Annotated in this window: 61 protein-coding genes (1 of these 61 only partly in view); 29 read left to right on the top strand and 32 right to left on the bottom strand. The window is 70.4% G+C overall.

Annotated elements, in window-relative coordinates; genetic code table 11:
• Together EXE41_RS04605 and EXE41_RS04600 are read right to left on the bottom strand one after the other, a co-directional pair.
• Positions 1-327 carry the 5' end (the start) of a CDC48 family AAA ATPase gene (locus EXE41_RS04605; RefSeq protein WP_137690398.1) on the bottom strand. The gene continues 1,941 nt to the left of window position 1, outside the view, so the window shows 327 of its 2,268 coding nt (coding positions 1-327); the start codon lies at positions 325-327; its stop codon lies beyond the left edge, outside the window.
• On the bottom strand, positions 324-575 hold the full coding sequence (locus tag EXE41_RS04600; protein WP_049930235.1) for a hypothetical protein: 252 nt from the start codon (positions 573-575) through the stop codon (positions 324-326). The genes EXE41_RS04605 and EXE41_RS04600 overlap by 4 nt, the downstream gene beginning before the upstream one ends.
• Before the next feature lie 214 nt (positions 576-789).
• Between EXE41_RS04600 and EXE41_RS04595 the strand changes: the two genes are divergently transcribed.
• From EXE41_RS04595 to EXE41_RS04580, 4 genes are all read left to right on the top strand, one after another.
• Positions 790-1,560 (top strand): alpha/beta fold hydrolase, encoded by a 771-nt coding sequence (locus EXE41_RS04595; RefSeq protein ID WP_137690397.1) that lies wholly within the window; start codon positions 790-792, stop codon positions 1,558-1,560.
• Between the two features lie 88 nt (positions 1,561-1,648).
• A complete protein-coding gene (locus tag EXE41_RS04590) occupies positions 1,649-2,353 on the top strand; it encodes a DUF2391 domain-containing protein (protein WP_086216088.1) in 705 nt (234 codons plus the stop codon).
• Positions 2,354-2,483: 130 nt separating this feature from the next.
• Complete coding sequence (locus EXE41_RS04585; RefSeq protein WP_049930239.1) at positions 2,484-2,858, top strand: Hsp20/alpha crystallin family protein; 375 nt, start codon at positions 2,484-2,486, stop codon at positions 2,856-2,858.
• A gap of 3 nt (positions 2,859-2,861) precedes the next feature.
• Positions 2,862-4,535, top strand: a complete 1,674-nt coding sequence (locus tag EXE41_RS04580; RefSeq protein ID WP_049930241.1) for an AarF/ABC1/UbiB kinase family protein — start codon at positions 2,862-2,864, stop codon at positions 4,533-4,535.
• Positions 4,536-4,594: 59 nt separating this feature from the next.
• Here EXE41_RS04580 and EXE41_RS04575 read toward each other — a convergent pair whose 3' ends face one another.
• The 4 genes from EXE41_RS04575 to EXE41_RS04560 all read right to left on the bottom strand — a co-directional run bounded on the left by EXE41_RS04575 (position 4,595) and on the right by EXE41_RS04560 (position 8,259).
• Entirely contained in the window at positions 4,595-5,431 is an 837-nt protein-coding gene (locus tag EXE41_RS04575) for an FkbM family methyltransferase (protein ID WP_099289112.1), read from the bottom strand.
• A 7-nt stretch (positions 5,432-5,438) separates the two neighbouring features.
• Positions 5,439-6,587: a site-2 protease family protein gene (locus EXE41_RS04570; protein WP_049930244.1), complete on the bottom strand. Its 1,149-nt coding sequence runs from the start codon at positions 6,585-6,587 to the stop codon at positions 5,439-5,441.
• A 196-nt stretch (positions 6,588-6,783) separates the two neighbouring features.
• The gene (locus EXE41_RS04565; RefSeq protein WP_049930246.1) at positions 6,784-7,044 is read right to left on the bottom strand and encodes a hypothetical protein; all 261 of its coding nucleotides are present in this window, start codon (positions 7,042-7,044) and stop codon (positions 6,784-6,786) included.
• A 357-nt stretch (positions 7,045-7,401) separates the two neighbouring features.
• Positions 7,402-8,259, bottom strand: coding sequence for a molybdopterin synthase (locus tag EXE41_RS04560; RefSeq protein WP_137690396.1), 858 nt, complete (start codon positions 8,257-8,259; stop codon positions 7,402-7,404).
• A gap of 130 nt (positions 8,260-8,389) precedes the next feature.
• On the opposite strand from EXE41_RS04560, the gene pyrH reads away from it, so the two are divergent.
• The 4 genes from pyrH to EXE41_RS04540 all read left to right on the top strand — a co-directional run bounded on the left by pyrH (position 8,390) and on the right by EXE41_RS04540 (position 12,114).
• Positions 8,390-9,109 (top strand): UMP kinase, encoded by a 720-nt coding sequence (gene pyrH, locus EXE41_RS04555; RefSeq protein WP_049930250.1) that lies wholly within the window; start codon positions 8,390-8,392, stop codon positions 9,107-9,109.
• A complete protein-coding gene (gene lysS, locus EXE41_RS04550; protein WP_086216084.1) occupies positions 9,106-10,833 on the top strand; it encodes a lysine--tRNA ligase in 1,728 nt (575 codons plus the stop codon). Before pyrH ends, lysS begins: the two co-directional genes overlap by 4 nt.
• Positions 10,834-11,097, top strand: coding sequence for a hypothetical protein (locus EXE41_RS04545; protein ID WP_049930252.1), 264 nt, complete (start codon positions 10,834-10,836; stop codon positions 11,095-11,097).
• A gap of 105 nt (positions 11,098-11,202) precedes the next feature.
• Entirely contained in the window at positions 11,203-12,114 is a 912-nt protein-coding gene (locus EXE41_RS04540; protein ID WP_137690395.1) for a sensor histidine kinase KdpD, read from the top strand.
• Here the strand turns inward: EXE41_RS04540 and EXE41_RS19860 are convergent.
• The 4 genes from EXE41_RS19860 to EXE41_RS04525 form a co-directional block, all read right to left on the bottom strand.
• The gene (locus tag EXE41_RS19860; RefSeq protein ID WP_004597316.1) at positions 12,098-12,232 is read right to left on the bottom strand and encodes a hypothetical protein; all 135 of its coding nucleotides are present in this window, start codon (positions 12,230-12,232) and stop codon (positions 12,098-12,100) included. The genes EXE41_RS04540 and EXE41_RS19860 overlap by 17 nt on opposite strands.
• 103 nt (positions 12,233-12,335) lie before the next feature.
• Positions 12,336-12,638 carry a DUF5808 domain-containing protein gene (locus tag EXE41_RS04535; RefSeq protein WP_049930257.1) on the bottom strand — a complete coding sequence of 101 codons (303 nt, stop codon included), beginning with the start codon at positions 12,636-12,638 and terminating at the stop codon, positions 12,336-12,338.
• A 113-nt stretch (positions 12,639-12,751) separates the two neighbouring features.
• A complete protein-coding gene (locus EXE41_RS04530) occupies positions 12,752-14,494 on the bottom strand; it encodes a bifunctional N(6)-L-threonylcarbamoyladenine synthase/serine/threonine protein kinase (RefSeq protein WP_086216082.1) in 1,743 nt (580 codons plus the stop codon).
• Positions 14,495-14,503: 9 nt separating this feature from the next.
• Entirely contained in the window at positions 14,504-14,809 is a 306-nt protein-coding gene (locus tag EXE41_RS04525) for a 30S ribosomal protein S24e (RefSeq protein ID WP_049930261.1), read from the bottom strand.
• A gap of 149 nt (positions 14,810-14,958) precedes the next feature.
• On the opposite strand from EXE41_RS04525, the gene EXE41_RS04520 reads away from it, so the two are divergent.
• Positions 14,959-15,543, top strand: coding sequence for a hypothetical protein (locus EXE41_RS04520; RefSeq protein ID WP_049930263.1), 585 nt, complete (start codon positions 14,959-14,961; stop codon positions 15,541-15,543).
• Between the two features lie 32 nt (positions 15,544-15,575).
• Here EXE41_RS04520 and EXE41_RS04515 read toward each other — a convergent pair whose 3' ends face one another.
• From EXE41_RS04515 to EXE41_RS04495, 5 genes are read right to left on the bottom strand one after another with little or no spacing between them, the layout of a single operon-like run.
• Positions 15,576-16,214 carry a GTP-dependent dephospho-CoA kinase family protein gene (locus EXE41_RS04515; protein WP_137690394.1) on the bottom strand — a complete coding sequence of 213 codons (639 nt, stop codon included), beginning with the start codon at positions 16,212-16,214 and terminating at the stop codon, positions 15,576-15,578.
• 28 nt (positions 16,215-16,242) lie between these two features.
• On the bottom strand, positions 16,243-16,440 hold the full coding sequence (gene spt4 / locus EXE41_RS04510) for a transcription elongation factor subunit Spt4 (protein ID WP_006114409.1): 198 nt from the start codon (positions 16,438-16,440) through the stop codon (positions 16,243-16,245).
• Complete coding sequence (locus tag EXE41_RS04505) at positions 16,440-17,015, bottom strand: DNA-directed RNA polymerase (protein WP_137690393.1); 576 nt, start codon at positions 17,013-17,015, stop codon at positions 16,440-16,442. Before EXE41_RS04505 ends, spt4 begins: the two co-directional genes overlap by 1 nt.
• A gap of 21 nt (positions 17,016-17,036) precedes the next feature.
• Positions 17,037-17,498, bottom strand: coding sequence for a DUF188 domain-containing protein (locus EXE41_RS04500; protein WP_049930267.1), 462 nt, complete (start codon positions 17,496-17,498; stop codon positions 17,037-17,039).
• A 1-nt stretch (position 17,499) separates the two neighbouring features.
• Positions 17,500-18,744, bottom strand: coding sequence for a translation initiation factor IF-2 subunit gamma (locus tag EXE41_RS04495; RefSeq protein WP_049930268.1), 1,245 nt, complete (start codon positions 18,742-18,744; stop codon positions 17,500-17,502).
• A gap of 182 nt (positions 18,745-18,926) precedes the next feature.
• On the opposite strand from EXE41_RS04495, the gene EXE41_RS04490 reads away from it, so the two are divergent.
• Positions 18,927-19,382 carry a DUF5810 domain-containing protein gene (locus tag EXE41_RS04490; RefSeq protein ID WP_049930271.1) on the top strand — a complete coding sequence of 152 codons (456 nt, stop codon included), beginning with the start codon at positions 18,927-18,929 and terminating at the stop codon, positions 19,380-19,382.
• A 36-nt stretch (positions 19,383-19,418) separates the two neighbouring features.
• Positions 19,419-19,856, top strand: coding sequence for a DUF5809 family protein (locus EXE41_RS04485; protein ID WP_049930273.1), 438 nt, complete (start codon positions 19,419-19,421; stop codon positions 19,854-19,856).
• Between the two features lie 98 nt (positions 19,857-19,954).
• Here EXE41_RS04485 and EXE41_RS04480 read toward each other — a convergent pair whose 3' ends face one another.
• The 8 genes from EXE41_RS04480 to cofD form a co-directional block, all read right to left on the bottom strand.
• Positions 19,955-20,221: an elongation factor 1-beta gene (locus EXE41_RS04480; RefSeq protein WP_049930274.1), complete on the bottom strand. Its 267-nt coding sequence runs from the start codon at positions 20,219-20,221 to the stop codon at positions 19,955-19,957.
• Between the two features lies 1 nt (position 20,222).
• Positions 20,223-20,402 (bottom strand): HVO_2753 family zinc finger protein, encoded by a 180-nt coding sequence (locus EXE41_RS04475; protein ID WP_049930276.1) that lies wholly within the window; start codon positions 20,400-20,402, stop codon positions 20,223-20,225.
• A 121-nt stretch (positions 20,403-20,523) separates the two neighbouring features.
• Positions 20,524-21,759, bottom strand: a complete 1,236-nt coding sequence (locus EXE41_RS04470) for a tripartite tricarboxylate transporter permease (RefSeq protein ID WP_137690392.1) — start codon at positions 21,757-21,759, stop codon at positions 20,524-20,526.
• 83 nt (positions 21,760-21,842) lie between these two features.
• On the bottom strand, positions 21,843-22,037 hold the full coding sequence (locus tag EXE41_RS04465; protein ID WP_049930279.1) for a 30S ribosomal protein S17e: 195 nt from the start codon (positions 22,035-22,037) through the stop codon (positions 21,843-21,845).
• Positions 22,038-22,141: 104 nt separating this feature from the next.
• The gene (locus EXE41_RS04460; RefSeq protein ID WP_137690391.1) at positions 22,142-22,777 is read right to left on the bottom strand and encodes a DUF447 domain-containing protein; all 636 of its coding nucleotides are present in this window, start codon (positions 22,775-22,777) and stop codon (positions 22,142-22,144) included.
• Positions 22,774-23,775 (bottom strand): triphosphoribosyl-dephospho-CoA synthase, encoded by a 1,002-nt coding sequence (locus EXE41_RS04455; RefSeq protein ID WP_086216432.1) that lies wholly within the window; start codon positions 23,773-23,775, stop codon positions 22,774-22,776. Before EXE41_RS04455 ends, EXE41_RS04460 begins: the two co-directional genes overlap by 4 nt.
• A gap of 47 nt (positions 23,776-23,822) precedes the next feature.
• A complete protein-coding gene (locus EXE41_RS04450) occupies positions 23,823-24,677 on the bottom strand; it encodes a tRNA-dihydrouridine synthase (protein ID WP_137690390.1) in 855 nt (284 codons plus the stop codon).
• The gene (gene cofD, locus EXE41_RS04445) at positions 24,674-25,726 is read right to left on the bottom strand and encodes a 2-phospho-L-lactate transferase (protein ID WP_137690389.1); all 1,053 of its coding nucleotides are present in this window, start codon (positions 25,724-25,726) and stop codon (positions 24,674-24,676) included. Before cofD ends, EXE41_RS04450 begins: the two co-directional genes overlap by 4 nt.
• A gap of 195 nt (positions 25,727-25,921) precedes the next feature.
• On the opposite strand from cofD, the gene EXE41_RS04440 reads away from it, so the two are divergent.
• Positions 25,922-26,437 (top strand): hypothetical protein, encoded by a 516-nt coding sequence (locus EXE41_RS04440; protein WP_137690388.1) that lies wholly within the window; start codon positions 25,922-25,924, stop codon positions 26,435-26,437.
• A 55-nt stretch (positions 26,438-26,492) separates the two neighbouring features.
• On the opposite strand, the gene EXE41_RS04435 is transcribed toward EXE41_RS04440, so the two are convergent.
• Entirely contained in the window at positions 26,493-27,431 is a 939-nt protein-coding gene (locus EXE41_RS04435) for an isoaspartyl peptidase/L-asparaginase (protein WP_137690387.1), read from the bottom strand.
• Between the two features lie 122 nt (positions 27,432-27,553).
• Here EXE41_RS04435 and EXE41_RS04430 point away from each other — a divergent pair, with 122 nt between their 5' ends.
• From EXE41_RS04430 to icd, 3 genes are all read left to right on the top strand, one after another.
• On the top strand, positions 27,554-29,083 hold the full coding sequence (locus tag EXE41_RS04430) for an HTTM domain-containing protein (RefSeq protein ID WP_137690386.1): 1,530 nt from the start codon (positions 27,554-27,556) through the stop codon (positions 29,081-29,083).
• A 57-nt stretch (positions 29,084-29,140) separates the two neighbouring features.
• Positions 29,141-30,145 (top strand): glycosyltransferase, encoded by a 1,005-nt coding sequence (locus tag EXE41_RS04425; protein ID WP_086219225.1) that lies wholly within the window; start codon positions 29,141-29,143, stop codon positions 30,143-30,145.
• A 156-nt stretch (positions 30,146-30,301) separates the two neighbouring features.
• On the top strand, positions 30,302-31,564 hold the full coding sequence (gene icd / locus EXE41_RS04420; RefSeq protein ID WP_137690385.1) for an isocitrate dehydrogenase (NADP(+)): 1,263 nt from the start codon (positions 30,302-30,304) through the stop codon (positions 31,562-31,564).
• A gap of 64 nt (positions 31,565-31,628) precedes the next feature.
• Here the strand turns inward: icd and EXE41_RS04415 are convergent, their stop codons facing one another.
• Positions 31,629-32,042 (bottom strand): Lrp/AsnC family transcriptional regulator, encoded by a 414-nt coding sequence (locus EXE41_RS04415; RefSeq protein ID WP_006114390.1) that lies wholly within the window; start codon positions 32,040-32,042, stop codon positions 31,629-31,631.
• Positions 32,043-32,138: 96 nt separating this feature from the next.
• On the opposite strand from EXE41_RS04415, the gene carA reads away from it, so the two are divergent.
• The 4 genes from carA (at position 32,139) to EXE41_RS04395 (ending at position 36,160) form a co-directional block, all read left to right on the top strand.
• Entirely contained in the window at positions 32,139-33,200 is a 1,062-nt protein-coding gene (carA, locus tag EXE41_RS04410) for a glutamine-hydrolyzing carbamoyl-phosphate synthase small subunit (protein ID WP_086216423.1), read from the top strand.
• Between the two features lie 188 nt (positions 33,201-33,388).
• The gene (surE, locus tag EXE41_RS04405) at positions 33,389-34,276 is read left to right on the top strand and encodes a 5'/3'-nucleotidase SurE (RefSeq protein ID WP_137690384.1); all 888 of its coding nucleotides are present in this window, start codon (positions 33,389-33,391) and stop codon (positions 34,274-34,276) included.
• A gap of 236 nt (positions 34,277-34,512) precedes the next feature.
• A complete protein-coding gene (gene tnpA, locus EXE41_RS04400; RefSeq protein WP_137690383.1) occupies positions 34,513-34,917 on the top strand; it encodes an IS200/IS605 family transposase in 405 nt (134 codons plus the stop codon).
• Between the two features lies 1 nt (position 34,918).
• On the top strand, positions 34,919-36,160 hold the full coding sequence (locus EXE41_RS04395) for an RNA-guided endonuclease TnpB family protein (RefSeq protein WP_137690382.1): 1,242 nt from the start codon (positions 34,919-34,921) through the stop codon (positions 36,158-36,160).
• Between the two features lie 32 nt (positions 36,161-36,192).
• On the opposite strand, the gene EXE41_RS04390 is transcribed toward EXE41_RS04395, so the two are convergent.
• Positions 36,193-36,432: a hypothetical protein gene (locus tag EXE41_RS04390; protein WP_080508553.1), complete on the bottom strand. Its 240-nt coding sequence runs from the start codon at positions 36,430-36,432 to the stop codon at positions 36,193-36,195.
• 431 nt (positions 36,433-36,863) lie between these two features.
• Here EXE41_RS04390 and EXE41_RS04385 point away from each other — a divergent pair, with 431 nt between their 5' ends.
• Complete coding sequence (locus tag EXE41_RS04385) at positions 36,864-38,636, top strand: glutamate--tRNA ligase (RefSeq protein ID WP_137690381.1); 1,773 nt, start codon at positions 36,864-36,866, stop codon at positions 38,634-38,636.
• Positions 38,637-38,738: 102 nt separating this feature from the next.
• Positions 38,739-39,068, top strand: a complete 330-nt coding sequence (locus tag EXE41_RS04380; RefSeq protein ID WP_086216421.1) for a ferredoxin family protein — start codon at positions 38,739-38,741, stop codon at positions 39,066-39,068.
• A 361-nt stretch (positions 39,069-39,429) separates the two neighbouring features.
• Here EXE41_RS04380 and tmcA read toward each other — a convergent pair whose 3' ends face one another.
• Entirely contained in the window at positions 39,430-41,760 is a 2,331-nt protein-coding gene (gene tmcA / locus EXE41_RS04375; protein ID WP_137690440.1) for a tRNA(Met) cytidine acetyltransferase TmcA, read from the bottom strand.
• A 136-nt stretch (positions 41,761-41,896) separates the two neighbouring features.
• Here tmcA and EXE41_RS04370 point away from each other — a divergent pair, with 136 nt between their 5' ends.
• Entirely contained in the window at positions 41,897-42,343 is a 447-nt protein-coding gene (locus tag EXE41_RS04370) for a UPF0179 family protein (RefSeq protein WP_049930303.1), read from the top strand.
• A 27-nt stretch (positions 42,344-42,370) separates the two neighbouring features.
• On the opposite strand, the gene EXE41_RS04365 is transcribed toward EXE41_RS04370, so the two are convergent.
• Positions 42,371-43,096: a nucleoside phosphorylase gene (locus EXE41_RS04365; RefSeq protein WP_137690380.1), complete on the bottom strand. Its 726-nt coding sequence runs from the start codon at positions 43,094-43,096 to the stop codon at positions 42,371-42,373.
• Between the two features lie 185 nt (positions 43,097-43,281).
• On the opposite strand from EXE41_RS04365, the gene EXE41_RS04360 reads away from it, so the two are divergent.
• The 5 genes from EXE41_RS04360 (at position 43,282) to EXE41_RS04340 (ending at position 47,525) form a co-directional block, all read left to right on the top strand.
• Positions 43,282-43,476, top strand: coding sequence for a hypothetical protein (locus EXE41_RS04360; RefSeq protein WP_137690379.1), 195 nt, complete (start codon positions 43,282-43,284; stop codon positions 43,474-43,476).
• A 95-nt stretch (positions 43,477-43,571) separates the two neighbouring features.
• Positions 43,572-44,750 (top strand): hypothetical protein, encoded by a 1,179-nt coding sequence (locus EXE41_RS04355; RefSeq protein ID WP_137690378.1) that lies wholly within the window; start codon positions 43,572-43,574, stop codon positions 44,748-44,750.
• A gap of 104 nt (positions 44,751-44,854) precedes the next feature.
• The gene (gene hmgB, locus EXE41_RS04350) at positions 44,855-46,198 is read left to right on the top strand and encodes a hydroxymethylglutaryl-CoA synthase (protein ID WP_137690377.1); all 1,344 of its coding nucleotides are present in this window, start codon (positions 44,855-44,857) and stop codon (positions 46,196-46,198) included.
• Between the two features lie 136 nt (positions 46,199-46,334).
• Positions 46,335-46,790, top strand: a complete 456-nt coding sequence (locus EXE41_RS04345) for a 30S ribosomal protein S19e (RefSeq protein WP_049930313.1) — start codon at positions 46,335-46,337, stop codon at positions 46,788-46,790.
• Between the two features lie 258 nt (positions 46,791-47,048).
• Positions 47,049-47,525 carry an MOSC domain-containing protein gene (locus EXE41_RS04340; protein WP_137690376.1) on the top strand — a complete coding sequence of 159 codons (477 nt, stop codon included), beginning with the start codon at positions 47,049-47,051 and terminating at the stop codon, positions 47,523-47,525.
• A gap of 14 nt (positions 47,526-47,539) precedes the next feature.
• Here the strand turns inward: EXE41_RS04340 and ppc are convergent, their stop codons facing one another.
• On the bottom strand, positions 47,540-50,242 hold the full coding sequence (gene ppc, locus EXE41_RS04335) for a phosphoenolpyruvate carboxylase (RefSeq protein ID WP_137690375.1): 2,703 nt from the start codon (positions 50,240-50,242) through the stop codon (positions 47,540-47,542).
• Positions 50,243-50,485: 243 nt separating this feature from the next.
• Between ppc and EXE41_RS04330 the strand changes: the two genes are divergently transcribed.
• On the top strand, positions 50,486-51,325 hold the full coding sequence (locus EXE41_RS04330) for a cytochrome B (RefSeq protein ID WP_086216850.1): 840 nt from the start codon (positions 50,486-50,488) through the stop codon (positions 51,323-51,325).
• A gap of 118 nt (positions 51,326-51,443) precedes the next feature.
• Entirely contained in the window at positions 51,444-51,833 is a 390-nt protein-coding gene (locus tag EXE41_RS04325) for a hypothetical protein (protein WP_049930320.1), read from the top strand.
• A 39-nt stretch (positions 51,834-51,872) separates the two neighbouring features.
• Here EXE41_RS04325 and EXE41_RS04320 read toward each other — a convergent pair whose 3' ends face one another.
• From EXE41_RS04320 to EXE41_RS04310, 3 genes are all read right to left on the bottom strand, one after another.
• Positions 51,873-52,346: a hypothetical protein gene (locus tag EXE41_RS04320; protein WP_137690374.1), complete on the bottom strand. Its 474-nt coding sequence runs from the start codon at positions 52,344-52,346 to the stop codon at positions 51,873-51,875.
• The gene (locus EXE41_RS04315) at positions 52,343-53,362 is read right to left on the bottom strand and encodes a PGF-CTERM sorting domain-containing protein (protein ID WP_086220236.1); all 1,020 of its coding nucleotides are present in this window, start codon (positions 53,360-53,362) and stop codon (positions 52,343-52,345) included. Before EXE41_RS04315 ends, EXE41_RS04320 begins: the two co-directional genes overlap by 4 nt.
• Positions 53,363-53,427: 65 nt before the next feature.
• Positions 53,428-53,958 (bottom strand): DUF5817 domain-containing protein, encoded by a 531-nt coding sequence (locus EXE41_RS04310; RefSeq protein ID WP_049930326.1) that lies wholly within the window; start codon positions 53,956-53,958, stop codon positions 53,428-53,430.
• Positions 53,959-54,138: the final 180 nt, after the last annotated feature.

The raw sequence follows: 54,138 nt of genomic DNA, 5'->3' as shown, positions 1-54,138 counted from the left end.
CGGGGCGATCTGCCCCCGCACCCGCAGCTGGCTGGGGAAGGCGATCGTCACCGCGTCCGCCCGCGAGACGTCGACGTCCTCGACGGTGACGCGGTCGTCGATCCCCACGTCGGCCTCCTGGCGGAGGCGCCCGTCGATGCGGATCACGCCCGTCCCGTCGTCCTCGGGGTAGCCGGGCCAGACGCGGGCGATCGCCGCCCCGCCGGCGCTCTCGACGCGGACGATGTCCCCGCCGGAGAGCCCGAGCTCGTCGGCCGCGACGCGGTCGATTGCCGCCAGGCGACGGCCGGCGTCCTTCTGTTTCAGCGGCTTGACAGTGAGCTTCATCGGTCGCCCTCCACGGTGAGCACGCCGTTGTTCACCGCCACGTCGGCGGCCGTCCCGGGCAGCTCGAACTCCGATTCGACCGGCCCGTCCGGTCCCTCTACGACGACGATCGCCGTCTCGCCGACGGTGTCGACGGTGACGGCCTCGTCGTCGACGTCGAGGTCGGCGGCGACGGTCCAGCCGTCGTCGTACTCGTACCGGCGCAGCAGCGCGCCGTCGCCGGTCGATCGGGTCTGTATGTGATTCATCCTAACTACGAGTTAGTCGCGTAAGTATTTAAACTTGACGCTCAAAATCGCATGACGTGAGTGCTTCTTTGTACTAACGGTAGTGTAGCGGTTCGAGCGATTCCACCGCCGACCGTCCGCCGTCGTGCGGTCGGACCCGCGGCGCCGATCGAGTCGCCGAGCGCGCGTCGGCTCCCTCGGGCGCTTATACCGTTCGGCGCCGAACCGCCCGGACATGGAACGGGTCACCCACGACGGTCGCGCGACGGCGTACCGCCGCTTCGACCGCGGCGGCGACGGGCCGACTGTCTGCTTCGTTCACGGCAGCGGCGGCACGAAAGACATCTGGAAGTCGCAGGCTAGGCTGGCCGACCGGGTTTCGAGCGTCGCCGTCGACCTCTCCGGGCACGGCGACAGCGACGACGTCGCGACACCCGCCGGCCCCGAGACGCTCAACGCGTACGCGGACGACGTGATCGCCGTCGCGGAGGAGACGGGGGCGACAGTCCTCTGCGGCAACTCCCTCGGCGGCGCGGTCGCGCTGCGGGTCGCCTTAGAGCGCGACCTCGCGCTCGACGGCCTCGTCCTCGCGGGCACGGGCGCGAAGCTCGCGGTGGCCGAGCCCCTCCGCGGCGCGCTCGCCGACGATTTCGAGCGGGCCGTCTCGCTGCTCCACGAGCCGGACCGCCTCTTCCACGACGCGCCGCCCGAGTACGTCGAGCTCTCCGAGGCGGCCATGCGCGAGTGCGGGCGAGCGGTCACCGAACGCGACTTCCTCACCTGCCACCGGTTCGACGTCCGGGAGCGACTCGACGAGATCGGCGTCCCGGCGCTCGCGCTCGTCGGCGCGCACGACGAGCTCACGCCGCCCGCGTACCATGAGTACCTCGCGGACGGGATCCCGGCCGGAGAGCTCGCGGAGGTCCCCGACGCCGCGCACCTCGCGATGCTCGAAGCGCCGACCGTCTTCAACGACGCGCTCTCCGCGTTCCTCGGTCGGCTGTAGGCCGCCCGTCCCGCCGGTCGTCGGCTCGCGACCGCGTGGACCAGCCGACCGCCGCGAGATTTAGGTCGGTCGCGCGTCCCGTGGGCACATGGTCGACAGCGACGACGGCGATACCGGCCGTGCCGACGGGTCCGGAGCGCCGGCGGGCGCCGAACAGCCTCCGGCCGAACCGCCCCCGGGCGACCCCGACATCGACGACCTGCTCGCGAAGCTCGACGCCCTGCGCGACACGGTCGACGAGGGCCACGAGCGCGAGGAGGTTCGACAGACGATCTCGCTCGTCGAGCGGATGCCCGGGAGCGGCGCGCTCGCGGAGCGGATCACGAAGTACACCTCCAGAGACCTCGCCGAGTCGTTCGTCGGGGCGGTGCTGTTCGCGCTCCCGCTGCTCGTCGAGGGCGGCGTCTTCGAGATCGCGGCCTGGTTCGCGGCGACGACCGTCGCGGGCGTCCCGGTCCTCCTGATCGGCCACGTCGGCTTCGTCTTCGTCGCGACCGCCGGGCTCCTCTACTACGCCGACTTCCGGCAGATCGCGATCCACCACCCGATCCTCGGCGTCATCCCGCGCCGCTACGCCGGGGTCCTCCTCGTCTCGCTCGCCACGTCGGCGGCCATGCTGCTGTTCTGGGGGCGCCTCCACGAGGGCGACCCCACCGCGCTCGAACGGGTCAGCCGGGTCGCGGTCGTCTGGGCCGCGGCGGCGTTCGGCGCGGGCCTCGGCGACATCCTCCCCGGCGAGTCGCAGGGGGACGACCTCGGGAAGTTCGACCTCGACATGGGCGACCGCGACTGAGCCGCCTCCCCCGGGAGCCCCACTCGCTCCGCGCTACCCGCGACACTCGCTCCGCGTCACCCGCGGTGGATCTCCCGCCCCGATCCGCCTTTTCCACAGGTTTTTCGCCGCGGCGATCCTACCGACCCCTATGTCAGCGCTACGCGACGCGCTCCGGGACCTCCCGGACGCGGTGTTTGCGGACCTCCTCGAGTCCGACGACGGGTACGTCCTCGTCGTCGACCTCCCGGGCGCGACCGCAGCGACGACCGAGGTGCTCGTCGAGGACGGTCGTATCGACATCGAGGGTCGCCGCGAGAAGGCCGTCCCCGACGGGTTCGAGTACGTCCGGGAGGACCGCCCGCTGTTCCTCGACGCGGAACTCCCCCTCCCGAACGACGCCGACGGCGCGGGCGCCGACGCCGAGATCGACCGCGGCGTCCTCGAAATCTCCCTCCCCAAGCGAGAGCGCGACGTCTCCCGGACCATCCCCGTCGACGACGCGGACGACGAGGGCGACGCCTGACGGGTGGTCACGCTGGTCAACCTTCGCGCCTACTGGCGGTTCGTCGTCGTCCTGCGGCAGTTCTCGCCGCTTATCGTCGCCTACTGGCGTGACCGCCGCCGGTACTTCCTGTTCGGCGGGAGCCGAGAGGTCGACGCCGAGACCCAGCGCGAGCGCGCCGCGGTGCTGCTCGACATCCTGCTCACGCTCGGGCCGACGTTCATCAAACTCGGACAGATCCTCTCGACGCGTCCCGACATCCTTCCCCCGGCGTACATCGAGGTCTTGGAGGGACTCCAAGACGACGTTCCCCCCGCGCCGTGGGAGGAGTCGCGAGTCGTCCTCGAAGACGAGTTCGGGCCGGTCGACGAGACGTTCGACGACTTCGACCGCGACCCGATAAGCGGCGCGAGCCTCGGGCAGGTGTACACCGCCACCTACGAGGGCGACGAGGTCGCGGTGAAGGTGCGTCGCCCCGGCATCGAGTCGCTCGTCGAGGCCGACCTCCGCACGATCCGCTGGTCGATCCCGCTGGTCAAGCGGTTCACCGGCGCCGGCCGGTCGTTCTCCCTGGAGAACCTCGCCGACGAGTTCGCCAAGACGATCCGCGAGGAGATGGACTACGCCCGCGAGCGGACGATGCTCGAGGAGATCCGCGGCAACTTCGCGGACAACGATCGGATCCGGATCCCGGAGACGTACGAGTCGGTGTCGGGGCCGCGGGTGCTCACCATGGAGTACGTCCCGGGCACGAAGATCAGCGACATCGACGCGCTCGACGAGGCTGGTCACGACCGGACGGCGATCGCGGAGATCCTCCAGGAAGTGTACCTCCAGATGATCATCGACGACGGCGTGTTCCACGCCGACCCCCACCCGGGGAACCTCGCGGTCGCGGACGACGGGTCCGTGATCTTCTACGACTTCGGCATGGCGGGGCGGGTGGACCCGTTCGTCCAGGAGAAGATCGTCGAGTTCTACGTCGCGGTCGCGCGGCAGGACATCGACGCCATCCTGGACACGCTCATCTCGATGGGGACCCTCTCGCCGGAGGCCGACCGCGAGGTGATGGGGAACGTGATGGAGCTCGCCATCGCCGACGTCCGGGGCGAGGACGTCGAGCAGTACCAGGTGAACCAGATCATCGAGCAGGTGGAGTCGTCCATCTACGAGTTCCCGCTCCGGCTCCCGCCGAACCTCGCCTTGGTCCTCCGGGTCGCCACCGTCGTCGAGGGGGTCTGTGTCACCTTAGACCCCGAGTTCGACTTCATCTCGACGGCGACCGACTACCTCCGCGAGGAGGGGTACTACGAGCAGACCGCCCGCGACCTCGCCGAAGACGCCGGCCGACAGGTACAACAGACCACCGAGGCGCTGTTCACGGTCCCGCCGAAGGCCGACGAGTTCCTCGACCGCGCCAACCGCGACGACCTGACGGTCAACGTCGTCTTAGAGGACGACACGAAGGTCTTAGAGAAGCTGGCGATGCGGATCGCCTACTCGGTGCTACTCGCCGTCGGCGTCCTCTCGGCGACGATCCTCTACTCGTTCGCGAACAACTGGCGGCTCGCGCTCGTCGTCCTCGCGCTGGCCTCGCCGCTCGCGATCGCCTTGTACCGGTCGTTCCGGAAGAAGCGGGGACTCCGCACCACGCCGCAGTTCACCCGCCAGGGGATGAAACAGCGGCGCGACGACTGACTCGGCGACGGGGCGCCACTCAACGGCACAGCGACCGGACCGGCGGCGCGGCGACCGACTCAGCGGCCTTTTGCCGACTCTCCTGTCGCCCGACAGATCCACACGTCTTCCGCTTCCTCGACCGCGTACTCCCGCGCCGTTAGCCACTCGCGGAGGGCGGCGGGGTCCGGGCTCATCGTCCCCTCGTCCGCCGCGCCTCCCTCCGCTGACCCCGACTCGTGGACCTCCACGACGAGCAGCGGACGGTACGTCGCGAGCGTCTCCGCCGCGCCCCGGAGGACCGCCCCCTCGCGCCCCTCGACGTCGACCTTCACGGCGTCCGGCGGCGGGACTGTCCCGCCCCCGTCGGCTCTCTCGTCGCCGACGCCCTCGACGAGTTCGTCGAGCCGTCGGACCGGGACCGACTCCGTCCCGGCGACGCTCGCGCCCCACCTCGTCGCCAGATCGCGGTCGAACGCCGAGCACTTCGAGAACGTCGACCGATAGAAGGTAAGCGTCGCGTTCGCGTCGCCCGCGCCCGCCCGCCTGAGGTCGAGCCGATCGCCGAGCCCGTTCCGCTCGGCGTTCCGCGCCAGCCGGTCCGCGCTCTCGCCGTTCGGCTCGAACGCCACTACGCGACGGTCGGTCCCGCGGGTCAGCGGGATCGCGTGTTCGCCGACGTGCGCGCCCACGTCGAGGATCACCGCGTCCTCCGGGAGACGGTCGAGCGCGGCCAGTCCGGGGTCGTCGCCGTGGGGGTTCGTCGGCTCGTAGCTCCAGTACGTGCCGGCGACGGTCCGCTTCGGCGTCGCGACGCCGAGCGCGTACGTCAGGTCGGCGAGCCGGTACAGGGTTCGAAAGCCGAGCCGCTCGACGCGCGACCGAACCAGCGACGGCAGCCGTGCTATCGAGGGCATCGCGGTGTCACGCGCCGATGACTTGAATCGGGACGAGGAGGAAACAGAGCGCGCCGACGGCGAACGTGACGGCCCCGACCGCGATCCGCGGCAGCCCCAGTCCGTCCTCGTCGGCCGGATTCGCGGGTCCGTTGAACGCGATGACCGTCGCGAACACGCCCCAGAACGCCCACAGACCCACCGACTCGTTCAGGCCGAGCCCCCGCCAGAAGTAGAGGTAGGCGGCGATGGCGAACAGCGCGCCGGGGACGAGCGCCGCCACCGTCTCCTGTCGCGGCCCGAGCATCGCCCGGACCATGTGGCCGCCGTCGAGTTGGCCGACCGGGAGGAGGTTCAGGACGGTGAAGAACATCCCGACCCACCCGCCGATCACCACGGGGTGGGCGGTGAGCCGCGGGTCGCCGTAGCTCGTCGGCTGGCCGAGGGCGCCGGCGATGAAGTCCAAGAGTGGCGGGTTGTTGAACCGGATCACCGCGCCCGACGAGTTCGCGAGCTCCGCCGGCACCTGGATCGGGTCGAGCGAGAGGCCGATCGCGGTCACGACGACGGTCGCGAACAGCCCCGCGATCGGTCCCGCCGCGCCGATATCGAAGAGGACCTTCCGCGACGGCATCCGGCCGCGGATGCGGATCACCGCGCCGAGCGTGCCGAACGGGAAGATGAAGGGGATAACGTACGGCAACGAGACGGGGACGCCGTGGTAGCGACCGGCGGCGTAGTGGCCGAGTTCGTGGGTCATCAACACCCCGAGAACGGCGGCCGTGAACGGCCACGCCCGGAGCAGCGTCAGGGGGTTCGACTGGATCTCCGCGAGCGGCACGTAGTACCAGCCGTACGCGCCGACGAACAGCGTCGACAGCAGCGTGGCCGCGAACATGGCGACGTTCACCCACGGGATCCCGTCCCGGCCGCGGTCGAACGGCGTCGCGACGACGACGTGGCCGCCGTCGACGACCTCCACGTCGACCTCGTACCCTGCCTCTCGAAAGTGGGGGGTCAGCTTGCGCAACAGCGTCCGCTCCGGGACGTACGACTCGCCGCGGTATCGCACGCGACCGTCCTCGCGGCGGACCTCGTCGATCCGAAAGAACGTCCGGAGCGGCTCCGGACGCGGCGCGCCGTCGCCGGCCGTCGCCGCGTCCTCGTGTTCTGGCATCGTGGGGTCGTAGCTGGTCGGCGAGTATAAACCCCGCGTCGGCGGGCACGGGTACCGCAAACACGGCGCGGCGCGTGGGCCGGCGGAACTCGACGCGGACGCGCTCGCGGTCAGAAAAGCGCGGGACGGGGACCGGTTCGTGAACCGAGTGCGCCTCGGAGCGGTACTGCGTTCGTCGGTCGGCGGAGCGCGTCCCTCAGGCGGGTTCGACGCGCCAGGTCGTCGCGCCCGTGTACGACCACTTCTCGACGGTGAGCTCCGTCGCCGAGTCGCGGAGCTTCACCATCAGGGCGCCGATCTCCTTCGGCGAGAGGTCGACGTCGTCGGAGATGAACTTCCCCTTGAAGTACATCTCGCCGTCTTGGGCGCGGTCGAGCAGGTACTGCTTCAGCCGCTCTTCCTTGCTGCGGTCGTCGTTCGCGCTCGCGTTCGTGGAGGGGTTCGCAGTCGCGCTCATAGTACACCTCACCCTTGCTCCCGGAGGGTGTTATAAAGGCGTCACCGTTGGGCGACGTTCAGGGGGTTTCAGGGCGTTTCACCGAACTCGCCGGGGTAAAACGTGTCTGACGGACTCTTTACAACGCTTCTAGAACGCGCTAGAAATTTTATAACCCGTTTTGAACACGTTTTCTCCGTCGCTGACTCGGTACGCGAGTAACTCGCCGCCGTCCGGTCCGACGGCCGGAAAGAAACAAAAAGCGCCGCGTATTCTCGGTCTCGGCGCGCTCGCGCGTCCTCCCCGCGACCGCCGAGACGACCTCTTGGGACCGATCGCGGCCGCGACGAAACCGGAAGCGGCGACGCCGCGCGCCGGTCAGTCCCGGCGGTGGACCCAGAACGTCTCCGACTCCGTCGCCTCTTTCTTGAAGATCGGCACCTCGTCTTTCAGCCGGTCGATCCCGTCTTCGACCGTCCGGAACGCCTCCCCGCGGTGCCCGGCCAGCACGACCACGAAGACGATGTCCTCACCCGCCTCGATCACGCCGGTGCGGTGGTGCATCCGCACGTCGAAGACCCCATCGCGGGCCGCTAGCTCCTCCGCGATGGCGGCCATCCGATCCTCGGCGACCCCGTCGTACTTCTCGAACGCGAGGTGCGTCGTCCGGTCGTCGTCCGGACCGTCGCGGGCGCGCACGCGGCCGGTGAACGTCGCTATCGCCCCCGCCCGGTCCGCGTCCGGCGACGCCTCGGCGCGGCGCACCAGCGTCTCACGGGTGATCCACGGCTCCGCGCTGTCGAGGTCGGCGACGACGTCGCCGAGGTCGACCCCGTCGGGGGCGGTCGCGCTCGCGACGACCGTCCCCGGCACGCGCTCCGGGTCCGGGTCGGACCCGAGGAGGACCGCGGGCACGCGCAACCGCGGCTCGCCGACCGCCAGCAGGTAGTCGTGGTCGGGGGCGAGCCCGTCGAGCAGGTCGTCGAACCCCTCGACACTCCCCCGACCGCGCCAGTTCCCGTCTGCGTCGAACGCGACGGCGGTGTCCGGGCCCGAGCGCTGCGCCGGACCGACGACCCCCCCGTCCGCGGCCGGGTCGCTCCGTGTCGAGTCGCTCTCGGGGGCGCCGTTCGGGTCGTCGTCGCGCTCCACGACGGCGACTCGCCCGTCGAGTCGGTCCGCGAGCCGCCGGGCCAGCGTCGCCGCCCCGTCGCCGACGATCGATATCGGTCGCATACCCGAGAGCGGGCCGCGACCGATTTAGGCGTTTCCCGCCCGACGCGTCGGGCCGGATCGGGCTCGGGGCCGCTTCCACCGCGTCCGGGCTTGACAATCCTTAAGACTGCGACAGGGGTACTCCTCGGCAATGAGAATCGTCGTTTCTGTCGGCGGGAGCGTGCTCGCGCCCGACCTCGACCCCGAGCGCGTGGCCGCGTACGCCGAGGCGATCGAACGGCTGGTCACCGACGGCTGCGAGGTCGGGGTCGTCGTCGGCGGCGGCGGCGTCGCCCGCGAGTACATCGAGACGGCCCGCGAGATCGGAGCCAACGAGGTCGAGCTCGACCGGCTTGGGATCGGGACGACCCGGCTCAACGCCCGGCTGCTGATCGCCGCCCTCGGCGAGCGCGCGAGCCTCGCGCCCGCGGTCGACACCGAGGAGGCGGCGGCGGCCCTCCGCCGCGACGAGGTGTCGGTGATGGGCGGCGTCACGCCGGGGCAGACGACCGACGCGGTCGCCGCCGCGTTCGCCGAGTCCGTCGACGCCGACCTGCTCGTGTACGCGACGAGCGCCGACGGGGTGTACGACGCCGACCCCAACGCCGACCCCGACGCGGCGCAGTTCGCGGAGCTGTCGCCGGCCGAGCTCGTCGAGGTCGTCCTCCCGATGAGCCGCGACGCCGGCGCGTCCGCCCCCGTCGACCTCCTCGCGGCGAAGCTGATCGACCGGGCCGAACTCCGGTCGATCGTGCTCGACGGGACCGACCCGAGCGCCGTCGTCGACGCCGTGCTGCGCGGCGATCACACCGGAACGGACGTGGTCCCCCCGGGCGCCGGCGAACCGAGCCGCTGGACGGAGGCACGATGAGCGCGGACGACGCCTCCGACGACGCGTCCGCCGCCCCCGACGACTCCCCGCACATCCTCTCCGGGGGGTCCGCCCTCGACGACGGCGAGGACGCCGCCGAGGAGTCGACCGAGACCTTCCACGCCTTCTGGGCCGACGTCGTCGCCGACGAGGTCGAGGCCCGCGACCCCGACGAGCCGATCGTGATCAAGGGCGGTGTCTCGCCGTCCGGCGTCGCGCACCTCGGGAACTTCAACGAGATCATGCGCGGCTACTTCGTCGCCGAGGTGCTCCGCGACCGCGGCCACGAGGTCCGGCAGGTGTTCACCTCCGACGACAAGGACCCGCTGCGGAAGGTCCCGCGCAAGCTGGCGAACGCGGACGGCGAGATCGTCGGGCTCGGCGAGGTCGACGCGGGCGCGCTCGGCCGCAACCTCGGGAAGCCGTACACCGAGATCCCGGACCCGTTCGGCGAGGCCGAGTCGTACGCGGCCCACTTCGCGGGCCTGCTCAAGGCCGACGCCGACCGCCTGAACGTCCCGGTCGAGATGCTCTCGAACACCGATCTGTACGCCGACGGCGACTTCGACGAGGCGATTCGGACGGTACTCGCCGACGTCGAGCGCGTCCGCGAGGTGCTCTCCCCGTATCAGGACAAAGTTGACGACGAGTACGTCCCGTTCAACCCGGTCTGTGCGGAGTGCGGCAAGGTCACGGAGACGGTGACGGCGATCGACGCAGAGGCCGAGACCGTCGACTACGTCTGTACCGACATGGACGCCGGCGGCAACACGATCGAGGGGTGCGGCCACGAGGGCACCGCGACGTTCCGCGAGGGAAAGCTCCCGTGGCGGTTGGAGTGGCCCGCGCAGTGGGGCGTCCTCGGCGTCGACTTCGAGCCGTTCGGTAAGGACCACGCGGAGGGGTCGTGGCCCTCCGGCGTCGACGTCGCGCGGAACGTCTTCGGCGAGGAGCCGCCCGTGCCGATGGTATATGAGTGGTTCACGCTCAACGGCGACGCGTTCTCCTCCTCCGAGGGCAACGTCGTCACGGTCCAAGAGCTCCTGGAGCTGATCGAGCCCGAGGTGTTGCGCTACTTCTTCGCGCTCCACCCGAAGAAGGCCCGCGACCTCGACATTGAGCGGCTCGACCAACTGGTCGACCGCTTCGACCGGTTCGAGCGCGCCTACTTCGGCGAGGTCGACGACCCGGATCTGGTCGCCTTCGCCGAGCGCGCCTACCCGTTCGTCGTCGGCCGGCCCGACGACCCGCCGACGGAGAAGCCGATCCGGCTCCCGTACACGTTCGCGGCGGTGCTCGGCATGGTCGACGACCCCGACTTCCGCGAGCGCCTCGCCCGCGACGAGGGCCATATCCCGGACGACGCCGACGCCGACATCGTCGACGCCGCGCTCGCCCGCGTCGAGCAGGCGCGGAACTGGGCCGAGCGGACGGGGAACGAGTACGACTACCGGCTCCAGACCGACCTCCCCGCGGTCGAGTTCGACGGAGACGTCGCGGCCGCGCTCGACGACCTCGCCGACTTCGTCGCGGCCGGCCACGACGGGGAGGAGATCCAAGGGGCGATGTACGAGACTGCGCGCGACCACGACATCGAGGTGAGCGAGTTCTTCGCGGCGGGCTACCGCCTCTTTTTCGACGACACGCAAGGGCCGCGGCTCGGGGAGTTCCTCGGCGAGCTGGAGCGCGACTACGTCGTCGACCGGCTCCGACGGGAGGCGTAGATGACCGAGGACCGCTCGCTCGACGACTTCGCCGCGGACGACGACGGCGACGAGTCCGCGGAGAGCGCTCCGGACGACGCGGAAGGTGACGGCGTCGACCCCGACGAGGCGACCGACGCCGCTCCCGCGACCGACGCCGCTCCCGCGACCGCCACCTCGACGTGGCACGCCGACGGCGCCGAGTGCGACCGGTGCGGCGAGCGTGTCGACCGCCGCTGGCGCGACGACGACGCCTTCGTCTGTCCTGACTGCGCCTCGTGGTGACCGCGCCGCCGCGGTCGCCTCCCCGACTGGCGGTCAAAACTTAAGCCGTCGGCCGTCAAGGTGTTCCGTGAACGGAAAATTCGTTTGGAGTTAAATTAGATATAAATGAAATATATTCCGGACCTACTCCACGGGCGGTCGGCGACCGCCCTCACGGCGGCGTACCTGTGTATCGCGGCAGCGTCCGCGGTCGCGGTCGACCTCGCCGTCGCGTCGACGATTGGGGTCGCGGGCGGGTGGACGCCGACGCGTCTCGTCGGGGACTGGCTACTCGTCGCCGGGTCCGGCGGGCTCCTCTATGGAGCGGTCACGCACCACCGCCAACGGGCGGAGACCGCGCACCGAAACCTCGAAACCTCTAACCAGCAGATACAGGTTCTGAGTCGTGTGTTTCGGCACAACGTCCGCAACGATCTCAACGTGATCCGGGGGTACACCGACCTGCTGGCCGACCGGATCGACGACGAGCGGAGTCGAGAGTGCTTGGAGACGGTCCGGGAGACGACCGACGACATCGTCGAGATAAGCGAGAAGCTCCGCGTCATCGAGGACGCGTCGCCCGAGCGACCGGACGGCCGCGTCGACCTCGTCGCCGCGGTCCACGAGGCGCTCGACGTCGTCGACGCCGACGGCGCCGCGCTCACCGTCGAGACCCCCTCTGAGGCGTGGATCCGCGCGGACGACACCGTCGAGTTCCCGATCCGCGAGGTGTTCGAGAACGCGGTCACCCACAACGACGGCGCGACGCGCCGCGTGACGGCGACGATCCGCGAGAACGGGACGACCACCTGTCTGGAGGTCATCGACAACGGCCCGGGGATTCCCCCCGACGAGCGTGAGGTCTTACAGGCGGAAGAGGAGACGCCGCTCTCGCACGCGAGCAGCATCGGGCTGTGGCTCGTCAAGTGGATGTGCGAGACGCAGGGGGGAACCGTCCGGTTCGACGCGACCGACGACGGTACGACAGTCCGGCTCCGATTCGAGTCCGCGTCGCCGCCCGCTACTCCAACTCGGTGATCGTCACGGCGTACACTGCGCCGCAGTTCCCGCATTCGACGTGGACTCCCCGGCTCGTCTCGCCGCGGGTGAACTCGGAGATCTCCTCCGAACACGAGCACTCGAACTGGACTTTCATTACCTCTCCTTCATCCTGCTGATATTTAAAAGAAACCGACGCGGAATCAGCGGTGAAAACCGGTGATCGCGGTGCCGTCTCTCACCCGCCGTCGCGCACGGCGTCAGTCGTCGTCGACGATCACTTCGACCGGTCCGTCGCCGTCGTCGGCGGCGTCCTCGTCGGAACCGCCGGACAGGTCGGCGCCGCCGGACTGCTGCTGCTGGTAGTAGAGCCCGCCGGCGACCGCGAGGACGATCCACGACCGCCAGTTGGCGAGGTTCAGCGTGTAGCCGATGCCGAACGGCTTCTCGACGAGCATCCCCTTGCCGGGCTGCCAGTACGACGAGAGCAGTCGACCGAGGCTCGGCCGCTCGAAGTTGTACGGGATCCCGAGAACCTCTCCCGAAGACGGTTTGTCTGCCATACGAGTCTATCTGTCGGCCGACACCATAAATCGTGGCGACCCGGCGCGCCGATCGGAACGGCGCTGCGGCCGTCGCCGGTCAGGGCTCTGACCCCGGCCGAGCCGGCGGTTCGTCACCGGTAGCGGCCGCGGTCCGCCACGTCTCGGAGTCGGTCGAGGACCGCTTCGTCGCCGACGGCCTCGTACCCGCTCTCGAACGCCGCTAGCAACGGGCCGGGTTCCGTCGCGGTCGCCCGGACCGACCCCTCGAACACGTGGAGGTCCATCGCGTGGTCCTCGACGTGGCCCGTGTGGTAGCCGAGCCCGAAGTCGATGAGGTACGTCTCGGGCGGCGGGCTCGACCGCCCGTCGCGTTCCGTGCGCTCGCCGCGCTTCGACACCCGAACGTTCCGCGTCGTCGGGTCGCCGTGGACCATCTCGGCGCCGTGGAGCCGCGCGAGGTGGCGACCGACGGCCTCCGCCGTCCCCTCGTCGAGGGCGGCCGCGAGGTCGCGCTCCCCGACGTGCTGGAGCGTCAACGTCGCCTCCGCGAGGTCGACGTCGTACACGAGCGGCGTCGACACGCCAGCGCGCCGCGCCTCGCTCGTCAGCCGGGCCTCCGCGACGGTCCGGTCGCGCCTGATCGTCCGGTCGAGTTCGGGGTGTCGGTACGACTTCGGCACCCGTCGCTTGACCACGCGCCGGTCGCCGTCCGTCCCCTCGACCGTCACGGTCGCCTCCGCGCCGCGGCGGTCCGCCTCCGCGTCGCGCGCCGCGCTTCGCGACTCGGTCCCCCCGCGTCCGCGCGCGACCGACTCCCCGTCTCGCCACGTCACCGGCACCTGATCCGGCCGGAAGCTCGGGTCGACCGCGGACTCCGCGATCGGGACGGTGTCCCCGGCGGCGGCCATCTTCGCGCCCAACACGGCGATCATCCCGGCGTTGTCCCTGAGGAATCGCGGTTCCGGCGCGTGGAAGTCGGCGCCGCGGGCCTCGCACATCGTCGCCAACATCTCCCGCAGCCGGTCGTTCTGTGCGACGCCGCCGCCCAACACGAGCTCGTCCGCGCCGGTCAGCGACAGCGCGCGCTCCGAGACCTCCGTCAGCATCGCGAACACGTGCTCCTGGAGCGAAAAGCAGATCTCCTCGACGGGGACGCCGCTGTCCGCGGCGTCGTTGGCGGCCGAGCTGATCCCCGAAAACGAGAAGTCCATCCCCTTGACCACGTAGGGGAGATCGAGGAGGTCGGTCTCGGCGGCCGACCCCTCCTCGCCTCCGGTCCCTTCCCCCTCGCTGCCGACCTCGCCCGCGCCCGTCGCGAACTCGGCGGCCGCCGACTCCACCTTCGGTCCGCCGGGGTGGCTCCACCCGACGTGGCGCGTGAACTTGTCTATCGCGTTGCCCACTCCGGCGTCCATCGTCTCGCCGAGGACCCGGTACCGCCCGTCGTGGTAACCGAGCAGGTGCGCGTTCGCGCCGGAGGCGTTCAGACAGACCGGGTTGTCGAAGCCGGAGCGGTGGCGACCGATCTCGAGGTGTGCCACCATGTGGTTGACGCCGACGAGCGGGACGCCGAGCGTCCCGGCGAGCGACCGCGCCGCGGTCCCGACGATCCGGAGGCAGGGACCGAGCCCGGGGCCGCGAGAGAAGGCGACCGCGTCGACCGCGTCCGGACCGTGTCGCTCCTCGGCGGCGGTCAGGACGCTATCGACCACCTCCGGGATCGCCTCCGACATGTGTTCGGCGGCCTCGCGCGGGTGAATGCCGCCGCTATCCGGCTCGTATGGGTCTGATTCGATGAGAACTGAGTCGGCCTCGGCGTCGTACAGCGCGGCGCTCGCGCACCACGCGGTACCCTCGATGCCGAGAACGCGCATCCGGCGGAGTTACGCTTCCTCGGCGTCCGCCTCGTCGCCGCCGATCTTGTTGCGCTCGAGCATATGGTCCTGCTCGACATCCAGCGCGTCGGCCGCGGAGTCGTACACCTTCGCGTAGCCGACCGTCTTGCGCATGCCGAACTTCGTGTCGAGCTCGTGGACGACGACCTCCTCGGAGTCCTTGTCGAGCTTCGCCGCCAGCGAGTCGCGGACCGACAGTCGGGAGGGCGTGGCCTCCTCGTGGGTCGTCTCGAAACGGATGTCCGTGCGGTGCAGCATCGGGTTCTCCTCCTCGGAGATGATATCGACGTCCATGGTTCAGTTAGGCGTATATCCCCTCGAAAGCTGTAAAAGGATTTCGAAGCGGGGGTGTCGCCGCCGAACTCCGGACCGACCGCCGACGAGACACACTGTTCGGCGTCAGGGTTTCCCCCCTCCGGTGCGTGCGTACCGTTACCACGCGGATGTCAGATGACACCCGATTCGACCCTACCGACCGGTCGCAGTACGAACTCACTCGGGCGGCGAACGTCGTCGTCCCGCTGTCCCCCGTCCGAAAGGCCCGGATCTGCGGGACGCTGGCTCTCTTCGGGGCACTGACGGGCCCGCTCGTCGCGACCCTCCCCCCGGCCGTCCGCGAGGCGAACTTCTCCGGGCCGCCGCTCGCCGCCCACCTCGGCGTCGTGGCAGTCGTGTTGGCGGGGACGGTCGCCGCCGGCGGAGCCGGCCTCGGGCTCGTCGCGCTCCAGCGCCGGCTCGCGCGCGGTCCCGAACCGAGCGACGACCAGGTCTGGACGTTCCTCGCCCTCGAGGACGCGCTGACCGGGATCGGCTTCGTCACCGGCGGACTCGGCGTCGGCGTCGGCTTGGTCCTGCTGGCGAGCGGGCACTGGGGCGTCGAGGCCCTCGAAGCGCTCCGCCGCAACGGCGTCGAGCCGTACCTCTCCATGGGAGCGATTCCGACGACGCCCCTGCTAGCGACGGCGGCCGGACTGATCGCCGGTCTCGGGGTCCTCACGGCGACCGTCGTCGCGGTCGACGGCGAGTGACGCCGGTCGAGGCCGCGTCGCTCGGGCGGCCGTCACGCCGGATCCGTCGGATCTCTCCCGTCCGGGCCACCATCGTCGCTCTCACTCAGCTCGACGCCGAGGGCGTCGTAGCCGGCCGCAGTGTCGCCGGCGAGCCCCTCGAACAGTTCCCGAGCCCGTCGCCGGGCTTCGGGCGTGACCGCGACGCGGACCATCCCCTCGCCGGGCTGTCCGTAGACGACGGTGGACCCGACCGGGGCCGCGAGCATCGCCGGCAGCGCCGCCAGGTCCTCCTCGCCGGTCACTTCGATCGTCACCGGCTCGTCCGCCGCGAGCGCCTTGGCGAGCGCGTCGAGCAGCGCCGCTGACAGCGCCGCGGCCGGGTTTTCGACCGCGATCCGCCGCTCCTCCGTCGCCGCGAGCGCGGTCTCGATCTCCTCGCGGACCGCCTCGCGCTCCGTCTTCCCGTCGACCAACGCCACGTCCGGAACGCGGCCGGCCTCTCGAAGGTGGTAGGTGACCACGTCGCCGACCGCGATCAGCTGCGGCGGTCCCCCCGCGGACGAGCCGCGTCGCTCGCGGGCCTCGTCGACGGCCTCCAAGAGCGCGCCGGCGTCCGTCGTCACCGGTCCCAGCGGCTCCTTGAAAGCGTCGCGGAGCGATTCGGGGAGGGTGAGGAGCGGGTCGCTCATCGGCTTCGTCCGGCGGCGCGGCGTTGGGTCACCGCACCTTGAGCGCGTACGCGCCCGCCTCGGAGACGTTCATCTCCTCGGCGATATCGCTGTCCTCGGGCTTGGTGATGATGACGTAGCCCGCCCAGTCCTCCGTCAGCGACGACGACCCGCAGAGCGCGCAGGTCTGAGCGTCCGGGTCGTTGACGTGGTGACACTCCCGGCACGCCAGGCGGTCCTCGGCCATCAGTCGGCCTCCTCACCGGTCTGTTCGCGGTGCTTCCGCTGCCCTTCGAGCCAGCCGTGCTTCCCGAGGCCGGGCTGTTTCGCCGTGAGCCCGATCTTCGAGTCCCGGGGGTTGCGCTCGTCGATGCTCTTGGTGACGACGCGGACGCGCACCGCGTCGTCGACCCCGAGCGTCTTGTCGGAGTCCGACGAGGCGAGCTGCTGGTTCGCGCCGTCGAACGTGAGGTACTCGTCGGTGATCTGCGAGACGTGGAGCAGCCCGTCCACCGGTCCGATCCCGACGAAGGCGCCGAACTCGACCGTCTCGACGACGGTTCCGTCGGCGACCTCCTGCATGTCGGGGTCGTAGGTGAGCGCGTCGAACTCCGCCTCGTAGTAGACGCCGGGCCGGTTGTGTAACACCGCCCCCTCGCCGATGTCGTGAACCTCGATGACGCTCACGACGCTGCCGACGTCCTCGTCCATCCGTCCTTCCAGCTTGTCCTGAAGCAGGGCTTTCACCCGCTCGTCGGTGACGTCCGCCAAGTGCTTCGGCGGGACCTCGACCGTGTCCTTGAGTCGAACTCGTTTGTACATGTTGTTGGTTGTCCGCGGCCGCTAGGGTTCCGTTATCGCCAGTGTGTTCCGACCCCTTAAACCGATTACTGGTGCGTCCGCCGCCAGCACCCGTTTCGCGAGGGGGCCGTCGTTGGTGACGACGGCGTCGACCCGGCCGGCCGCGGCCAAGGCGACGAGCGCGTCGTCGGCGTACGATTCGTCCGTCTCCACCGCCTCCGCCCGCTCCGCGAGGTCCGCGCCCACGCTCGCCGCGGTCGCCTCCGCGCCGTTCCCGGCCTGAAGCCCGTCGAGCTCCGCCAGGACCGCCGCCGGCACCACGGTCTCGTAGCCGCCGAGGAGCCGATCCAACTCCTCGAACAGCCGCAGGTCGGCCTCGACCGGCGCCATCAGCGCGCTCGCGTCGAGCGCGACGACGGGAACGCCGCTTCCCCCGAGCCCCTCTGCGCGGTCGTCGTCCGCGGGCGTCGCGTCGGGACCGTCTGCGGGGGCGTCGTCGGCCACGCTACGTGAGCGTTCCGACGCCGATGAGCCGCCAGCGCGCGCCGACGCGCCGGTTGATCGCGATCTGTGCGCCCTCCTCGGCGCAGACGGGCCGCTTGAGGCTCACCTCGCACTCACCGTCGCGCGCGCTCGTCACCGCGCCGACCGTCGTCGCGGTACCGACCGTGAGCATCAGGGGCTCGCCGGTGCTGATCTCCTCGATGTCGCTCTCGCCGCTCTCGTCGTCCTCCTTGCCGACGACGCGCTCGAGCAGGTCGACCGTCATCTCGAACTCCTCGCGGGTCGGGGGGAGCGTCCCCGGCTCGCCGGCGACCTGGCCGGCGAGGGCGTCGCCCTTCGTCAGGCTCGGGTCGAGCCCGGTGCCGACGCCGAGGAGGCCGCCCGGGTGGGCGGTGTCGACGTCGCGGTTGCCGGCTTGGAGCGACCGGACGGTCGTCTCCAGCGGCCGCCACTCCGTCTGGCCTTCCTCGTCCACCTCGCGCCCCGGTCGGATCTCCAGCCCGTCGCCGACCGACAGCTCGCCGCTGACGAGCGATCCGCCGACGACGCCGCCCTTCAGGTCCTCGGCGGTCGCGCCGGGGCGGTTGATGTCGAACGAGCGGGCGGCGTACATCCGGGCGCTCTCGCCCGGGTCGCGGTCCGGCGTCGGGATCTCGGACTCGACCGCGTCGATGAGCAGGTCGAGGTTGACCTCCTGCTGGGCCGAGACGGGGACGATCGGCGCGTCCTCCGCGACGGTTCCCTCGACGAACTCCTGGATCTGCTCGTAGTTGTCGACGGCGCGGTCTCGGCTCACCAGGTCGACCTTGTTCTGCGCGATGACGATGTTCTCGATCCCGATGAGATCGAGCGCCATCAGGTGCTCTTCCGTCTGGGCCTGCGGGACATCCTCGGTCGCGCTCACGACCAGGACCGCCCCGTCCATGATCGACGCGCCCGAGAGCATCGTCGCCATCAGCGTCTCGTGGCCCGGCGCGTCGACGAACGACACCGTTCGGATCGGTTCGCTCTCGGAGCCGTCCTCGCACTCCTCGTCGACGGTGTAACACTCGGGCTCGTCGACGCCGGGGCAGCGCCGGAACGTCGCGTCCGCGTACCCCAGCCGAATCGAGATGCCGCGTTTCATCTCCTCGCTGTGCTGGTCGGTCCACGAGCCGGACAACGCCTGTACGAGCGTCGTCTTCCCGTGGTCGACGTGACCGACGAGACCGATGTTCACCTCCGGTTGTGTGTTGGCTTCAGTCACTGTTGGACCTCCTAACGGAGTAGTCTTATGCGAATTTCGCCCCGTGCGAGTGATAAAGTTGCTGTTATAGTGGCGTCAGCGCGCGCGACGACCCAGGGCGAGGTCGCGAGCGGTCGCCGTTCGGCGCGGGGCGCTCCACCTTCGACGCGGCTTTACGGCTCACCCGCGAATCTTCGACCGACATGGGATACGCGTGCCCCGTCTGCGACACCCCGCAGCGCGACGGCGAACACCTCGCGCATCACCTCGCGTTCACGGCGATGCTCCACGGCGGCGACCACGAGGCGTGGCTCGACGAACGCGTCGACGACTGGAGCGACCGCGAACCGGCGGAACTCGCGGCCGAGGTGACGCCGCACGCCGACGACGCCGAGTACGACGAGGTGTTCGAGGACACGGTCCCCCGAGGCCGCCCGGACGTCGGAATGGGGTCGGGCGGGGACGCGGCTCCCTCAGACCACGCTCACGACCACGGCCACGCCGACCCCGCTTCCGGGGCCGGCGTCCCGGACCCCGACGCAGTCGACGACCCAGCGGTCGCCGAAGCGCTCCGCGAGGCGCGCGAGATGACCAGAAACGCGGCCGCAGACGACGCCGATGAGGAGTCCGATTCCGCCGACCCCGACCCCGACGCGTAGCGGAACGCCCTTGCCCGCCCCCGGTCAATCGTGTCCATGGAGACCAGAGGCACGTTCGCCCCCCAGACGCGCGCCGAGGCGCTCGAACGGTACGAGGAGGTCGGTCCGGTCGCGCAGGTGGTCGTCCGCGAGGCGACGAAGGCGATGTCGTTCGGCGCCGACGAGTACGACGAGCGCGTCACCCCTGAGGTGATCCGAACCGCCCGCGACGCGACGTTCGCCGAGCTGCTCGCGGTCCACGTCGGCGAGGGCGACGAGTTCGACGCGTGGCTCGCCGACAGCGAGTTCGACGAGGACGCGGTCGTACGGATCGGCTCCGACAGCGTCGACAACGTCGTCTGGCACCCGATTCCCTTCGCGGACACCGTCGTCGCGGCGACGTACCAAGAGGAGCCGGACGCGGCGGCCAGCACCCTCCGGCGCAACGCCTTCGGGCGCGTGTACCGCGAGGAGTTCTACGAGTCAGGGCGGTAATCGGCCGACCGACACGAACGCCGGAGCGGCGGCTCTCCGAGCGGAACGGAAACCGCAAAACCCGGACCGCGGGTGCCGTCCGAACGGCGGCCCCGGCCTTACAGGCGACCGACGTTCTCGACGTTGACGGACTCGACGTCCTCGACCTGCGAGAACGCCTCCTCGACGGCCTCGGTGCCGCCGGCGCCGTCGGGGACGATGACGGTCGGCAGGAGCGCGACCAGCCCGAACGCGACGTCGTCGCGCTCGAAGCCGCGGATCTTCGCGCCCTCGGGGAGGACCTCCTCCAGCCGGTCCTGTAGCTCGTCGAGGTCGACCTCGGGGCTGTTCGGCATGACCTTGATCTTGGCGGCGACGTCGCCCATCTCAGGGCCCCCGGAAGCCGCAGTCGTGGCACTCGTAGAGGTTGCTCTGCTTCCGGCACTTCGCGCACCGGTAGATGGTGGCGCCGCAGTCCGGGCAGGAGAACTGCGCGGCGTTCATCCCGGACACCTGAATCCCACAGGAGACGCACTGCGGGGTGGCTTGAGAGTCGCTCTGGCTCATACACGTACCTACCGGCCGCGACTTTTAACCGTTGTTCTTTGCCTCGGAACCCTCCGTGCGTGACGGTACCGTGCCGCTGCTCGGGCGAGCCGCCGCGTCCCGCCGCGGTCTCCGCGACGTCTCACCCGGCGATCAGCGGTCCGATCAACACGCCCATCAGGTGGACGCGCCGCGCGCCGACCCTGGGCGGGGCGAGCCCCAGCACGCCGGCGACGATCAGGACGCCGACGCCGAACGCCCCGGCGAACGCGTACGAAACGAGCGCGAGCAGCCCCAACACGCCGACAGAGAGCCGGGTGTAGTCGGCGTTCCCGACGATCCGGAGGTACGGGTCGCCGACGAGCACGACCAGCGCGAACCCGAAACACGCCGCGGTCGCGGCCGCGACGAGCAGCAACGGGAGCGCGAACGGCACGCCAGCGCGGTCGATCGCCACGGTCACGCCCGTGCGCGGCGTCCCGAGCGCGACCAGCGCGAACAGCGCAAAGATCGTGTTCGCGGTGTTCGCGCCGCTCGTCGCCACCACGAACCCGCGGTCGACCGACTCGGAGGGCACCGCCGGCATCGCGGCCACGGCGGCGATGGCTGCCGACACGCCCGGCACGTAGCCGACCACCGCGCCGGCGAGCGAGCCGGCACCGGCGCTCGTTCCGAGGTCGCGCGCGTCCATCGCGATCTGCGGGTCGGCCTGCGGCGGGACGCCGTCGCCGCCGAGCGCGTCGACGAGGACCGGAACGCCGAACAGCCCGGCGAAGAGCGGCGCGAGGACGCCGCCGGTCGACAGCGGGGCCGCGGGGTCGGCGTCGAGCGTCGCGAGGCCGAGCGCGGCGCTCGCGAGGAAGGCGACGAGTCCGCCGACCGCCGCCCGCCGCGACGACTCCGTCAGGACGAGCGCGACGACGACGGCGCCGAGCAGCAGCGGGAGGTGCGCCCGCAGCGTCGGGTACCACCGGATCATGAGCCACGTGATCGGGACCGCCAGCGGCACCGCGAGCGCGACCGCCAGCCCGGAGCCGACGGCGGAGAGGCGGACCGCCTCTCTCCCCCGCCCCGCGATCACCAACCGATGACCGGGAAGCGCGGCGACTGCGGTCGCGGCGTCGGGGACGCCCAGCGCGAGCGCGGGGACGATGTCGAGGAACGAGTGGACGACGCCGGCGCCGAGCATCGCGACCCCGACGAACAGCGGATCGGCGGGTACCGACGGTGCGAACCCGGCCAAGAGCAGCGCGAAGTTGTTGGCGTGGAGCCCCGGGACCAGCCCGCTCGCGGTCCCGAGCGCGACCCCGGCGAGGAGGAAGGCGAGCGCCCCGGCCGCGAACGCCGGGTCGACCGTCGGCCGCACGAGCGCGTCCATCGAGGCGGCGTGGCCGCGGCTCCGGACTTAAGCGGTCGGACGGTCGGACTCGTCGGCAGAACCGGACGATTCGAACCGAGCGGTTACGCGTTCTGCGCCGCCTGCGACTTCTTCTGGGTGACGTAGCCGGCGATCCGGTTACGGACGCCCTTCGACTCGACGGTCGTCAGCGCCGTGACGCTCTCCTTGTTCGTCTCGAAGTCCGCGTTGAACGAGTCGGGATACTGCTCCAGCAGGAGGTTCCCGAGCTGTTTGATGTACTTGGGTTTGATGGCCATACCGAGCGGTACCGGCGGCCCGAACTAAAAGGGTTCGTTCCGCCGCGAGCGGCCGCGAGGCGCGCTCCCGGCGGCCGAAGCGAGCCTCGGTCGCTCCCGCCCCGTCACTCGCCGTCGCGCTCGCGCCACCCGGTCGCCTCGTCGATGCGATCGAACGCCTCGCGCTCGGCCGGCCCGCCGCAGCGCTCCACCACGTCGGCGAAGTAGCGGAGCCGGTCGAGCAGCTCGGCCGTGTCGAACGACGGCACGTCCAGCCGCGAGGCGGCCACCGTCGCGTCGACGACCGCGCCGAACCCCCGGTTGACGGTGGGAACGCGCTCGGCGACGACCGCCGACTCGACCGGCGACAGCTCCCACGTCCGGATCGTGGTCTCGCCCTCGGTCTCGGCCGCGACCTCCTCCGCGCGCACCTCGACCCACGCGTCGGCGCTCGGGAGGACAGGGTCGTCCGTCTCCCGGACCGTCAGCGCCGCGTCGACGAACGTCCGCGGGTCGACGGTGAACTGGACCACGCCGCCCCCGCGCTCGGCGAAGTTCCGCCACGTCCGGGTGCGGCCGTAGGTGCGCGCGGTGACCGGCTCGTCCGGCTCGTCCGGGGCGTGAACTCCGAGCGCAGCGACGTTCCACCGGTCGTTCGGCCCGCGCGTCGTCACCACCGACTCCGTGACGCCCCGGAGCGGCACCGGCCACCCGTCCGGGGCTACGCCGACGGGCCCCCCGTCCGGCGCTCCATCGCTCACGGCGCCACCTCCGCGCCGCGCCGGAGCGCGACGAACAGCGCCGCGCAGGTGAGGTCGGCGGTCGTGCCGGGGTTGATCCCCTCGGCGACGAACGCCGCCGCCAGCGACTCCGCGGCGTCGAGGTCGGCGCCGTGAACGGCCTCGGCGTCGACCGCGGAGACGTCTCCGACGGGGTCGCTCGGGTCGCTGCCGTCCGGATACAGGATCTCTCTCGCCCGCGCGCTCGCCTCGCGGGCCGTCTCCGCCCCCCGAGTCGACGCGACGAGGGTGTCCGGCTCCGCGGCGAGCAGCCCGAGGAACGCCCGCGCCGCCCGGTCGGCCAGCGGCCCCTCGTCCGTCAGGATCCACTCGGCCGCGCGGAACGTCCGCGGGAACCCCTCGACCCACTCCGCCGCGTTGCGGTCCGGGACGCGGTCAGAGGCGGCCGAGCCGCCCGCCGCCCCAGCGTCGACCGGGTCCGCTGACAGCGCGAGCACGTCCCGAAGCGTCGCCTCGCGCTCGCGGAGCGCGGGCTCGGCGGCGCCCCCGCGGCGCACGTCGAGGTCGGCCGCGCCCTCCGGCGGGTCGTCGACCGCGACGTCGACGACCTCGAACACCCGGTAGAACGCGACCGCATCGTCGACGGTCGTCGACCGACAGACCGCGTCCACGCCGGCGGGGGAGAGCTCGCGGTCGGGGTCCGCAGCCGCCCGCACCAGCGGGACGAGCAGCAGGAGACAGCCGAACTGGGTGTTCGTGCCGGCGCGTGCGGCCATCCCCTCCACGGCCCGCTCGAAGGCCGCGCCGACCGCGGGCCGCTCGGCGACGCCGCCGTCGGTCTCGGCAGCCAGTTCGAGCCCCGGCCGGGCGCCGACCGCGCCGCCGAGGAACGCCTCGAACCGGAGGTCGTCGAGGTCGCGGCGGCGGTCCACGTTCCCGGGCTTCGGCGTGCCGGCCACCTCCACCAGGAGCGCGAGCGTCGCGTCGTCGACGGGGTCTGTCGCCCCGCTCGGCGTCACGTCTTCCGCCGGTTTCGTCGCATCTCCTGTCGGGCGCTCGTCACCGCTCACGGCCGCACCTCCGGCCCGGGATCCGCTTCGCCGGCGCGCTCCCGCAGCGATCCCGCCCGCCACTCATCGACAGCGTCCGCGACGCGCGCGAGGACCGGCGGGTCCTCTGTCGGGCGCCCCGCGCTCACCGCGTCGGCCCCGTGCGCGGCGTATTCGGCGACCGTCTCGCGGCCTCGGACGCCGTTGTTGGCGACGACTGTCAGGTCGGCGAGGCGGTCTCCGCCCTCGGATGCCGCGTCGACCGCCGCTGCGAGGTCCGCGATCACCGCCTCCGAGTCCATCGCGTCGACGTGGAGCCAGTCCGCGCCCGCGCTCGCGACGCGCTCCGCGACGGCGACGAGGTCGACGCCGGGCACCTCGGCGCGGACCTTCACGCTCGTCGTCGCGCCCGTCCCGCTCGCGGCGGCGACGTACCGCGTCAACCGGGCCGGATCGCGGAGCAGCGACTCGCCGCAGCCGACCGCGCGCAGTTCGGGCTGCCGACAGTGGGCGTTGACCTCGCAGACCGCGCCGCGGTCGGCGCAGATCCGCGCGGCCTCCCGGACCGGCTCCGGCGCCGCGCTCCGGACGTTGACTCCCGGCCGGACCGGAACCTCGGCGAGCGCGTCGATCTGGTCGGCGACGAACCCGAGCGGGTCGGTCGGGAGGAACTCCGATCGCCCGCGCGCGACGAGATCGCGGGCGGCCGCCCGACTGGCGGGATCGAGCGCGACCCCGCCGAGTAGCGCGGCGTCGACGTGCTCGGCCGCAGCGCGGGCCCACTCGCTGTCGGCCGCGCCGCTGAGGCTCGCGGCGACGAGGAACGGATCGTCGCCCGCGGACGCTCCGGCCGCGTCGGCGCGCCGGGTCACTCCGCCCCCTCCCGCGGCGCCCCCGCGTCCGCCGCGCCGCCGGCGACCGCCGTCAGCGCTCGTTCGCAGGCCCGGGCGACGCGCTCGGCGTCGTCGACGCCGTCGATCTCCGTGTCGGTGCGCTCGACGTGCCGGTCGAGGTCGGTCGGGTCGTCGTCGTCGAGGACGAACGCGTCCGCGAAGGGGTACGCTTCGGCCACCCCCGCTGTCGAGGGCTCGCGGCCGACGCCCGCCATCAGCTCCGCGGCCGGGCCGGAGAACACCTCGTCGCCGACGAACGGCGAGACGGCGACCACGGGCGTCTCGCGGAGCGCGCGCTCGAACCCGGGGAGCGCCAGCATCGGGCCGAGGCTCGTCACCGGGTTCGAGGGGCCGATCACGACCGGATCGGCGAGCGCCGCTAGCGCGGGGTCGGTCGGTTCCGCGTCGGCCGCCCCCCGGAACTCCACGTCGGCGACCGCGGGCTCGGCGCGGCGCGCGACCCAGTACTCCTGGAAGTGGATGGTCTCGCCGCCCTCGGTGTGGACCAGCGTCGCCACCGCGTCGTCGGACATCGGGAGGAGGTCGACGTCGAGGTCGAACGCCGCGGCGAGGACGCGGACCGCCTCAGTGAGCGACTTCCCCTCGTCGAGCAGGCCCGTGCGCGTGAGGTGGACCGCGCGGTCGCGGTCGCCGATCTCCATGAACTCGCCGACCGCGGAGAACCGCCGCCAGCGGGCGATCTCGCGGCCAGCGGTCTGCGTCGCGTCGTCGAGGTAGCGCGGGGTCCCCGGCTCGCCGTCGAGCGCGTCGCCCGCGGCGCTCGCGAGGCGGGAGAGCTCCTCGTGGGTCGCGGTCGTGTCGCCGTCGATCCCCCACCACGTCTCGCGGTCGAGGACGCCGCCGCCCGCGAACAGCACGGTGTCGACGTCGGGGCAGACGAGGTGACCGCCGATCTCGACGTCGTCGCCGGTGTTGGCGACGACCGCGGTCTCGGACGGATCGAACACCCGGGCCGCGCCGTCGAGGAGCTTCGGCGTGCCCGTCCCCCCGGCGAGGAAGGTTACCATACCGGCGCAAGGCGACGGTCGGGCTTGTATCCTCGCCTCCGCGGGCGACGAGCTACGACCGGTGCTACCAGTGGCGGTCTCCTCGAGTCACCGTCGCGGGGGCAGTCGACGGAGGCGCTGAAAGCCGCCAATAGGTGTCGAAAGCTACATATCAGACGAACCGAAAGAACCGTCTCGACACCGTCCTGTCCCCTCATGGATTTCACGACCGAAGCACACCTCGATGAATATGTCATCGACGGAGAAAACACGGTCTCGTTTTCTGCGTCCGACGGGGAACTCACCTACCGTCGGCCGTCCGCGGACGAACCCGTCTCGATCCCGGTCCGCGATATCACAAGCGTCGAGTTCGAGCGGGACACGAGCCTCCACCGGCACACGTTCCTCGGACTGTTCTTCCTCGTCCTCTCGCTCGTCCTCACCGTCGGCGCTATCGGGCTGGTGTACACCGGACGCGTCGAGACCCGCCCCGAGATCGCGTTCGCGGCGTTCCTCGGGCTGTTCGCGGTCGGCGGCTGGAACACGACCCGCGACTTCCTCTCTCACTCGGACCGCGACGTGATCGACGTCTACGTCAACACCGAGGCGGAAACCCACGTCCTCTGCGGCGAGGTCGGTCACGCCGGGTTCGTCGACGCCTGCGGACAGCTCATCGACTCCGACGTTCCCACGACGAACCGCAACCGAAAGCTCGCGACCGCCCTCGAATAGCGCGGGTCCGTCGCCCGGCCGGGACGCCGCCTCGCCGCGCCGGACTCGCCGGCGGCTATTCGTGTGCGACGCTCGTCTGCATCCCCTCGGTGTTGAACGCGCTCCCGGCCGCGTCTGCGCCCGCCGCGGTCGGGTCGAGGACGATGACGCCCGCCCCCGACCCGGTCAGCTCCTCGAACTCCGCGATCGCCCGGTCCGCCGCCTCCTGCGCCCCGAGGCCGTCATCGAGGTGGCCGACCGCTCGTCGCGAGAGCGTCACCCGCGCGATGTCTTCGCCGGCGCCCGTCGCGCTCGCCCCGCCGGCCTCGGTACAAAAGAAGCCGGAGCCGACCTGCGGCACGTCGCCGACGCGCCCCGCGAGCGCGAACGACCGCCCGCCGGTCGAGGTGACCGCCGCGACGCGCTCCCCGTCGGTCGCGACCGCGCCGACGGTGTCGTGATCGGAGGCGCGGCCCGACGCCTCGACCCCCGTCCCGTCGCCGTCGTCCGGCCGCTCGCCGGCCCGATCGTCGCCCGACCCGAACCGCGACGCGAGCCAGTCGAGGTGCTCCCGCGAGCCGCCCCGCGGCGGGTCCTCCGCCTCGTATCGCTCCCGCGTCTCGTCGGTGAGCAGGGCGGCGCCCGTCTCGACGCCGAACTCCGCCGCGAGTTCGACGGCGTGTTCACCCGAGACGAAGACGTGCGGCGTCTCGTCACGGACGATCCGGGCGACGCTCGCCGCGTGTTCGACGCCCGGCATCGAGCAGGCCGCGCCGATCTCGCGGTCCGAGGTCATCACGCCCGCGTCGGTGCGGACGACGCCGTCGGACTGGACCGCGCCGCCGACGCCCGCGTTGAACCGGGGGTCCGATTCGAGGACGGCGACCGCCGACTCCACCGCGTCGAGCGGCGTCGCGGCGTCGGCGCCGCGCGCGGCCGCCTCGTCGAGGACCGCCTGCCTTGGCTTCGGGTCGTCCGGGGCGCCGCCGGCGCCGCCGTGAACGATGACTCGCATACCGGAGGCTCCCGCGGCGGCCACATAAGCGTCCGGAAGCCGGCGGCGACCGCTGGGGTCGACCGGCCTCCCGCTCCGCCGCCGCAAGACCTATTCCCGCCGCTGGGCGAGTCGGAGCCATCGTGACGACGGCCGATTCCGCCGGCGGCGCCGCCCCACGCCGCGCCGCGTCCCGGCTCCGCGCCGCGCTCCGCCGGCGACTCGGGATTGACCCCCGCGCGCTCGCCGCGTTCCGGATCGCGCTCGGTGCCGTCCTCCTCGTCGACCTCGCGCTCCGGTCGCGGAACCTCGTCGCCTTCTACACGGACGCCGGCGTCCTCCCGCGGGCGACGCTCACCGATGCGTATCCACTCGGCGCCCGCTTCTCGCTCCACGCCGTCTCCGGCGAGGCGTGGGCCGTCGCGCTGCTGTTCCTCGCCGCCGCGCTCGCCGCCGTCGCGCTCGCGGTCGGCCACCGGACCCGCGTCGCGGTCGTCGCCTCCCTGCTCCTGCTCGCGTCGCTTCAGGCGCGGAACCCCTTCGTCCTCAACGCCGGGGACACCCTCCTCCTCCAGCTGCTCGGCGCCGGACTCCTGTGCCCGCTTAGCGCTCGCTGGTCGGTCGACGCGGTCCGCCGCCGCGCCCCCGATGCCGCGGCCCCGCCCAGCGGCGACGGCCGCGACCGCGTCGCGGGCCCCGCATCGGCGCTCCTCCTGACGCTCGCGGTCGTCGTGTACGTCGCCAACGCGGTCGAGAAGCTCCGAGGGTCGATGTGGCCCGGCGGCGAGGCGGTCGCGCGCGTGTTCCGGCTCACCTACCTCCACGGCCCGCTCGGCGGGCTCGTCCCGGAGTGGCCGGCGCTGCTCTCGGCGGCCACCTACGGCTGGCTCGCGCTGCTCGTCGCCTCCCCGCTGCTGGTCGCGGCCGCCGGCCGGGCCCGGGCCGCGCTCGCGGGGACGTTCGTCGCCGCGCACCTCTCGATGGCCGCCGCGCTACAGATCGGCGTGTTCCCCGCGATCTCCGCGACCTCGCTGCTGCCCTTCTTCCCGCCGTTCGTCTGGGACCGCGTCGAGCGCGCGGTCGCCCCCGCCGCCGACCGGCTCCGCCGCCTCGCGGAGCGTCGGACCGGCTCCGCGGGACGACCGGCCGGTTCGCGGTCGCTCCGGGTCCTCCGCGAGGGAGTCGCGGCCGCGATCCCGGTCCTCGCCGCGGTCCTCCTCGTCGCGGTCGTCGCGTGGAACGGGATGGCGCTCGGGGCCGTCGAGACGCCCGACGCGGTCGCGTCGGTGTCCGACCCGACGGAGGGCGGCTGGACCATGTTCGCGCCGAACCCGCCCTCGACCGACGCGCGCGTGTCGGCGACCGCCGCGACCGCCGACGGCGACCGGATCGACGCGCTGTATGGCGACCGCGTCGCGCGCGACCGACCGCCCTCCGACGCCCGCGCGTACCCGACCGCGCGCTGGCGGAAGCTCCTCACGGCGCTCGCGAACAACCCTGACTCGGCCCGCGTCGACCCGCTGCTCGCGCACCTCTGCGACCGGGCGGGGGGCTTCGCCGAGGGTGGAGACGGCGCGATCCGGTCGGTCACGGTGTCGGCCGTCGACGTCGACGTGAGGGACGGGGAGACGCGGGTCGACGAACTCGGGACGCGCTCGTGCTCGGCGCCGTGAACGGGGCGCGAGACTCGATCGCGGACGTTTACTTTCGGACCGCCCGATACCCCTGTCGTGACAGCTCCGGAACCGACCGCGTCGCCGGGAAACTCGACGCCGGTGTCCGTCCTGCTCCCGACCGTCCGCTGGACCGACGCCTGCGACGAGGTGGCGGCCCAGCTCCGCGGGTCCGAGGCGCTCGGCGGTGAGGCGAGCGGCGCGGCCGACGACGACGCGGACGCCGACGAACTCCTCGTGATCTGCGACTCCCCGGACGACCCGGTCGCCGACCGGCGGGGAGACCTGCCGCCCCGCGTCCGGATCGTCATCGCCGGCGAACCGGAGGGGTGTTCCGGCAAGGCCAACGCGATCGCCGCCGGGATGGCGGCGGCCGCGAACGACCGGATCGCCTGGACGGACGACGACTTCCGCCATCCGCCCGACTGGCTGGCGACGCTCGACGCCGACTACGACCGGCAGGGGCCCACCACGGAGGTCCCGGTGTTCGTCGGGCTCGACCCGCTGGCTCGCCTGTTCGAACCCGCGTACGTGATCGGCGGGACGCTCGCGGTGTTCGCGGCCGGCGTCGCGTGGGGCGGCGCGGTAATATTCGAGCGCGAGGACCTCCGCGACGGGGAGGCGGCGTTCCGCCGGGACCTCCTGCGGACGGTCAGCGACGACGGGACGCTCACCGACCACCTCGACGTGGCGTCGGTCGACCGGACGCGGTACGTCCGGGCGGGCGGGTCGGCCCGGGACTCGCTGGAGCGGTTCGTCCGCTTCCTGACGATCACCCGGTACCACGCCCCTGGGGCGACCGCGTTCAACGCCGCCTTCGGCGTCTCGATGGCGGCGCTCTGCCTGTTCGCGCCGGTCGCCGGGGTGACGCTCGTCACGGCCCTCGCCGGGGCAGCGTACGCCCGGTTCGGGATCCGGCGCGCGACGTTCCTGCTCGCCGCGCCGGGCGTGCTGATCGCGCCCCCGCTGATGGCGTACGCGTTCGCCCGCCGGACGTTCGTCTGGGGCGGGCGCCGCTACCGCTGGCGGTCGCTGTTCGACGTCGAGGTCGAGCCGATCTGACCGCGGGACACCGCGGGGAGGCGTCGGGGCCGCCCGCGGTGAGAACGGGAGAGACTGCGAGAGCGCCCGCGGCGAGAACCGGCAAAGGCTGCGAGCGCGACGCTCACGCCGAAAACGGCAACCACTTTAGGGGGCCACGGAAATCGTCGAACGTTCATGAGTTACGATAAAGTCGATGTCCCTGACGACGGCGAAGCGATCACGCTCGCCGACGAGGAGACCGGCGAGCTGAACGTGCCGTCGAACCCCATCATCCCGATCATCCACGGCGACGGAATCGGCACCGACGTCGGGCCGGCCGCACAGCAGGTGCTCGACGCCGCCGCGGAAGCGACCGGCCGATCCATCTCGTGGATGCGCGTCTACGCCGGTGCCAGCGCCCGCGAGAAGTACGACGAGAACCTCCCCGAGGACACCGTCTCGGCCATCCGCGACCACCGCGTCGCGATCAAGGGCCCGCTGACGACCCCCGTCGGCGCCGGCTTCCGCTCGCTGAACGTCGCCCTCCGCAAGACGCTCGACCTGTTCGCGAACGTCCGTCCCACCTACCACCTCGAGGGCGTCCCGTCCCCCGTCAAGAGCCCCGGGGAGATGGACATGGTCACGTTCCGCGAGAACACCGAGGACGTCTACGCCGGCGTCGAGTGGGAGGCCGGCACCGAGAGCGCGGAGCAGGTACGCGACTTCCTCGAGGACGACATGGGCATCGCGGACGTCATCCACGACGGTCCGGTCGGCATCGGCGTCAAGCCCATCTCCGAGTTCGGCTCGAAGCGCCTCATCCGCGAGGCCGTCGACTACGCGCTCGCCAACGACCGCGACTCGGTCACCCTCGTCCACAAGGGGAACATCATGAAGTTCACCGAGGGCGCCTTCCGCGACTGGGGCTACGAGGTCGCCGAGGAGGAGTACGGCGACGACGTGATCACCGAAGACCAGCTCTGGGAGGAGCACGACGGCGAGCAGCCGGAGGGCACCCTCGTCGTGAAAGACCGCATCGCGGACAACATGCTCCAGCAGCTGCTGACCCGCACCGACGAGTACTCCGTCATCGCGACGATGAACCTCAACGGCGACTACATGTCCGACGCCGCCGGCGCGCAGATCGGCGGCCTCGGCATCGCGCCCGGCATCAACCGCGGTCACGGTCGCTGTCTCGCCGAGCCCGTCCACGGCTCCGCGCCCAAGTACGCCGGCGAGGACAAGGTGAACCCCACCGCGATGATCCTCTCGGGCCGCGAGATGCTCGACTACCTCGGCTGGTCCGACGCCGCGGACCTCGTGCGCGACGCTGTCGAGGAGACCATCGCCTCGGGCAAGGTCACCTACGACCTCCACCGGCAGATCGAGGGCGGCGAGAAGCTCGCCACCAGCGAGTTCGCGGACGCCGTCGTCGACAAGATCGACGAATTGGCGTAAGGCTCCGTCGTCGACCCCGCGGTCAACGACTCCTCTTCTCTCCAAATCGTCGCTGCGTCCCCGCCTATCCCAACCGCTCGTCGAGGATGAGCCGCGTCTTCGTCGACTTGACCTCGTCCATCTCGCGGGCCTGCGTGATCAGTTCGTTGACCGCGCGCGTGTCGACCGCGTCGACGACGAGGACGACGTCCTCCTCGCCGGACACCTGCCAGACGAAGTCGACCTCTTCCCACTCCACCATCCGCTGGCCGACCGCGTCCGTGTTGACGTTCATCTCCACCGAGATCTCGATCATGGCCTTCACGTTGCCGGTGCGGGTCGTGACCGTGAACCGCTCGATCACGCCCTCATCCGTCATCCGGTCGACGCGGTTGCGCACGGTCCCCTCGGAGGTCCCCACCCGGTCCGCGATCTCCGTGTACGGGGTCCGCGCGTCCCGTCGCAGGATCGAGAGGATCCGTCTGTCGAGGTCGTCCATACCGATCCGTCTCGGTCCGCCGACTTACCCGTTACGAATATCGTAACTAACCTTCGAACGACGCATTTATTATCCTTTACGCGTACGTTTCTCGTAATGTCGGACGCCTACATCGCGCTGGCCGACGGTCGCGTGCTCGAAGCGCGCGCCCGTGCGCCGGGGCGGACCCGCGGCGAACTAGTGTTCACGACCGCGTACACCGGCTACGAGGAGTCGCTCACCGACCCCTCCTACGCCGAACAGATCCTCACCTTCTCGTACCCCCTCATCGGGAACTACGGCGTCCGAACCGAGCGGTTCGAGTCCGAATCGGTCCGGCCGAACGCGGCGGTCGCCCGCGAGATGACCGACGACGTCGCCGACTGGCTCGCCGCGGAAGGCGTTCCGGCCGTCGACCACGTCGACACCCGCGAAATCGTCACCACCGTCCGCGAGGAGGGCGCGATGGCCTGCGGGATCGCCGCCGGCCCGGACGCGACCGCCGAGGACGCCGTCGAAGCGATGGAGGCGTGTAAGCCGATGAGCGACCACGTCGATATCGGCGCGCAGGTGTCCGTCGCGGAGCCGACCGTCCACGAGGGGGGCGGCGACGCCGACGTGGCCCTCCTCGACTGCGGCGCCAAGGGATCGATCATCTCCTCGCTCACCGACCGCGGCGCGGACGTCCACGTGCTCCCGTACGACGCGACCCCCGAGGACGTGGCCGCCGTCGGGCCCGACGTGCTCTTCGTCTCGAACGGCCCGGGCGACCCGGAGAACTTCGTCGCGGCCCAGGCGGTCGTCGACGAGTTCGCCGGCGACCTGCCGATGGCCGGCATCTGCCTCGGACAGCAGGTGATCACGAGCGCGCTCGGCGGCTCGACCGAGAAGATGGCGTTCGGCCACCGCGGCGTCAACCAGCCGGTGAAGGACCTCCGCACCGACAAGGTCGTGATGACCACCCAGAACCACGGCTACACGGTCGACGACACCGGCCCACTGGAGGTGACGCAGGTGAACGTCAACGACGACACCGTCGAGGGACTCGACAGCGAGGATCTCGACGTGATCACCCGCCAGTACCACCCCGAGGCGAACCCCGGGCCGCACGACTCGCTCGGCTTCTTCGACGAAGTGCTCGACCTGGCGACCTCGTCGCGCCGCGTCGCGGCCGACTGAGCCGACGGTCCGCCCTCCCCGCTCCCGGCGGTTCCGACGCCCTCTGACTGACCACTCGGAGTACCACCCGGTCGGCGCTCGCGACGCCGTCTTCGCTCTCCGCTCTCACCTCTCGGTCCGTCCTTCGGTCTCCGCGCCCCTCGCCGTGGACCGGCGACGTTTTCTCCCGTCCCCCCGCACACCGTCGTATGCCAACCGAGATCCTGCTCACCAACGACGACGGGATCGACGCCGTCGGGCTTCAGGCGCTCGCGGACGCGCTCTCGCGCGACCACGACGTGACGGTCGTCGCGCCCGCGACGAACCAGTCCGGCGTCGGCGGCGCGCGCTCGTGGTGGGACACGACGGTCGACTACACCGAGACGGACCGCGGCTACGCGGTCGAGGGGACTCCCGCGGACTGCGTCGCGGTCGCGGACGTGGCGCTCGGGCTCGACCCCGACGTGGTCGTCTCCGGCTGCAACCACGGCCCGAACATCGGCGCGCACATCCTCGGGCAGTCCGGCACCGTCGGCGCCGCGATGGAGGCCTCGTTCCTCGGCACGCCCGCGATCGCCGTGTCGCTGTATGACCGCGGGAACCTCCCCGTGCCGCCGACGCTCGACAACGGCGACTTCGCGGTCGCCGGCGAGGTCGTCGCCGACCTGATCGACCGCGCCGAACGCGACGCCGGCGACGGCGCCCTCGAACTCCCGTTCGGCGCCGACGTGTTGAACGTCAACGTCCCGGCGGCGGACGACGAGGCCGCGGAGGACCCCACCTACCGGCTGACCGAGCCCGCCCGCGGCTTCGACGTGATCGAGTTCCGCCCGGGCGAGGAGGGACCCGACGACGAGAACGTCCCCGAGGGCTGGGAGTTCGGCGAGCGCCGCGGCGAGATGGGGATGGAGCTGCGGGACCGCTTCTGGCGGGAGTTCCTGCGCGGCGACGTGGCGGACGATCCCGGGTCGGACCGCCGCGCGGCCGTGGAGGGCGAAGTGACCATCTCCCCGCTGTCGAGTTCGCGCGCCGTCGCGGGCGAAAAGGCGGGCGAACTCGTCGAGCCGGTCCGAGGCGCAGAGACGGGAGCCGATTAACGGCGGTCGTCGGTCGGAGTACGATCACTATCGACCGCTTCAGCGGCGCGGTCTGCCGATTTAGCTGAATTGAGGCGCTAAGCCCCCTTCCTCAGCGAGCGCCGACCGAACGGGAGGCGCGAGCAGGGAGGGGATACAGCGCCGCACAGTTCTCACACACGATTCGGTAGCAGGCCCACAGGCCCACGTAATCACAACGTTTTCACAGTAGGGTAGCATAGAATTGACAGAACCCAATGGAGTACGACCTCGACTCGGGAGCGCACTCGACGTATTCCCTGTACTACCACCTGATACTCACCACAAAGTATCGGCGCGGAGTGCTAACCGAGGAGCGAACCCAATTCATTCACGAGGTCATCAGCGGGTTCACGGACAACTACGGTGTCGAACTGACGAACCTCGACGGCGAGGACGACCACGTACACATCCTCTTCCGAGCGAAGCCGACCACAGACCTCGTGAAATTCATCAACACGGTCAAGGGCGCGACTGCCCGCCGTATCCGCAACGAGTACGCGGACGAACTGAAGACCGAACTGTGGGGCGACTCGTTCTGGAACGACTCATACTGCCTCATCTCGACGGGGCAGGTATCGCTGGATGTGCTGAAACAGTACGTCGAGAACCAACGCGAGTAGAATGTACTACGCCTACAAGTACCGTCTCAAGCCGTCCGATGCCCACCGTGAGGAGTTGGACCGCCACCGAGACATTTGTAGGCAACTCTACAACCACACGCTCTACCGCCTCAACGAGTACCAAGACGAACACGGCGAACTGCCGTCCATGACCGCGCTACGGTCGGAAATCCCCGACCTCAAGAGGTGGTGGGACGGCCTCTCGGACGTGTACTCGAAAGTTCTCCAAACCGTCGTGGAACGCCTGTTCGACAACCTCAAAGGACTCTCGGCGCTCAAGAAGAACGGCTACGGTGTCGGCCAACTCAAGTGGAAGCCGCCACGGGAGTTCCGCAGTTTCACGTACAGTCAGTCTGGCTTCAAGCTCGACAAGAAGGGCGGTCAGACTGTCCTGTCTCTCTCGAAACTCGCGGACATCCCGATTCGGCTTCACCGCGCCATCCCCGACGACGCGAAGCTCAAACAGGTCACGGTCAAGAAGGAACCGACGGGCGAGTGGTTCGCCACCTTCGGCGTCCAAATGGACCGTGAACCGCCCAAACCACCTGAGAATCCCGAGAAGTGCGTCGGTATCGACGTGGGGATTCTCAAGTACGTCCATGACACCGACGGTACGGCTGTCGGGTCACTCGACCTTTCCAACGAGCGCGAACGCTTGGAACGCGAGCAACGGAAACTCTCACGCAAACAGCATGGGTCGAATAACTACGAGAAGCAACGGCGACGAGTCGCGGAGTGTCACGCCGATCTCCGACGGAAGCGCCGTGACTTCTTACACAAACTCTCGAACTACTATGCTCGGGAGTACGACCTCGTGGCGGTCGAAGACCTGAACGTGAAGGGAATGATGGAGTCGCCGTCGAACAGCCGCAACACGGCGTCTGCCGCGTGGCGGAAGTTCCTCTCGTTGCTCGAATACAAGTGTGAGCGAGCGGGGACGCACTTCCTGGCGGTCAACCCGAGAGGGACGACCAAGGAGTGCGCGTCGTGCGGCGTTTCGACGGAAAAGCCGTTGTGGGTCCGTGAACATTCCTGTCCCGCTTGCGGGGTTGAGGCGGACAGAGACGCGAACGCGGCGTGGAACATCCTTTCTCGCGGTCTACAAGATGTAGGAGTGGGACACTCCGAATCAACGCCTGTGGAGACTGCGCTCCCTGTGGATACGCCTGTGTCTGCAAAGCGCGTCGTGGAAGCAGGAAGCCCTACCCTCAAGGAGCGAACGGCGTCAGCCGTGAGCGAGTAGGGTAGGGTAGTTCACCGGCGCGGTCTATCGATTCAGCGACGCCGCCGGGGCCGTCGCCCGCTCCCGCTGAACTCCGCGGCGAGCCGACCGAGGTACCACACGACGACCAGCCCGACGAGGAAGCCGCCGCCGAGCGCGGCGAGCAACTGGAGAGGCGACGGGTCCAACTGGAGGGCGAGGAGCGGCGGCGAGGCCGTGACAATCGCGAGCAACGCGATCCTGATCTTCCGGTTCCCCGCGTCCCGTTCGGACTCGGAGATGGGTCCTACCACCGCGATCCCCTCATCTGTGTTCCGACGACTCCCGGCGCGACGCTCATGCGCCCACCACGTCCCCGGCGAACATCAAGGCGACGAACCGAACCCGTTCGTCCGAGTTCGGTGCCGCCGGAGCGACCGCGGAACTATCGTCGCCCCGGACCGTCCGTCGGACGTGCCCACGTCGACGGTCGATCGGTGCGTTCGGTCCCGCACGGGCAAAAGACTCTCGACCGTTCACGCCGTCTCTGGGCTCTCTCCGCCGTGAACGGTCTGGGTCGTTTAAGACCGTTCGGCGGCTCGTGTCGAGTGCCCCTACCCGCCGTTCCGGTGCGACGGGCGCCGCGGCGACGCCGCCCGCGCCCCGCGTCGCCCGCTCCGCTCCGGGACTCGCCCCTCCCCGCCGTTTCGCGGCGTTTTTGACCCGACCCCGACAAGCGAGCGGCATGGACGACGAACTCCGCGAGCGCGTCGCGGCGGCCGGCGAGGCCGCGGCGCTTTTCAACGCGCTCAAACACGGCAGCGACCCGGACGTGGGCGCGATCATGGGGCCGATCATGGGCGAGAACCCCGAGTTCCGCCCGCACGGCGACGAGATCCCGGGCGTCCTCGCGCCGGTCGTCGAGGAGGTCGGCGAGATGGACGAGGCGGCCCGCCGGGAGCGGCTCGGCGAACTCGCCCCCGATAAGCTCGCGGAGCTGGAGGCCGACGACGAGGACGACGACCGCGTCCTCCCCGATCTCCCGAACGCCGAGGACGGCGAGGTCGTGATGCGCGCCGCGCCGAACCCCAACGGCCCGTGGCACGTCGGCCACGCGCGGATGCCTGCCGTCATCGGGACGTACAAGGAGCGCTACGACGGCGAGTTCATCTGCCGGTTCGACGACACCGACCCGGAGACGAAACGCCCCGACTTAGACGCGTACGACGCCATCCTGGACGACATCAAGTACCTCGGCTTCGAGCCCGACCGCGTGCTCTACGCCTCCGACCGGCTGGAGACGTACTACGAGCACGCCCGCGACCTGATCGACGCCGGCGGCGCGTACACCTGCTCGTGCTCCGGCGACGACTTCTCCGAGCTGAAGAACGCGGGCGAGGCGTGCCCGCACCGCGAGAAGGACGCCGAGACGGTCCGCGAGGAGTTCGCGGCCATGGTCGACGGCGAGTACGGCTCGGGAGAGATGGTCCTCCGCGTGAAGACCGACATCGAGCACAAGAACCCCGCGCTGCGCGACTGGGTCGCCTTCCGGATGATCGACACGCCCCACCCGCGCGAGGCGGCCGCCGACTACCGCTGCTGGCCCATGCTCGACTTCCAGTCCGGCGTCGACGACCACCTCACTGGCGTCACCCACATCATCCGCGGCATCGACCTCCAGGACTCCGCGAAGCGCCAGCGGTTCGTCTACGACTACTTCGACTGGGAGTACCCCGAGGTGCTCCACTGGGGCCACGTCCAGGTCGACGAGTACGACGTGACGCTCTCCACCTCGACGATCAAGGGGCTCATCGCGGACGGCGAGCTGACGGGCTGGGACGACCCGCGCGCCCCGACCATTCGGTCGATGCGCCGTCGCGGGCTCCGGGGGCAGGCCTTGGTCGACTCGATGACGGAGCTGGGGATGTCGACCTCCGACGTCGACCTCGCGATGTCGTCCGTCTACGCGCATAACCGCGACCTCGTCGACGACGAGGCGGACCGCTACTTCTTCGTCCGCGACCGCGACGACGCGCCCGCCGTGGCGCTCCCGGTCGTCAACGGCGACGCGCCCGCGCCCGCGGCCGGCCATCCGCCGCTCCACCCCGACCACGAGGACCGTGGCGACCGCGAGGTGCCCGCCGGCCGGGTCCTCGTCGAGTCCCCCGACCTCCCGAGCGAGGGCGAGCGCGTCTGGCTCAAGGGGTACGGCTGCGTCCGGTACGAGGGCGACGAGCTCGCCTTCGTCGACGACGGCATCGAGGTCGTCCGCGAGGGGGACGTGGACGTGGTCCACTGGGCGCCCGCTGAGGAGGGCCTCGACACGCTCCTCCGGACCGTCGACGGCGACGTGCGCGGGATCGCCGAACCCGCGCTCGCCGACGTCGACCCCGACACGGTCGTCCAGTTCGTGCGCGTCGGCTTCGCCCGGATCGACGGGTTCGACCCCGAGGCGACCGACGAGGAGGACGGCCCGAACGGAACCGAGGACCTGCTAGCGTACTACGCGCACCCGTAGGCCGAGGTCGGCGATGTCCGGCCGCCCGGCGGCGCTGCGCTCGGTCGACCGAATCCGTTCGTCGGGGAATTTAAACCCGCGACCGGCGAAGCGAGGGCAACGATGGCCATCGACTCGAACTTCGAAGCGAACCGCGAGCGGGTCGGCGAGGAGGACGGCGTCGCCGTGTGGGGGCCCGTCGAGCCGCCGGAGAAACAGGGGATCCGCGGCACCCACGTCGCGGTCGACTTCGACATCTGTCTCGCGGACGGCGCGTGTCTGGAGGACTGCCCGGTCGACGTGTTCGAGTGGACGGACACACCCGGCCACCCCGAGTCCGAGCGGAAGGCGAACCCAGCGGACGAGGACCAGTGTATCGACTGTATGCTCTGCGTTGACGTCTGTCCGGTCGACGCGATCGATGTCGACCCCGGACGCGAGAACCGATTATAAGTAGTCGTTCTCGTTGTGGTGGCGGTCTCTGTGTGCCGAGTTGTTCTTTCATAAATGGTCAACAGCGGATCGCCGACGAACCTCTCCAAAGCCCCAGTCGCGAGGCGGATACACGCTCGCTGCGCTCCTCGTCGCTCACTTCGTTCGCTCCTGCGGTGCTTGCGTCGCCTGCGTCCGCCTCGCGACTGCCCCTTTGAGTGCCGCCTCGACCGCACAGCACGGTACCTCACGCCTCCCCAGCCCCGCGGTTCGCGCTCTCCGAGCGCGAACCGTGTCCCTCGCGCGTGCTCCTCACGCCCTACGGGCGTTCGGAGGCACGCGCCACCGCAGACCTGTTAGCAAGCGGCCGTAGCCGATCCGCTCATTCGCCGGTGAACCGCTCCCGCTCCGCGAGCGCGAAGTCGGTCCCGTACCGCTCCACGAGGGGGGTGTAGGCGTCGCCGAGCGCCCGCATACACGCGCTCGTCGAGGCGAAGCCGAGGTCGTCGGCGACTTCCTCCCACGGCCGGCCTTGGAGGACCTTCCGAACGAGCAGGCGCTCCGCCCGGTCGTCGAGGTCGGCCCCCTCGACCAGCGCCGCGAGCGCGAGGTCGCGGAACGCGCCGGGCGCGCTGTCGTACATCCCCGGCCCGACCGACGCCCCGACGACGGAGCGCCACTCGGTCTCGGTGAGATCGACCGGGACGGAGGCGGAACACGCACCCAGCGCGCCGCGGATCACGTCCGGGTCGACGTCGCGGTGCGCGTCGGAGAGCCCGTCGCGCTCGCGGTCCCGGAAGGCGACCGCGTGGCGGGCGAGCAGGTCGCGCCCGGCCGCGGTCTCCGGGCGCAGCATGATCGCGGAGTGCTCCCCCGAGGCGTCGTTGCGGCTCGTCGAGAGGTGGCCGATCCGGTATCCCGCGCGCTTCCAGAAGCGGAGCAGGCGCGGCGTCGCGCCGTAGCCGACCGAGAAGTAGTCGACCGGCTCTCCGTCGTCGTGAGTCGCTTCGCCGTCGCCCGCCACTCCCCCCCCGAACTCCGCGTGGACCTCGTCGAGCAGCCGCGAGCCGAAGCCGGCGTCCCGGAGCGCGTGGTGGGTCGCGATCCGGACCGTTCGCAGGCCGCGCGGAGTAGCGGCGTCCTCGTCGCGGAGTTGGCTCGTGAGTACGTCCGGCACCATGTTGCCGCGGACGCGCTCGCCCTCGTACATCCGCCGCCGCGTCTCGGCGTCGAGGCCGCCCTCCCGCGCGAGGAGCGCGACCGCGACGACCCGGTCGTCCGCGACGAGCGCGCGCGCGACGAGGTTCGGCGCGTCGAGCAGCCGCGCGAGGTCGTTCGGCTCCGTCCGGTAGTGTGCGGTGACGAGCAGCCCGAACGCCTCGCCGAGCAGCGTCTCGTCCGCGCGCAGTTCCTCCGGGTCGAGCGCCCGATACGTCGTGTCGTCGGCCGACGCGTCCGCGACCGCGTCGTCGACCGCCGGGCGAGCGTCCAACAGGAGCGCCCGCGACGCCCACGCCTCCACCGGGTCGTTCCGCGCGTACCGGATCGGCTCGTCGAGCCGCACGTCCCGGACCGCGAACCGCGAGCCGACCAGCCGCTCCCGGAACCGGACCGCGAACCCGCGGCCCGCCCCCTCGTAGCCGTGGACCGTCGTACAGAACGCGACCGCGGGCACGTCGAGGAACCCCTCCAGCAGGCGCACCGGGAGCGCCGCCGCCTCGTCGACGATCACCGCGTCCGCCCCGTCGGCGTCCGCCGCGGCCGCCGCGGGCGACATGAACCGGACGCGACCGCCGGCCGGCGTTCGGAGGTCGCGCTCGTCCGCGTCGCCCCCGCGGTCGTTGCGGTCGGCTTCGCCGCACCCTCCGTCTGTCTCGGTTCCGATCAGCTCTCGGGCCCGCGCGAACACCTCGGCGGCGTTCCGGAACGCGGGCGCGGTGACGAGCACGTCGGCGCCGCCGAGCGCGAGCGCGCCGGCCGCCAGCCCGGCCGCGCTCGACTTCCCGCGCCCCCGGTCGGACTCGACCACGACGGCGGCGCCGGGCTCGGCGAGCGCTTCGAACGCCCGCAGCGCCCGCGACTGGTCGGCGGTGCGGCAGGCGTCGTACGCGGCCGCGGGGAACGTCGCGCCCGGCGGCGCGCTCGGAGCGCGACGAGCGCTCGGGCCGTCGCGCTCGGCGGCCTGCTCGCCGGTGAGCCCGTCCCGTTCGAGGGCGTCGCGCTCCGGCCGGTCGCCGAGCGCGACCACCGCAACGCCGGGATGCGTCCGGAGCGTCGACGCGAGGCGCTCGCGGAACCGTCCCGTCACGTCCCCGACGCCGTACGGGGGGACCGCGAGCGAGTCGTCGAAGCGGTCCCGGACCGCCGGCCAGTCGTCGAGCGGGGGCGTCAGCAGGATCAGGAGCCCCCCGCCGTCGACCGCGCCGACCGCGCGGCCGAGCGCGTTGGGGACGAACCGCTCGTGGCAGTCGAGGACGACCGCCTCGCGGGTGCGTCCGAGCAGCTCGTCGGCGCTCCGCGGGCGGTGTTCCTCGAACCGGAATCCCTCCCGGGTCGAGACGAGCGAGACCGCCTCGTCGTCGACGCCGAGGGACACTATCGCGTCGTAGGCGGCGTCGGTTCCCCGGTCGCGGTCGCCCGCCAGCACGAGGACGCGCCGCTCGTTCGTCCGCTCGGCCTCGGCGCGCAGTTCGCGCGCGACTCCCGCGATCATCTCCGCTCGTGGTTGCCGAGGCGCGGTCATGTGTCTTCCCCTCCGCGCGTCGCCGAGGCGAGTTGCTCGTTCACGACGCTCCGGCGACGCCGGCAAAGGCGGGAGGCTTACGGCCGCGCGGCGCGTCGCTCCTGGCATGACCACGGTCACGCTCATCGGGACTCGGCTCGCGGACGTGGGCCGCGAGTTCGTCTACGAAGGGGAATCGGCCGGCTGCGAAGGGTGTCCCTACCGCGGCCAGTGTCTCAACCTCACCGAGGGGAAGCGGTACCGGGTGACAGACATCCGCGAGAACGCCCAGACGCTCGACTGCGCCGTCCACGACGCGGGCGTCCGCGCGGTCGAGGTCGAGCCCGCGTCGGTCCCGGCGAACGTCCCGTCGAAGCGCGCGTACGCCGGGAGCAAGGCGTCGCTCGCCGGTCCCTGCCCGCACACCGAGTGCCCGAGCCACGGCTACTGCGTCCCCGACGGCGCCGACTTCGACGAGGAGCGCGTCATCGATCAGGTGCTCGGCGACCCCCCGCACGAGACGTGCGCGCTCGACCGCGACCTGACGCTCGTGGAGTTCCGCGCGGAGGAGTGAGTCCGGCCGCGGGGCCGCTCGCTTCGCTTACAGCGAGGTGATCGCGTTCAGCGTGATCCGGATCGCGCGCTCGACGTTGTCCTTCGCCTTCTCCGGTAGTTCGTCGTCGGAGTCTGCCCCCTTCTGCGTGCCCGCGACGAGGTTGCCGTCCACCGTACAGATGGCGCCCGCCGCGAGCCCCTTGCGCCGCGCGAGCGAGAAGACAGTCGCCGCCTCCATCTCGATTGCGAGCAGGTTCGCGTCGTTCCAGTCCTCGACGTACTCGTCGTCCTCGTTGTAGAACGTGTCGTCCGAGACGATGGGGCCGACGTGGATCTCCTCGTCGTTGTCCTCGGCCGCATCGACCAAGCCGGTGAGTACGTCGTAGTCCGGGACCGCCGGGTAGTTCGCCGACTCGTACCGCTTGCTCGTCCCCTCCTCCTTGGCCGCGCCCGTCGCGACGACCATGTCGCCGACCTCCATCTCCGGCTGGAGCGCGCCGCAGGTGCCACACCGGACGAACGTCTCCACGCCGACCCGCGAGAGCTCCTCTACGGCGATGGCGGCCGACGGGCAGCCGATCCCGGTCGAGCAGATTGTGAGGTCGACCCCGTCGTAGGTCGCGTTGACGATCTTGTATTCGCGGTTCTGCGCGACGACCTCGCTGTCGTCACAGAGGTCGGCGATCCGGTCGACGCGGCCGGGGTCCCCGGGGATGACCGCGATCTCGTGGACGTCGCCCTCCTCGACAAGCAGGTGCGGCTGTTTCGCCATACGAGCGGGGACAGGCGCCGCGCGCAAAAACCGACCGGTCGGCGGACGGGAAGCGTGCCGATCCGGATTTAATATCGCGCTATGTGCTTTACAGACGCCGTCGAACGGCGGCCCAGCGCGCTTCGACCGTCCCGATCGACGCGGCGAATCGGCCGTTTTATCGCCCGACGCCGTCAGGCTCCGGTATGTCCGACGCGGACGCCTCGGCCGACCTCGGATCGACCATCGCCGCGCTCACGGTCGCGTTCGTCCTCGTCACACTCGTCGCCGGGACCCTGCTCGGCTTCAACTGGACGCAGGCGGTGCTGCTCGGCGGGTTCGCGGGCGTCGTGGCCGCCGCGTCGGCGTGGCTGACGGAGCGGCGAGCGGGCGGCGACTGATCTCGCTCGGTTCCGGCCCCGATCGAACTCGCCCGAGTATCGCGACTGAGAGGTCGACGGAGGCTTTTATACCCGCTCGGCGTCGACACCGCACAATGCGATTCAGTCGCGACCGTCGGGGCCAGTCGGTCGTGGTCGGGACGGTGATCCTGTTCGGGTTCCTGATCGTTGCGCTCTCGCTGTATCAGGTCCAGGTGGTGCCACAGGAGAACGGACAAACGGAATTCGAGCACTTTGAGGAGGTACAAAACGACCTCGTTGAGCTCAGGAACGGGATCTCATCGGCCGGGAGTTCCGAGCGTCCGCAGTTCGTTGACGTGAAACTTGGGACGAGCTACCGGACTAGGACGTTCACGACTAACCCACCTGATCCGGCGGGAACGCTACGGACAAGCGACGCGTACCCCATCACGATCACCGATGATTCCGACACCACGGTGAACGTCTCCACGCGATTCATCGAATACCGGCCGCGGTACAACGAGATAGAATCGGGATCGACGTGGTACGATAATTCCGTTCTCTACCTCGATGAGACGAACTCGAACCGTCCTGCGGTGATCATCGAAGACCAGAACATCTTGGTTGACAACGACACGCTCAGGCTGACAGCCGTCCAGAACGATTTCAGCGCGTCCGGTACTCGGAGGGTCGCCGTGGAAATATACCCGACGACCAACGCCACCAACCTGTCGGAATTGAACGGGACGCTTGATATCCGAATCCCGACACGATTGGGAAGTGGAGATAGCTACTGGAATGAGTCGATCGAGAACGGCTCTATCACGTATCAGGGCATGAACGACTCCGCTTACCCTTCGTCAAGCGAGGTGTCGGCGCTGTTGCTTCAGGCCGATAGCCCGGACAACGTTACCGTAAATTCGGTCGGCATTCAGTCGGAGCCGACTGGGGAGACGGCGAAAAATAACGTTGGTCCGGTCAGAGGTAGCGAAAGCAGCAGTGATAATAATGTCGATACCAAACCAACATTTAATACTCTGACTGCGAATTCATCAAAACCAAAGTCCAACCGGAATTTTGAGTTCACCTGGTCAATAGAGGGACCGTTTGATCAGATTACATTTGTTGCGGGTGCTGAATCTACAACTAGTACTGTACGGTCTGGATCAGCGTCTCTCGATATTGGGAATGGTAAGAAAGACGTCTCTGCCACGGTGGAGGGTCCAGGGGGCACTGAGGAGTGTACTGCCGATATTAAAAATAACGAATTCCTTAATAAAAGTGGCTTCACCTGTACGGTTTCATCCGCATAATCGCTGACCTGTCTGCTGGTTGATTACTTTGTTTAGATATTTATTCCACAATCAACGTACTTCTCATCGACAAAGCCATATGCCGGCCGCATGAACGACCGTGTATGACCGCAGTCGGGATCGACGGCATCGAGATCTGGACCGGGAAGCTCAAACTCGACCTGCCGGGGACGTTCGCGCCGGAGAAGGGCGACGACCCCGAGAAGTACACGAAGGGGCTCGGGCTCACTAACTCCTCGTTCCCCGACGTGTACGAGGACATCGTCACGATGGGCGCGAACGCCGCGAAGGGGCTGATGGACCGGAAGGGGCTCGAACCCGAGGACGTCGGCCGGATCGACGTCGCCACCGAGTCGGCGTTCGACCACTCGAAGCCCGTGTCGACGTATATCGCCGGCTGCCTCGAACAGGTGTACGACGGCGACTTCACCCACGCCAACAAGGGCGAGCGCAAGTTCGCCTGCCTCGCCGGAACGCAGGCCATTGACGACGCGTACAACTGGATCCGCGCCGGCCGGAACCGCGACCGCCCCGCGCTCGTCATCACCACGGACACGGCGCTGTACGCTCGCGGTGACCCCGGCGAGGCGACGCAGGGCGCCGGCGCCGTCGCGATGCTGATCGACGAGGACCCCTCGGTCGTCGAACTCTCGACGGACCAGGGGTACGGCTCGAAGGACGAGACTGACTTCCTCAAGCCGAACCAGCAGTTCCCCAGCGTCGACGGGAAGCGGTCGGTCCAGGTGTACCTCTCCCGGATGCGCGAGGCCCTCGAAGACTACGAGTCCGTCACGGACGACATCGAGCTGGAAGACTTCGCGTACGCGCCGTTCCACACGCCGTTCCCCGGCATGGTCCGGAAGGCGGCGCTCCTCGCCTACCGTCACGTCATCCGCGATACAGCCCACGAGGACGCGCTGGCCGACGAGATCGGCCGCCAGCCCCGCGAGGGCGAGTACGACGACCGGGAGGCCTACGAGGAGGCGATCCGCGGGTACATGGACGAGCTAAAGACCACCGAGCAGTACCAGACGTGGTACGACACGGCAGTCGAGCCGACGCTCGGCCTCTCTCGCGAGGTCGGCAACTGGTACACCAGTTCGGTCCACATCGCCCGCGTGAGCGCCCTCCGAGACGCCCTGACCCGCGACCGCGAGTTCGTCGGCGACACACTGCTCGTCGCTTCCTACGGCTCGGGCGCGCAGGCCGAGATCCACGCCGAGACGATCCGAGAGGGGTGGCGCGCCGAGATCGAGCGGCTCGACATCGACGACCAGCTCGACGCCCGCTACGACCTGACGTGGGAGGAGTACGAGGACGTCCACGACGTCCACGAGTACGACGCCGACCTCGGGCGCGAGGTCGAGGAGTTCACGCAGCCCGATGGGGAGTTCGTCTTCACCGGCTGGGGGCGGATGAACGAGCGCCAGTACGAGTACGCCGAGTAGCGCCGCGACCGCCGCTGACCGGCAGGCTCACCGAACCGTGAGTCATCCGCAGCGGCCCGCAATCCCGTGAAAACGGCTCACACGGGTCGTTCGCGATACGATGCTTTTAAACGACGCTGGCGTGAATTGACACTCAATGGTGACCATCTACGACGTGCCGGCCGACGACCTCATCGAGGCCGTCGCCGCCCGCCTCGAGGACCGGATCGAAGAGCCCGACTGGGTCGAGTTCGCCAAAAGCGGCGCGGGCAAGGAGCTCCCGCCGGAGCAGGACGACTTCTGGTACGTCCGCTCCGCGAGCCTCCTGCGAAAGGTCGCGCAGAACGAGCCGATCGGCATCGAGCGGCTCGCGACCGAGTACGGCTCGAAGAAGCGCGGCTCCAATCGCTACATCGTCCGCCCCGGCGAGCACGAGGGGGGCTCGCGTAAGCTCATCCGTTCGTCGCTCCAGGCGCTCGAAGAGGACGGGCTCGTCACGACCGCCTCCGGCGAGGGTCGCCGCCTCTCCGACGAGGGCGAGGCGTTCCTCTCCGAGGTCGCGACCGAGGTCTTCGAGGACCTCGACCGTCCGGAACTCGAACGCTACGCGTAAACCGATATCTCTGTTTCTGGCCGCTTTACCGCCGTAGCGACTGCTTTCTCGGTCACATCGCACGCGCCTCGCAAGCGGTTGCTTCGTCTCGCGAGTTCGCCCGTTGCGCACGTTGTAAATCGAATACCGCTATACAAAATCTGAGATCGGGTAACTCGACACATACGCGTCGGCCTTCTTCTCCTCGGACGCTCTCCTTCGGTCGCTCCCCCGCTACCTTCTTGATCCCGCGTCTCGGAGTGCCGCCGTGAGTCGCGCATGACGGAGTCACGCGTCGGCACGGTCGAACGAATTCACGTCGCCTCTGGGACGGGCGGCGACCCGGAGCCCCGGGAGGCGGTCGAGGCGGTCGCGGACCGCGGGCTCCGCGGCGACCGCTACTTCGACGGCGACGGGATCTACAACGAGCAGTCGGAGTTGGAGCCGAGCGACATCACGCTGATTGAGGCCGAGACGCTTGCGGCCGCGGCCGCCGAACACGGCGTCGACCTAGAGGCGGGCGCGCACCGGCGCAACGTCACGACGCGTGGTGTCGACCTCAGGGAACTCGTCGGCGAGCGGTTCCGGGTCGGCGAAGCGACCGTCGAGGGGACGGGTCGCTGCGAGCCCTGCGGCTACATGGCCGATCTCGCGGAGGAGTCCGACGCGGTGACCGCGCTCGACGGTCGCGGCGGGCTCGACGCCCGCATCGTGGAGTCGGGAACGGTAGCGGTCGGCGACGAGGTCGTCTGGTAGCGACCGACCCCGAGTTATCCGGTGTTCTTCATCCCGGCGGCGATGCCGTTGACGGTGAGCCGCAGGGTGCGCTCCTCCTCGTCGGTGCGGTGGGTGCGTCCGAGCAGGTTCGCCTGGAGGAGGTTCAGGGGGTCGACGTAGGGGTTCCGGCGGTTGAGGCTCTCTTCGAGCCACTCGCGGCGGAGCAGCTGGTCGCGGCCGCTGATCGACAACACTAGCTCGCGGCCGCGCTCGTACTCGTCGACGAGTTCGGGGAAGAAGCGCTCGCGGAGCTCGTCGTCGGCGAGGTCGGCGTACTCGGCGGCGATTTCCGGCTCAGTGCGCGCGAGCGCCAGCGAGGCGTTGTCGAGCGTGGTCCGGAAGAACGGCCACTCGTCGAACATCTCGCGGAGCGTCTCCAGCCCCTCCTCCTCGCCGACCTCGTCGAGGTAGGCGTCGATCCCCGAGGCGATCGCGTACCAGCCGGGGAGGATGAGCCGCGTCTGGGTCCACGAGAACACCCACGGGATCGCGCGGAGGTCCTCGACGCTGCGCTCGCCGGAGCGGGAGGCGGGCCGGGAGCCGAGGTTGAGGTCCTCGACGACGCTGATCGGCGTCGCCTGCTCGAAGTAGGAGACGAATCCGTCGCTGTTCAGCAGTTCCCGGTACGTCTCCCGGGCGGCGGGCGCCATGACCTCCATCGCCTCCACCCAGCGGTCCGGGACGTTCTCGACCGGCTCCTCGTTCGCCTCTTTCCGGGCGCGGATCTGTGCGTCCAGCATCTGTTCGAGCTCGCGCTCGGCGATCCGCGGGTTGGCGTACTTCTCGGCGATCGCCTCCCCCTGCTCGGTGAACTTCACCTGTCCGGTGACGGTCTCGTTCGGGAGCGCGGTCAGCGCCTCGTTCATCGGGCCGCCGCCGCGCGAGATGGAGCCGCCGCGGCCGTGGAACAGCCGGAGGGTGACCTCCTCCTCGCGGCAGAACCGGGCGATCCGGCGCTGGTTCTCGTAGAGGTCCCAGTTCGCGGCGAGGAACCCGTTCTCCTTGTTGGAGTCGGAGTAGCCGAGCATGACCTCTTGGACCTCGTCGCGTGCCTTCAGCGCGGCCGCGTACGCCTCGTTCTCGAAGAGGGTACCGAGGATGCGTTCGGCCCCGTTGAGCGCCGATTCGGTCTCGAGCAGCGGGACGACGTCGACCGCGCAGTGGTCGGGTAAGGAGACGACGCCGACCTGGTCGGCCAGGAAGAGCACCTCCAGCACGTGGCTGGGTTCTTCCGTCATCGAGATACAGTAGGTGTCTATCGCCTGCTGGCCGTACTCGTCCTGCCAGCCCGCGAACGACGCGAACCGGCGGAGGACGCGCTCCGTCGTCTCGGAGACGTCGCCGGGTTCGTCGACGTCGACGACCGGGTCCTCTTGGAGGATCGCCTCGGTGAGGAAGTCGACGCGCTCGTCTTCGTCCATCTCGGCGTAGTCGACGCCCTCGGCCGCGACCGCCTCGGCGACGGCCTCGGTGTGGTTCTCGCGGTGGTCGCGCAGGTCGAGCGACGCCAGCGTGAGCCCGAACGTGTCGACCTGCCGGCGGAACGGCTCGACGAACGACTCCAGCACCGACTCCTGTCCGTCCTCGCGGAGCGACTCGGCGATCACGTCGAGGTCGTCAAGGAACGCGTCGCCGTCGGGGTACTCGCCCGGCCGGACGTCGTTGACGCGGTCGAGGCGCTCGCGCATCAGCCGGAGCTTCTGCCGGTACGGCTCGTCGGGGTACCGCTCGCGCGCCTCCTCGACGACGGTCGGGAACCGCTCGGCGTCGGCCGCGAGCGACTCCGCGAGCGCGTCGCCGTCGGCGTACCGGTCGCCGTCTTGGCTCAGCACCGCGGAGAGCCGCTTACAGCGGTCTCGGTACTTCTCGACGGCGACCTCGCGCTGGCGTTCGAGCGTCTCGTCGGTCACCTCGGGCGTGACGAACGGGTTGCCGTCGCGGTCGGAGCCCGCCCACGAGCGGAACTCGAAGAGCTTGGGGCAGTCGACGTCGTCGTACTCCTTCGAGATGGTCTCCTCGAACTCCTCGTAGGCGTCACCGACGACGTCGAACAGCGTGTTCTCGAGGTACCACTGGACGTTGCGCGCCTCGTCTTCCGGCTCGGGGGCCCGCTGGCGAACCTGTCGGGTGCCCCACAGGCTGGTTACCTCGGCGGTGACGTCGCGCCAGACGGCGCGCCGCTCGCGGTCGGTGAGGTTGCGCTCGTCGAGCTCGCCGAGGTGGTTCGCGATCGAGCGGAGCTTGGACTTCACGGTCGACCGCCGGGCCTCCGTGGGGTGAGCGGTGAACGTCGGCTCGATGAGCACGTCGGCGAGCAGCTCCTCCAGTTCGTCTGCGTCGACGCCGGCCTCGGCGAACTCGGCTATCGTCGCGTCGAAGGAGTCGTGGAGGGCGGTCCCGTCGTCGGCGTTCCGGACCGCGCGGACGCGCTCGCGCTCCTCGGCGAGGTTGATGAGCTCGAAGTACGTCGTGAACGCGCGGGCGACGACCTCCTCGCGTGTCGTCGAGAGGTCGGCGACCGCCTCGTGGAGGGCGGCCCGGTCCGCGGCGTCTCCCCGCCGGTAATCGATCGCCGCGTTCCGCAGCGTCTCGACCGTCTCGTACGCGTCCGTCGACGCCTGTGCGGCCAGGACGTCTCCCACCAGCGCCCCGAGTTCTCGAACGTCCGTCCGCACGTCCCGATTATACAACTTCATACCACAGACAGTTCGGTCGGGATCGGTTAAATCCGTGGGCTAGACGAATGCTTGCCCCGGTTCCGAGTAAATTCGATCACGAACGTTCCTTGCCGACCCCGGCCGGAGGCGATGGCGGCGGCGACTTGTCGGTCCCGGGCGCGGCCCGGTTCCGAAGCGTCGCCGTCGACCCGGAATGGCTCCGATTCTCGCCGCTGTGGAGGGTTCGTCACCCTTTTTACCGATCCAACCTCAGTAGCGAGCATGAGTGCGTCCGATAAGTATCCGTCTGAGTCCGGGCGGCGACGCTTCGTGAAGGGCGTCGTCGGCGGCGCGGCCCTCGCTGGGGTCGGCGCGATGGGGTCGGCGACCGTGAACACCCTGACGACCGCCGGCGGCGTCGGCGGCGGGTCGACGGTCGCGAAGACCATCGCGCAGACCGGCGGTCCGGCGCCCCGCGGGCTCCCGCAGATCCCCGTTCAGGTCAACGATGACGGGTACATTGAGGGCATCTGGCCCGAGACGACGACCATCACCCAGGAGGGACAGGAGATCGAGGTCGCACAGGAGGATCTCGGCGGGACGACCTACTCCGGCGCGTGGTTCCAGTACTGCGGCGTCGAGTCGCAGGAGAACGTCCAGCCGAACTTCGAGTCCGACAACCTGTTCCGCGCCGCGAGCGGCCCGCCGTACGACTGGCAGTCGAACACCTACTCGGGCGGCGACCGGATCCACATCGACGACTTCGACGACTACGAGGAGTGGGGGAACGGAATCGGCAGCGACGGCGTCGGCAAGCCGGCGATGACCACGTGGCGCTCCGAGGACTCCGACACGAACCTCAACGCGATCGTGATCCGCTCGCCGGAGATCGAGGAGGCGGCCCAGAACGACGAGTGGCTCCAGGCCTCGACCGATCAGGGGTTCATGGCGTACCTCAACGTCTGTACCCACTTCTGCTGTATTCCGGGCTACAAGGAGCTAGAGGAGTCGGCCCGCTACGACGCCGCCGACGGCTCGTACTGCGTCTGCCACCAGTCGACGTACGACCCGTTCACCATCGAGGAGGCGCTGTTCATCGCGCGTCCCCGTCCCGACGAGTAATCCCAGCCCGAGGAGTAACCCCGCCCTGTCGCGGCTCCGCCCTCTTCTCCGCTCGTCCCTCGGACGTCTCGTGTAAGTCGTCGCCGCGCTTTTCACCTCGCTCGTCCGAGGGAATGACATGAGCGACGACCCCGCTTCCGACGAGTCCGTCTCCAAGGCCGCCGGCGACGACGACCGATCCGCGGCCGCCGGCGGTGCGGACGCCCCCGCGAGCGACGACTTCGAGGCAGAACTGGCCCGCGCCCGCGACCTGCTCGACGGCGACGACATCGACGCGGTCCACGTCGGCGTCGTCCGCGACGGCGAGGTCGACACCACGTTCGCCCAGCGCACCGACGACGACCCGGAGGGGGCGGGACTCCGCGCGCTCGCGCTGCTCGCCGCACACGTCAGGCTGGTCGCGGGCGAGGCCGGCGTCGAGCCCTCCACCGTCGCCGGCGACGCTGCGACGCTCGCGGGGCAGGTGGAACAAATCCCGACGGACACCGAGCAGATCCCCGATGAGTAGCGGGCCGGCTCGTCGTCGCCGGCTGTCTCCGGCGCCGGTCTACTCGGACCCGCCGGACTCCGCCGAGCGGATCCGACGGAGCTGGTGGGCCACGCCCGCGAGCGCGACGAGCAGGACCGCGAGGTTGAACACCGCGAGCGCCACGGACTGGTAGGCCGGATCGAACCACGTGCGGATCGCGTTGCCGGACTGGCTGTAGAACCCCCAGCCAGCCACGACCGCGAGCAGCGACAGCACTGCCAGCCCGACGCGGTCGAGCAGCCCGCGGAGGTCGTCGGTCGAGAGGCGGCCGAAGCCGCTGGAGCCGGCCGGCTCCGTCCAGTAGTCCGTGTCGGTCTCTTCCGGGTCCGTCCGGTCGGGACCCGTTTCCGTGCGGTCGGTCGCGTCGGTGTCGTCTGTCATTGGCTGTGGTGGGTCGCGGGTGCGGTCGCCGTCGGCAGTCGCGCGGTCGTCGCTCGGGCCGTCACGTGGCGGTTCGTCGGTCGCATCAGCACGCGACGGTTCGTCAGTCATCGTCGCCTCCGTGCGAGCAGCGCCGTGACGACGAGCGCGACGAGCGCGACGAGCGGGCCGAAACCGGGCGTCGCGTCGCCGCTGGCGCCGCCGTCTCGCGTCGCTCCGTCGTCACCGGCACTGTCGCCGCCGACGCCCCCCTCGCCGCGCTCGAAGTCCTCGACGGTGAACTGCACGTCGCGGACCGTCTCGTTCGCGGAGAGGGTCTCCTGCGGGTTCAGGTTCGCGACGCCCTGCGTCTCGTCGACGAGCACGTCGTCGTCGAACAGCGCGGCGTCGACGTAGTAGTTGTAGCCGTTCGGCACCTCGACGGTCGCCGTCACGGTGTCGGTGCGACCGGGGCGGACGGTGCCGACGGTCTCCGTCGCCTCCCCGGCGATCACGTTCGACTCCGCCTGCCGGAGGTAGAGCCGGAGGTCGACGTCGTCGCTCGGCTCGTCGCCGCGGTTCGTCACGGAAATCGACGCCGACAGCGTCGCCGTCTCGTTGTCGGCCTCGGTGACGCTCACGGCGACCGTCGGCCAGACCGTCCCGTCGGTGAAGCCGACCCTCGTGTCCGCGTAGTCGGGCGTGAGCGCTGCGACGCCGCCGACGCGAGTGGTCTGTTCCTCGCGGCGCTGGCCGTCCGCGAAGACGACCGTCTCGATGCGGTAGCCCCCCTCGCGCTCGACGTCGACCGTGCCGTTGACCGTTTGCTCCCCCTCGAAGTCGACGTCGCCCACGTCGACCGTGGTCTCGTCGACGAGGAGGCCGGACTCGCTGCCAATCGCGCGGTGGCGGACCGTGACGTTCTCGACCGTCGAGCCGCGGTGGCGGAGGTCGGTGCCGAGCCGGAGCTCGGCGGTCTCGCCGCGCACCTCGCCGGGCGCGACGGTCGCGCCGGCGACGTCGATCCGGCCGGGCGGCTCGTTCGTCTCCCGCGGGTCGGTGATCGCGCCGGGGACGGCGACGGCGCCGACCGCGCTTGCGACGAGGAGGGCGGCGGCCGCCGCCAGGAGGGCCGTGCGGGTGTCCATACGCGACCCCTCACGAGCGTCATATAAGTGCTTTGTCCAGTCGGCGTCTGCGCTTGGAACCGAGCTCAGAGGAGGCGATACCGCCCGTTCGACTCGGTGAGTTCGCCGCGGTGCGCGAGGCGGGTCAGGATCTCGCGGGCCGCGTCGGCGGGGACGCCGTCGGCCGCGGCGCGATCCACGACGGCCGCCTCTGTCGGGTCGTCGAGGGCGTCGACCGCGTCCCGGACGACCTCGGTGCGGCTCCGGGAGCCGCCCCCGCCGCCCTCGGCGCGCGAGGCGGCCTCGTCGACGGCGTCGGCGTCGATGCCCGACGACTCGAGGTACTCGCGGTCGCCGATGCCGGCGTCCTCGACGGCGGCCTCGAGGTCGGCGACGTGGTCCACCTCGGCGAACGCCGCGCTGTCGCCGCGCTTCTTGGCGAGCAGCGCGGACCGCGCCTGGCGGGCCGCCGCGCGCTCCTCGGACTCGAAGAAGCGCTTGAGCTTGGCGGTCCGGTGGGTCTTGCCGCACCGCGAGCACTTCGCCGTCTCGCTCGTCTCCGGGTCCGTGACCAGCCACATGTTGGCGCACTCGTTACAGCCGACGACCGCGTACATGCGACGGGGTTCGCCGGCCCCGAAGTTGAACCCTCGGCTCCGAGACGCGGCCGGGCCCTCAACAACCCAACACGATGCCGTGGCGCGTGCCTCCGAGTGGCCGCCTCCGGCGGCCGCGAGGAGCACGCGCGAGGGAGTCGCGAGCGAAGCGAGCGACGAGGCTGGGGAGGTGTGAGGCGC

The sequence above is a fragment of the Halorubrum sp. SD690R genome (assembly GCF_005435035.1).
In the GTDB taxonomy this organism is placed as follows: Archaea; Halobacteriota; Halobacteria; order Halobacteriales; family Haloferacaceae; genus Halorubrum; species Halorubrum ezzemoulense.
This window is presented reverse-complemented; position numbering and strand designations above follow the sequence as displayed.

Coding starts and splice junctions, on each gene's coding strand:
- EXE41_RS04325 (WP_049930320.1), top strand. CDS start 51,444: ATGAGCGACGACCCCGCTTCCGACGAGTCCGTCTCCAAGGCCGCCGGC.
- EXE41_RS04435 (WP_137690387.1), bottom strand. CDS start 27,431: ATGCGAGTCATCGTTCACGGCGGCGCCGGCGGCGCCCCGGACGACCCG.
- EXE41_RS04485 (WP_049930273.1), top strand. CDS start 19,419: ATGGAGACCAGAGGCACGTTCGCCCCCCAGACGCGCGCCGAGGCGCTC.
- EXE41_RS04560 (WP_137690396.1), bottom strand. CDS start 8,259: ATGCGACCGATATCGATCGTCGGCGACGGGGCGGCGACGCTGGCCCGG.
- EXE41_RS19860 (WP_004597316.1), bottom strand. CDS start 12,232: ATGAAAGTCCAGTTCGAGTGCTCGTGTTCGGAGGAGATCTCCGAGTTC.
- EXE41_RS04480 (WP_049930274.1), bottom strand. CDS start 20,221: ATGGGCGACGTCGCCGCCAAGATCAAGGTCATGCCGAACAGCCCCGAG.
- EXE41_RS04535 (WP_049930257.1), bottom strand. CDS start 12,638: ATGGCAGACAAACCGTCTTCGGGAGAGGTTCTCGGGATCCCGTACAAC.
- EXE41_RS04330 (WP_086216850.1), top strand. CDS start 50,486: ATGAGTGCGTCCGATAAGTATCCGTCTGAGTCCGGGCGGCGACGCTTC.
- EXE41_RS04475 (WP_049930276.1), bottom strand. CDS start 20,402: ATGAGCCAGAGCGACTCTCAAGCCACCCCGCAGTGCGTCTCCTGTGGG.
- hmgB (WP_137690377.1), top strand. CDS start 44,855: ATGACCGCAGTCGGGATCGACGGCATCGAGATCTGGACCGGGAAGCTC.
- EXE41_RS04315 (WP_086220236.1), bottom strand. CDS start 53,362: ATGGACACCCGCACGGCCCTCCTGGCGGCGGCCGCCGCCCTCCTCGTC.
- EXE41_RS04340 (WP_137690376.1), top strand. CDS start 47,049: ATGACGGAGTCACGCGTCGGCACGGTCGAACGAATTCACGTCGCCTCT.
- EXE41_RS04520 (WP_049930263.1), top strand. CDS start 14,959: ATGTCAGATGACACCCGATTCGACCCTACCGACCGGTCGCAGTACGAA.
- EXE41_RS04570 (WP_049930244.1), bottom strand. CDS start 6,587: ATGCCAGAACACGAGGACGCGGCGACGGCCGGCGACGGCGCGCCGCGT.
- EXE41_RS04575 (WP_099289112.1), bottom strand. CDS start 5,431: ATGCCCTCGATAGCACGGCTGCCGTCGCTGGTTCGGTCGCGCGTCGAG.
- EXE41_RS04525 (WP_049930261.1), bottom strand. CDS start 14,809: ATGGACGTCGATATCATCTCCGAGGAGGAGAACCCGATGCTGCACCGC.
- EXE41_RS04515 (WP_137690394.1), bottom strand. CDS start 16,214: ATGAGCGACCCGCTCCTCACCCTCCCCGAATCGCTCCGCGACGCTTTC.
- cofD (WP_137690389.1), bottom strand. CDS start 25,726: ATGGTAACCTTCCTCGCCGGGGGGACGGGCACGCCGAAGCTCCTCGAC.
- EXE41_RS04380 (WP_086216421.1), top strand. CDS start 38,739: ATGGCCATCGACTCGAACTTCGAAGCGAACCGCGAGCGGGTCGGCGAG.
- EXE41_RS04585 (WP_049930239.1), top strand. CDS start 2,484: ATGTCAGCGCTACGCGACGCGCTCCGGGACCTCCCGGACGCGGTGTTT.
- EXE41_RS04365 (WP_137690380.1), bottom strand. CDS start 43,096: ATGGCGAAACAGCCGCACCTGCTTGTCGAGGAGGGCGACGTCCACGAG.
- EXE41_RS04385 (WP_137690381.1), top strand. CDS start 36,864: ATGGACGACGAACTCCGCGAGCGCGTCGCGGCGGCCGGCGAGGCCGCG.
- EXE41_RS04415 (WP_006114390.1), bottom strand. CDS start 32,042: ATGGACGACCTCGACAGACGGATCCTCTCGATCCTGCGACGGGACGCG.
- ppc (WP_137690375.1), bottom strand. CDS start 50,242: ATGAAGTTGTATAATCGGGACGTGCGGACGGACGTTCGAGAACTCGGG.
- tnpA (WP_137690383.1), top strand. CDS start 34,513: ATGGAGTACGACCTCGACTCGGGAGCGCACTCGACGTATTCCCTGTAC.
- surE (WP_137690384.1), top strand. CDS start 33,389: ATGCCAACCGAGATCCTGCTCACCAACGACGACGGGATCGACGCCGTC.
- carA (WP_086216423.1), top strand. CDS start 32,139: ATGTCGGACGCCTACATCGCGCTGGCCGACGGTCGCGTGCTCGAAGCG.
- tmcA (WP_137690440.1), bottom strand. CDS start 41,760: ATGATCGCGGGAGTCGCGCGCGAACTGCGCGCCGAGGCCGAGCGGACG.
- EXE41_RS04565 (WP_049930246.1), bottom strand. CDS start 7,044: ATGAGCGCGACTGCGAACCCCTCCACGAACGCGAGCGCGAACGACGAC.
- EXE41_RS04505 (WP_137690393.1), bottom strand. CDS start 17,015: ATGTACAAACGAGTTCGACTCAAGGACACGGTCGAGGTCCCGCCGAAG.
- pyrH (WP_049930250.1), top strand. CDS start 8,390: ATGAGAATCGTCGTTTCTGTCGGCGGGAGCGTGCTCGCGCCCGACCTC.
- EXE41_RS04590 (WP_086216088.1), top strand. CDS start 1,649: ATGGTCGACAGCGACGACGGCGATACCGGCCGTGCCGACGGGTCCGGA.
- EXE41_RS04355 (WP_137690378.1), top strand. CDS start 43,572: ATGCGATTCAGTCGCGACCGTCGGGGCCAGTCGGTCGTGGTCGGGACG.
- lysS (WP_086216084.1), top strand. CDS start 9,106: ATGAGCGCGGACGACGCCTCCGACGACGCGTCCGCCGCCCCCGACGAC.
- EXE41_RS04370 (WP_049930303.1), top strand. CDS start 41,897: ATGACCACGGTCACGCTCATCGGGACTCGGCTCGCGGACGTGGGCCGC.
- EXE41_RS04465 (WP_049930279.1), bottom strand. CDS start 22,037: ATGGCCATCAAACCCAAGTACATCAAACAGCTCGGGAACCTCCTGCTG.
- EXE41_RS04545 (WP_049930252.1), top strand. CDS start 10,834: ATGACCGAGGACCGCTCGCTCGACGACTTCGCCGCGGACGACGACGGC.
- spt4 (WP_006114409.1), bottom strand. CDS start 16,440: ATGGCCGAGGACCGCCTGGCGTGCCGGGAGTGTCACCACGTCAACGAC.
- EXE41_RS04595 (WP_137690397.1), top strand. CDS start 790: ATGGAACGGGTCACCCACGACGGTCGCGCGACGGCGTACCGCCGCTTC.
- EXE41_RS04345 (WP_049930313.1), top strand. CDS start 46,335: ATGGTGACCATCTACGACGTGCCGGCCGACGACCTCATCGAGGCCGTC.
- EXE41_RS04360 (WP_137690379.1), top strand. CDS start 43,282: ATGTCCGACGCGGACGCCTCGGCCGACCTCGGATCGACCATCGCCGCG.
- EXE41_RS04530 (WP_086216082.1), bottom strand. CDS start 14,494: ATGCGCGTTCTCGGCATCGAGGGTACCGCGTGGTGCGCGAGCGCCGCG.
- EXE41_RS04440 (WP_137690388.1), top strand. CDS start 25,922: ATGGATTTCACGACCGAAGCACACCTCGATGAATATGTCATCGACGGA.
- EXE41_RS04320 (WP_137690374.1), bottom strand. CDS start 52,346: ATGACTGACGAACCGTCGCGTGCTGATGCGACCGACGAACCGCCACGT.
- EXE41_RS04490 (WP_049930271.1), top strand. CDS start 18,927: ATGGGATACGCGTGCCCCGTCTGCGACACCCCGCAGCGCGACGGCGAA.
- EXE41_RS04310 (WP_049930326.1), bottom strand. CDS start 53,958: ATGTACGCGGTCGTCGGCTGTAACGAGTGCGCCAACATGTGGCTGGTC.
- EXE41_RS04470 (WP_137690392.1), bottom strand. CDS start 21,759: ATGGACGCGCTCGTGCGGCCGACGGTCGACCCGGCGTTCGCGGCCGGG.
- EXE41_RS04540 (WP_137690395.1), top strand. CDS start 11,203: ATGAAATATATTCCGGACCTACTCCACGGGCGGTCGGCGACCGCCCTC.
- EXE41_RS04395 (WP_137690382.1), top strand. CDS start 34,919: ATGTACTACGCCTACAAGTACCGTCTCAAGCCGTCCGATGCCCACCGT.
- EXE41_RS04600 (WP_049930235.1), bottom strand. CDS start 575: ATGAATCACATACAGACCCGATCGACCGGCGACGGCGCGCTGCTGCGC.
- icd (WP_137690385.1), top strand. CDS start 30,302: ATGAGTTACGATAAAGTCGATGTCCCTGACGACGGCGAAGCGATCACG.